Annotated in this window: 45 protein-coding genes; 24 read left to right on the top strand and 21 right to left on the bottom strand. The window is 67.8% G+C overall.

Annotated features, from left to right (window positions below; all coding sequences use genetic code 11):
* Positions 1-192: 192 nt before the first annotated feature.
* The 6 genes from AC07NC_RS13705 to AC07NC_RS13680 all read right to left on the bottom strand — a co-directional run bounded on the left by AC07NC_RS13705 (position 193) and on the right by AC07NC_RS13680 (position 4327).
* Positions 193-513 (bottom strand): HigA family addiction module antitoxin, encoded by a 321-nt coding sequence (locus AC07NC_RS13705; RefSeq protein WP_494569895.1) that lies wholly within the window; start codon positions 511-513, stop codon positions 193-195.
* A gap of 58 nt (positions 514-571) precedes the next feature.
* Positions 572-853, bottom strand: coding sequence for a type II toxin-antitoxin system RelE/ParE family toxin (locus tag AC07NC_RS13700; protein ID WP_494569894.1), 282 nt, complete (start codon positions 851-853; stop codon positions 572-574).
* 75 nt (positions 854-928) lie between these two features.
* Positions 929-2164, bottom strand: a complete 1236-nt coding sequence (locus AC07NC_RS13695; protein ID WP_494569893.1) for a tyrosine-type recombinase/integrase — start codon at positions 2162-2164, stop codon at positions 929-931.
* 169 nt (positions 2165-2333) lie between these two features.
* On the bottom strand, positions 2334-2894 hold the full coding sequence (locus AC07NC_RS13690) for an HNH endonuclease (RefSeq protein ID WP_008264308.1): 561 nt from the start codon (positions 2892-2894) through the stop codon (positions 2334-2336).
* A 129-nt stretch (positions 2895-3023) separates the two neighbouring features.
* Positions 3024-3674: a trimeric intracellular cation channel family protein gene (locus AC07NC_RS13685; RefSeq protein ID WP_008263402.1), complete on the bottom strand. Its 651-nt coding sequence runs from the start codon at positions 3672-3674 to the stop codon at positions 3024-3026.
* Complete coding sequence (locus tag AC07NC_RS13680) at positions 3671-4327, bottom strand: DNA-3-methyladenine glycosylase family protein (protein ID WP_494569892.1); 657 nt, start codon at positions 4325-4327, stop codon at positions 3671-3673. The genes AC07NC_RS13685 and AC07NC_RS13680 overlap by 4 nt, the downstream gene beginning before the upstream one ends.
* 108 nt (positions 4328-4435) lie before the next feature.
* Between AC07NC_RS13680 and AC07NC_RS13675 the strand changes: the two genes are divergently transcribed.
* From AC07NC_RS13675 to gluQRS, 3 genes are read left to right on the top strand one after another with little or no spacing between them, the layout of a single operon-like run.
* Positions 4436-4684 carry a type II toxin-antitoxin system ParD family antitoxin gene (locus AC07NC_RS13675; RefSeq protein ID WP_008263619.1) on the top strand — a complete coding sequence of 83 codons (249 nt, stop codon included), beginning with the start codon at positions 4436-4438 and terminating at the stop codon, positions 4682-4684.
* Positions 4681-4971, top strand: a complete 291-nt coding sequence (locus AC07NC_RS13670) for a type II toxin-antitoxin system RelE/ParE family toxin (RefSeq protein WP_494569891.1) — start codon at positions 4681-4683, stop codon at positions 4969-4971. The genes AC07NC_RS13675 and AC07NC_RS13670 overlap by 4 nt, the downstream gene beginning before the upstream one ends.
* A gap of 1 nt (position 4972) precedes the next feature.
* The gene (gene gluQRS, locus AC07NC_RS13665; RefSeq protein ID WP_494569890.1) at positions 4973-5833 is read left to right on the top strand and encodes a tRNA glutamyl-Q(34) synthetase GluQRS; all 861 of its coding nucleotides are present in this window, start codon (positions 4973-4975) and stop codon (positions 5831-5833) included.
* Here gluQRS and AC07NC_RS13660 read toward each other — a convergent pair.
* The 3 genes from AC07NC_RS13660 to AC07NC_RS13650 form a co-directional block, all read right to left on the bottom strand.
* A complete protein-coding gene (locus tag AC07NC_RS13660) occupies positions 5817-6656 on the bottom strand; it encodes a TIGR02186 family protein (protein WP_494569889.1) in 840 nt (279 codons plus the stop codon). The two genes, gluQRS and AC07NC_RS13660, sit on opposite strands and share 17 nt — an antisense overlap.
* Positions 6656-7579: a sulfite exporter TauE/SafE family protein gene (locus tag AC07NC_RS13655; RefSeq protein ID WP_008263337.1), complete on the bottom strand. Its 924-nt coding sequence runs from the start codon at positions 7577-7579 to the stop codon at positions 6656-6658. The genes AC07NC_RS13660 and AC07NC_RS13655 overlap by 1 nt, the downstream gene beginning before the upstream one ends.
* 107 nt (positions 7580-7686) lie before the next feature.
* Positions 7687-10617 carry an SEL1-like repeat protein gene (locus AC07NC_RS13650; RefSeq protein WP_494569888.1) on the bottom strand — a complete coding sequence of 977 codons (2931 nt, stop codon included), beginning with the start codon at positions 10615-10617 and terminating at the stop codon, positions 7687-7689.
* A 218-nt stretch (positions 10618-10835) separates the two neighbouring features.
* Between AC07NC_RS13650 and AC07NC_RS13645 the strand changes: the two genes are divergently transcribed.
* Together AC07NC_RS13645 and AC07NC_RS13640 are read left to right on the top strand one after the other, a co-directional pair.
* Entirely contained in the window at positions 10836-11054 is a 219-nt protein-coding gene (locus AC07NC_RS13645; RefSeq protein WP_035308724.1) for a hypothetical protein, read from the top strand.
* A gap of 55 nt (positions 11055-11109) precedes the next feature.
* Positions 11110-11610, top strand: coding sequence for a pyridoxamine 5'-phosphate oxidase family protein (locus tag AC07NC_RS13640; RefSeq protein ID WP_426025601.1), 501 nt, complete (start codon positions 11110-11112; stop codon positions 11608-11610).
* A 73-nt stretch (positions 11611-11683) separates the two neighbouring features.
* Here AC07NC_RS13640 and AC07NC_RS13635 read toward each other — a convergent pair whose 3' ends face one another.
* The 5 genes from AC07NC_RS13635 to AC07NC_RS13615 all read right to left on the bottom strand — a co-directional run bounded on the left by AC07NC_RS13635 (position 11684) and on the right by AC07NC_RS13615 (position 16413).
* Positions 11684-12514: an EF-hand domain-containing protein gene (locus AC07NC_RS13635; protein WP_494569887.1), complete on the bottom strand. Its 831-nt coding sequence runs from the start codon at positions 12512-12514 to the stop codon at positions 11684-11686.
* A gap of 92 nt (positions 12515-12606) precedes the next feature.
* Entirely contained in the window at positions 12607-13521 is a 915-nt protein-coding gene (gene argF, locus AC07NC_RS13630; protein WP_035308731.1) for an ornithine carbamoyltransferase, read from the bottom strand.
* A 146-nt stretch (positions 13522-13667) separates the two neighbouring features.
* Complete coding sequence (locus tag AC07NC_RS13625) at positions 13668-14885, bottom strand: aspartate aminotransferase family protein (protein ID WP_494569898.1); 1218 nt, start codon at positions 14883-14885, stop codon at positions 13668-13670.
* A gap of 68 nt (positions 14886-14953) precedes the next feature.
* Positions 14954-15475 carry a YcxB family protein gene (locus AC07NC_RS13620; RefSeq protein ID WP_494569886.1) on the bottom strand — a complete coding sequence of 174 codons (522 nt, stop codon included), beginning with the start codon at positions 15473-15475 and terminating at the stop codon, positions 14954-14956.
* Complete coding sequence (locus AC07NC_RS13615; protein ID WP_494569885.1) at positions 15472-16413, bottom strand: M28 family metallopeptidase; 942 nt, start codon at positions 16411-16413, stop codon at positions 15472-15474. The genes AC07NC_RS13620 and AC07NC_RS13615 overlap by 4 nt, the downstream gene beginning before the upstream one ends.
* Before the next feature lie 193 nt (positions 16414-16606).
* Here AC07NC_RS13615 and AC07NC_RS13610 point away from each other — a divergent pair, with 193 nt between their 5' ends.
* Positions 16607-17386, top strand: coding sequence for a tyrosine-protein phosphatase (locus AC07NC_RS13610; RefSeq protein ID WP_494569884.1), 780 nt, complete (start codon positions 16607-16609; stop codon positions 17384-17386).
* On the top strand, positions 17383-18729 hold the full coding sequence (locus AC07NC_RS13605; RefSeq protein WP_494569883.1) for an anthranilate synthase component I family protein: 1347 nt from the start codon (positions 17383-17385) through the stop codon (positions 18727-18729). The genes AC07NC_RS13610 and AC07NC_RS13605 overlap by 4 nt, the downstream gene beginning before the upstream one ends.
* Here AC07NC_RS13605 and AC07NC_RS13600 read toward each other — a convergent pair.
* The 3 genes from AC07NC_RS13600 to AC07NC_RS13590 are packed head-to-tail and all read right to left on the bottom strand — an operon-like array spanning position 18681 to position 20193.
* On the bottom strand, positions 18681-19241 hold the full coding sequence (locus AC07NC_RS13600; protein WP_494569882.1) for a TadE/TadG family type IV pilus assembly protein: 561 nt from the start codon (positions 19239-19241) through the stop codon (positions 18681-18683). The genes AC07NC_RS13605 and AC07NC_RS13600 overlap by 49 nt on opposite strands.
* The gene (locus tag AC07NC_RS13595) at positions 19241-19771 is read right to left on the bottom strand and encodes a TadE/TadG family type IV pilus assembly protein (protein WP_494569881.1); all 531 of its coding nucleotides are present in this window, start codon (positions 19769-19771) and stop codon (positions 19241-19243) included. Before AC07NC_RS13595 ends, AC07NC_RS13600 begins: the two co-directional genes overlap by 1 nt.
* Before the next feature lie 11 nt (positions 19772-19782).
* Positions 19783-20193 carry a pilus assembly protein N-terminal domain-containing protein gene (locus tag AC07NC_RS13590; RefSeq protein ID WP_494569880.1) on the bottom strand — a complete coding sequence of 137 codons (411 nt, stop codon included), beginning with the start codon at positions 20191-20193 and terminating at the stop codon, positions 19783-19785.
* 239 nt (positions 20194-20432) lie between these two features.
* Here AC07NC_RS13590 and AC07NC_RS13585 point away from each other — a divergent pair, with 239 nt between their 5' ends.
* The 9 genes from AC07NC_RS13585 to AC07NC_RS13545 all read left to right on the top strand — a co-directional run bounded on the left by AC07NC_RS13585 (position 20433) and on the right by AC07NC_RS13545 (position 29740).
* Positions 20433-20606: a Flp family type IVb pilin gene (locus AC07NC_RS13585; RefSeq protein WP_494569879.1), complete on the top strand. Its 174-nt coding sequence runs from the start codon at positions 20433-20435 to the stop codon at positions 20604-20606.
* 107 nt (positions 20607-20713) lie between these two features.
* Positions 20714-21235, top strand: coding sequence for an A24 family peptidase (locus AC07NC_RS13580; protein ID WP_494569878.1), 522 nt, complete (start codon positions 20714-20716; stop codon positions 21233-21235).
* 119 nt (positions 21236-21354) lie between these two features.
* Positions 21355-22272 (top strand): Flp pilus assembly protein CpaB, encoded by a 918-nt coding sequence (gene cpaB / locus AC07NC_RS13575; RefSeq protein ID WP_494569877.1) that lies wholly within the window; start codon positions 21355-21357, stop codon positions 22270-22272.
* Positions 22269-23873 (top strand): type II and III secretion system protein family protein, encoded by a 1605-nt coding sequence (locus tag AC07NC_RS13570; protein ID WP_494569876.1) that lies wholly within the window; start codon positions 22269-22271, stop codon positions 23871-23873. The genes cpaB and AC07NC_RS13570 overlap by 4 nt, the downstream gene beginning before the upstream one ends.
* Before the next feature lie 4 nt (positions 23874-23877).
* The gene (locus tag AC07NC_RS13565) at positions 23878-24564 is read left to right on the top strand and encodes a CpaD family pilus assembly protein (protein ID WP_035310207.1); all 687 of its coding nucleotides are present in this window, start codon (positions 23878-23880) and stop codon (positions 24562-24564) included.
* A 5-nt stretch (positions 24565-24569) separates the two neighbouring features.
* Complete coding sequence (locus AC07NC_RS13560; protein WP_494569875.1) at positions 24570-26114, top strand: CpaE/TadZ family protein; 1545 nt, start codon at positions 24570-24572, stop codon at positions 26112-26114.
* 3 nt (positions 26115-26117) lie between these two features.
* Entirely contained in the window at positions 26118-27764 is a 1647-nt protein-coding gene (locus tag AC07NC_RS13555) for a TadA family conjugal transfer-associated ATPase (RefSeq protein ID WP_494569874.1), read from the top strand.
* Positions 27765-27768: 4 nt separating this feature from the next.
* Complete coding sequence (locus AC07NC_RS13550) at positions 27769-28749, top strand: type II secretion system F family protein (protein WP_494569873.1); 981 nt, start codon at positions 27769-27771, stop codon at positions 28747-28749.
* Between the two features lie 10 nt (positions 28750-28759).
* Positions 28760-29740 (top strand): type II secretion system F family protein, encoded by a 981-nt coding sequence (locus AC07NC_RS13545; RefSeq protein ID WP_490334453.1) that lies wholly within the window; start codon positions 28760-28762, stop codon positions 29738-29740.
* A gap of 12 nt (positions 29741-29752) precedes the next feature.
* On the opposite strand, the gene AC07NC_RS13540 is transcribed toward AC07NC_RS13545, so the two are convergent.
* Together AC07NC_RS13540 and AC07NC_RS13535 are read right to left on the bottom strand one after the other, a co-directional pair.
* Complete coding sequence (locus AC07NC_RS13540; protein ID WP_008261741.1) at positions 29753-30184, bottom strand: SRPBCC domain-containing protein; 432 nt, start codon at positions 30182-30184, stop codon at positions 29753-29755.
* A gap of 41 nt (positions 30185-30225) precedes the next feature.
* Positions 30226-30576: a hypothetical protein gene (locus AC07NC_RS13535; protein WP_492026597.1), complete on the bottom strand. Its 351-nt coding sequence runs from the start codon at positions 30574-30576 to the stop codon at positions 30226-30228.
* A gap of 87 nt (positions 30577-30663) precedes the next feature.
* Between AC07NC_RS13535 and AC07NC_RS13530 the strand changes: the two genes are divergently transcribed.
* The 5 genes from AC07NC_RS13530 (at position 30664) to AC07NC_RS13510 (ending at position 35789) form a co-directional block, all read left to right on the top strand.
* Entirely contained in the window at positions 30664-31968 is a 1305-nt protein-coding gene (locus tag AC07NC_RS13530) for an amidohydrolase (protein WP_494569872.1), read from the top strand.
* A 109-nt stretch (positions 31969-32077) separates the two neighbouring features.
* Positions 32078-32587, top strand: a complete 510-nt coding sequence (locus AC07NC_RS13525; protein WP_494569871.1) for a hypothetical protein — start codon at positions 32078-32080, stop codon at positions 32585-32587.
* A 16-nt stretch (positions 32588-32603) separates the two neighbouring features.
* Complete coding sequence (locus AC07NC_RS13520; RefSeq protein WP_494569870.1) at positions 32604-33296, top strand: PspA/IM30 family protein; 693 nt, start codon at positions 32604-32606, stop codon at positions 33294-33296.
* 8 nt (positions 33297-33304) lie between these two features.
* Positions 33305-33940 carry a YqiJ family protein gene (locus AC07NC_RS13515; protein WP_494569869.1) on the top strand — a complete coding sequence of 212 codons (636 nt, stop codon included), beginning with the start codon at positions 33305-33307 and terminating at the stop codon, positions 33938-33940.
* A gap of 28 nt (positions 33941-33968) precedes the next feature.
* Positions 33969-35789, top strand: coding sequence for a flotillin family protein (locus tag AC07NC_RS13510; RefSeq protein WP_494569868.1), 1821 nt, complete (start codon positions 33969-33971; stop codon positions 35787-35789).
* Positions 35790-35863: 74 nt separating this feature from the next.
* On the opposite strand, the gene dapE is transcribed toward AC07NC_RS13510, so the two are convergent.
* Positions 35864-37066, bottom strand: a complete 1203-nt coding sequence (dapE, locus tag AC07NC_RS13505) for a succinyl-diaminopimelate desuccinylase (protein WP_494569867.1) — start codon at positions 37064-37066, stop codon at positions 35864-35866.
* A 42-nt stretch (positions 37067-37108) separates the two neighbouring features.
* Between dapE and AC07NC_RS13500 the strand changes: the two genes are divergently transcribed.
* Entirely contained in the window at positions 37109-37585 is a 477-nt protein-coding gene (locus tag AC07NC_RS13500) for a cupin domain-containing protein (protein WP_494569866.1), read from the top strand.
* The gene (locus tag AC07NC_RS13495; protein ID WP_494569865.1) at positions 37582-38847 is read left to right on the top strand and encodes an MFS transporter; all 1266 of its coding nucleotides are present in this window, start codon (positions 37582-37584) and stop codon (positions 38845-38847) included. Before AC07NC_RS13500 ends, AC07NC_RS13495 begins: the two co-directional genes overlap by 4 nt.
* 79 nt (positions 38848-38926) lie before the next feature.
* On the opposite strand, the gene AC07NC_RS13490 is transcribed toward AC07NC_RS13495, so the two are convergent.
* Complete coding sequence (locus tag AC07NC_RS13490; RefSeq protein ID WP_372704808.1) at positions 38927-39952, bottom strand: 2'-deoxycytidine 5'-triphosphate deaminase; 1026 nt, start codon at positions 39950-39952, stop codon at positions 38927-38929.
* Between the two features lie 81 nt (positions 39953-40033).
* On the opposite strand from AC07NC_RS13490, the gene apaG reads away from it, so the two are divergent.
* Positions 40034-40441 carry a Co2+/Mg2+ efflux facilitator ApaG/CorD gene (gene apaG, locus AC07NC_RS13485; RefSeq protein WP_008263607.1) on the top strand — a complete coding sequence of 136 codons (408 nt, stop codon included), beginning with the start codon at positions 40034-40036 and terminating at the stop codon, positions 40439-40441.
* The last annotated feature ends 129 nt before the right edge of the window (positions 40442-40570 follow it).

Here is a 40570-nt window from a genome sequence, read left to right as displayed (position 1 = left end):
TGACGTCCATCCCGAACCTCAAAAGGGGGTCCCTATTGCACGCCGATAGGGGGTCCCTTTTAGACGCCGATTGACAGGCAAAGAAAAACCCGCTATCCTATTGGAATAGCGGGCTAAATCTTGGGTGCGGGAGTAGGATTTGAACCTACGACCTTCAGGTTATGAGCCTGACACCTAAGAACGTTTGGATGATTAGCTCACCGCCCGCAAAGGCTCAATATCAGCCAGTGCCTCGCGATTGGCGATCGCATCCCGCGACAGATCATGCTGCGCCTGCAGGTTCATCCAGAACTCCGGTGAGGTCCCGAACACCTTCCCCAGCCGCAGCGCCGTGTCAGCCGTCACGGCTCGCTGCTCCCGAACAAGCTGTTCGATCCGGCTGCGATCCTTGAGCCCCATCGCGCGCGCCAGCCCACCGGCCGACAGCTTGAAGGCGGGCAGATAGTCTTCCCTGAGGATCTCGCCCGGATGGGCCAGGGGAGCGGCAAAGGTCGTGTAATCACGAACTGTCATGGCGATCTCCGGGCTCTCGCCCTGGGGTGACGAGAGGTCCATGACCTCCCGGCTAAACTCAGTGGTAATCCACGAACTCCACGTTCTCCGGACCGGATGCGCCCCAAAAGAAGCAAATCCGGAATTGGTCGTTAACGCTGATCGACCACTGCCCTTCACGATTGTCGGTCAGCTGGTGGAGCCGGTTTCCCGGCGGATCTCTGAGGTCGGTCACGTCTGTCGCCGCATCCAGCACCTGGAGCTTTCGCCGAGCGCGCCTCAAGAGGTCGGCCGGAATGCCTTTCGGGCTTGCCCCCAAAAACACCGCCTCGGTCTGGCGATCCTTGAACGACTGAATCATCCTCCACGTCCATTGGCGCTGGCGACCATGTAGCGCCAAACACTACGCATTGCAATGATTTTGTAGCGTTTGGCACTACACATGATCCACGCCCTCGGCGGGTCGTCGCAGAAGCGTCTCAGCGACATTCCGACTGATGCGGTCGGCGGCCGCGCGGATCGGGTCGTCGGCCAGGTGGGCGTATCGGCTGGTGGTCACGACATGGGCGTGCCCGAGCAGCTTGCCGATCAAGGGTAAACCCTCCCCGGACGCCAGACCCGCGCTCGCGAAGCTGTGGCGCAGGTCGTGGATGCGGACATCGTCGAGCCCCGCCTTTTTGCGGATACAGACCCAGGCCCAGTCCAGATTGGCGATCGGCTGATCCGGCCGACGACGGTCGGGAAACAGATAGATGCTCCCGTTAGGCTTGAGCGCCGCGACCAGTTCCAGGGCGGCAATCCCGAGCCGAATGATCTTGGGCCCGGTCTTCGAATCCCGAAGGCGGAGCAGGCCGCGCTCCAGATCCAGCTCCGACCATCTCAGACGCGCGATCTCGTTCTTGCGCGCACCGGTCAACGCCAGCAGCCGCAGGATCGCGATATGCCGAGGGTCGCCGCCGTCCTTTTCCAGCTCGGAGAGGACATCCCCCAAACGCCCGAGTTCCGCCGGCGACAGGAAGCGATCTCTCCGATTGTCTCGATAGCGTTTCACGCCTCGAACGGGGCTCTGCGTGATGAAGCCATACTCGACCGCGAAGTTGAAGATGCCGCCCAGCAGTCCGACCGTTCGCGCGGCGGCGCCCTTGCCGCCCCTCGTATGAGGCGTCGCGTCCTTGCGGATATTGCCGTTGCCCACGTCGATCATCAGCCGTTGGATATCGCTTCGAGCGACATCGGTGACCTTCATGTTCCCGATCCGGGGATTGATATGCCGCTTGATCCGTATGCGGTCGATGTGAAGCGTCGTCGCCTTCTTGGTCGCCGTACCCTCGACCATATAGAGCTCACACAGCTCACGGACCGTCATCTCCGCGCGCCGCTCGGCCTTCACGCCCTGCGGATCACCGCCCATGGCCGCCCGCGCAAGAGCCTTGCGCGCCTCCTCGCGCGCCTCCTCCGTCGTCAGAACGCCATGGGTCGCGAGCGTCAGCATGCGCTTTGCGCCGCCGATCGTGCGGTATCTCACGATGTAGGTTTTTCGGCCCTCCGGGGTGACCCGAACGCCGAACCCTTTCAACTCGATATCCCACGCAAAATACCGCTCTGAGCCCGCCACCAGGGCATCTACGGCCCGCTTGGTCAATTTCGTGGTCACCGTATGGTCACCAGACATTTCGCCTCCGTCCCGCCACAGCAGGGTTTGAACGCCCATTTTGGTCACCACATGGTCACCACTTGGGAGCAAATCGGAGGATAAAGCGGTCATCCCGGGCAATCGCCCTTTGCCCAGTTTACGCCATCAAAACAGGCACTTGGGCAATAACGGGAAACATCGGGAAACCCTAGGGTTCGAGCTCGATGTCCCAATAGAGATAGTCCAGCCAGCTCTGGTGCAGATAATGCGGCGGGAAACGCCGGCCCGCTTCCTGCAGCTGCCAGGCGTTCGGGCGATAGGGCTCGCGGCGGATCGGCATCATGGCCTGGCGCGGGGTGCGGCCGCCCTTGGTCAGGTTGCAAGGGCCGCAGGCGGCGACGATGTTCTCCCAGGTCGTGCGCCCGCCGTGCGAGCGCGGAATGACGTGGTCGAAGGTCAGCTCGGTCGATTCCCCGCAGTACTGACAGGCGAAGCCGTCGCGCAGGAAGACATTGAACCGGGTGAAGGCGGGGCTGCGATCCTGATCGACATAGTTCTTCAGCGCGATGACGCTGGGCAGTTGCATCTCCATCGACGGAGAGCGGACCACCTTGTCGTACAGCGACACCACGTCCACCCGGTCCTGATAGACCGCCTTGACCGCCTCTTCCCACGGCCAGAGCGACAGCGGGTAATAGGACAGCGGCCGGAAGTCCGCGTTCAGAACGAGGGCGGGAAAGCCCGACGGCGGTCGGTGGAGGACCTGCATCAGGCCCTCCCGGTCGGCGCGGGGGGTATGGAAGCTACAGGATTGAAGACGCGTCTCCTTCCCTAGTCCGAGGCGTTCAGCCTAGTCCCGATTCGAAGACGCCGCCATGACGAACAGGCGACGAACCGTTCAATTTCGCTCAGGGAAGCCCGGCAGGGTCCAGCCCCAGCGCAGCGCCCCCGCCCGCAGCATGAAACCGGCCACGGCGGCGACGATGGCGGCGGGCCAGATCGGCGCCTCGGGGATGCGCAGGACGATATAGAGGGTCGCCGCCAGTATGGCCGCCGTCACATTGATCTCGCGCCGCAGCAGGATCGACGGCTGCCCCGCCAGGGTGTCGCGCACCACCCCGCCGAAACAGGCGGTCAGGGTGCCCATGACGATGCAGATCAACGGGGGGGCGCCCGCCGCCTCCGCCTTGGCCGCCCCCATGACGCCATAGGCGCCCAGGCCGATGGCGTCGAGCCACAGCAGGGCCCGGAACCGCCAGTCGCGCTGTCCGATCAACCAGACGACCACCGCCGTCAGCAGGCAGACCGCCATATAGCGCCAGTCCTGAACCCAGAAGACCGGCAGGCCCAGCAGCAGGTCGCGCAACGTCCCCCCGCCGACGCCGGTTATGGCCGCGAAGAAGGCGAAGGTGACCACGTCATGCTTCTCGCGCGCGGCGGCCAGGGCGCCGGTGGCCGCGAACACGGCCACCCCGGCGAAATCGAGCGCCGCAAGCACCGTCTGCGGATTGCGCAGCGGCTCGGTCAGGGCGGGATCAATGGGGGTCACGCGCTCAGATCCTCCAGCACGATGTCGCCGCGCCGAACGCCGCCATACCACCCCCACAGCAGATGCGCCGCCACCCCGCGATGGGGCCGCCACAGTTCGGCGCGGGCATAGGCCTGTTTCTCGTTCGGGCGCAGTTCGGCCCGGTCGGCCCAGCGCATCGCCTCCTGCAGGGCCACGTCCCCGCCGGGAAAGACGTTCAACCGCCCCTCGCAGAACATCAGATAGGTCTCGGCCGTCCATTTGCCGACGCCCTTGATCGCGGTCAGGGCGGCGATCGCATCCTCGTCCGACAGGGTCTGCATATGGTCCAGATCGACGCGACCCTCGACCTGGGCCAGGGCGATCTCGCGACCGTATTTGGCCTTCTGTCCCGACAGGCCGAAGGCGCGCAGGGCGTCGATGTCGTGGGCCAACACCGCGTCGGGCGTCACCGCTCCGCCCAGCCCCTCGACCGTGCGCGCCCAGATGGAGGCGGCGGCGGCCACGGACACCTGCTGCTCCACGATCATGCGGAACAGGCCCTCGTAGCCGCCGGGCCGCAGCCGCCATTCGAAGGCCGGCGTCTGGGCGTGGGCGCGCGCCAGGGCGGGATCGGCGACGGCCAGGGCCTCGCGCGCGGCGGCGATGTCCTGGGATGTGGGCGTGACGGGCATGGCCCCTGTATGACGCGGGTTCGCCGCCTGGGGAATGCGGGCCTCGCGTAAAACGGCTGTCAAAGCGGCGCACCAATAACTATTATTCAACAAGCACGGAGAAGCCGCATGACCATGACCGTCGAACTGGGCGCCCTGGAGCAGGTGGTCGATCGCCTGGTCAAGGAAGGCCGCTACGGCTCCAAGAGCGAAGTGCTGCGTACCGGCGTGCGGCTGGTGCAGGAGCATGAAGCGCGTTTGGCGGCCTTGTTGGGGAAGCTCCAGGAAGGCATCGACGACGCTGACGCCGGGCGGGTTCACTCGATCGACGAGGTGCGGGCTCAAATGCGGGCGCGCTGGGCTGTTGACGGCGAATGAGACTGGTCATCACGCGCGCTGCGACCCGCGACCTCGCGGAGATCGAGGCCTTCATCGCCCGAGACAGCGCGAGCGCGGCCCGGCGGTTCGTGCTGAAGCTGCTCGACGCGTGCGAGGGCTTGGTTGATCAACCGCGCGCCTATGCGGAAGCCGGCGTGCAGAACCTTCGAAAACGCCCATTCGACGACTATCTGATCTTCTACCGCCTGTCCGAAACGGTGGAGATCGTGCGTATTCTCCACGCCGCGCGTGACGGGGTCCGGCTGCTGGATCCCGCGACGGACTGAGATGTTCGCCACCCGTTTCGCCCCCTCTCCCACCGGCCGCCTGCACAAGGGCCACGCCTTTTCGGCCCTGACCGCCTGGTCGGCGGCGAAGGCGGCGGGCGGGCGGTTTCTGCTGCGGATCGAGGACATCGACCCCACGCGCTGCCGACCGGAACATGAGGCCGCCATTCTGGAAGACCTAGCCTGGCTGGGGCTGGACTGGGAGACGCCGGTCCGACGCCAGTCGGATCATCTGTCCGACTATGCCGCGGCGATCGAGGCCCTGAAGGCGCGGGATCTGTTGTACCGGTGTTTCCGTACACGGAAAGAGATCCTGGATCGGATCGGCGATGCGCCGCATGGGGCGAGCGAAACGGTGCGGCCGGGGCCGCATCCGGCCGAGGAGGAGGCCCGTTTCCTGGCCCAGGGGCGGCCTTTCGCCTGGCGGCTGTCGCTGGACCGGGCGCGTGAAACCCTGGGCGAGGCGACGTGGACCGGGCTGGTCTTCATCGAGCAGGGGGCCGGCCCGGACGGAGAAACCGGCGTTGTGCCCGTTCGGCCCGAGACGGCCGGGGATGTGGTGCTGGCGCGCAAGGATGCGGGCGTCGCCTATCATCTGGCCGTGACCCACGACGACGCCCTGCAGGGGATCGACCATGTGATCCGGGGGCAGGACCTGTTCGAGGCCGCCCATGTGCAGCGCCTGATCCAGGCCCTGATGGGCTGGCCCGCCCCTGTCTATCGCCACCACCGCCTGCTGGCCGGGCCGGACGGACGCCGCTACGCCAAGCGGGACCAGTCGGCGACCCTGGCGGAACTGAGGGCGGGCGGCATGACGGCCCAGGCCCTGCGCGCTGAACTGGGCTTCAGTCCCGACGGCTGAAGATGCGCGAGGCGCCATAGCCGGTCAGGGCGGCCAGAACCACGCAGAGGACGCCGTACAGCCACGGCCGGCGATGGGCGAACTCGTAGATGTCGCGCTCGATGCCGACCTTTTCGACGGTCAGGGTCAGATTGGAGACCGACCGGGGCTCGCCGCCCTGGAACAGCCAGACCTCGGCATAGTATTTGCCGGTCGGGGCGACGGTCGGCAGCTTGACCTCGGCCCGGAACAGGCCGCGATCCACAAACTCCACCCCGTCCGGGTCGGTGTCATAGAGGGCCGCCGCCTCCTTCAGCCGGATCACGGCGCGGCGCCAGTCCAGATAATCGTCGCCCAGACGGCTGACGACCACGTCGCGCACCCCGTAGCGGGTCACGGTGCCGGCCTCCTCCGGCGCGTCGATACGCAGATGGTCCACCCCGACGCCCAGCCGACGCAGCTGGCCGAAGTCGGCGATGTCCGACAGGGGCCGGGTCGAGGCGGTCATGTAGAAGCCGGGCGCCCCTTCGAACAGGACCGGGCGGCTGTTCAGCCAGACCCCCATGTTGCGGGTCTTCTTGACCAGGCGGACCGGGGCGTCGGGGCCGCGCACCACCACGACCACATCGACCGGTTCGGGGGTCGGGTTGAACACCGCGCCATACAGGACGATGGAGGCGCCGGTGAAACCGGAATCGACGTGGACCTGGGCGTCGGTCAGGGCGGCGGCGACGCGCAGTTCGCCCGTCGTGGCCTCGGACCGGTCGGGGGCCGGCGCCGCGACGGCGGCCGCCTCGATGGGGGGCGCCTCGATGGCCGGAGGGGGTGGAGGAAGCGCCTGCATCAGTCAGACACCCCCGGCGCGAGCAGGAAGATGTCGCTGGGCCGCACGAACAGCTCCAGCCCCATCTGGATGCCGACCAGCAGCACGATCAGGCCCAGGGCCGCACGCAGTTCCTCGGCCCGGAACCGACCCGCGAACCGGGCGCCGATCTGGGCCCCGACCACCCCGCCCAGCAGCAGGATGGTGGACAGCAGGATGTCGACCGTCTGGTTGCGGCCGGCCTGGAGAATGGTGGTGATGGCCGTGGTGATGATGATCTGGAACAGGCTGGTGCCCACCACCGCCCCGGCTCGCATCCGCAGCACATAGAGCATGGCCGGCACCAGGATGAAGCCGCCGCCGACCCCCATGATGGCCGACAGGATCCCGGCGAAGACGCCCAGGCCGAACGGCGGCAGGGCGCTGATATAGAGGCCCGACTTGGGGAACTTCATCTTGAGCGGCAGACCATACAGCCACAGGGGACGGCGGCGGTCCTTGCGCGGCGGGGGCAGGCCGCGCCGCCGGCGCAGGATCTCGGTCAGGCTCTCGTGCAGCATCAGCAGGCCGATGGCGCCCAGGAAGACCAGATAGGACAGGGCCACCACCAGATCGGCCTGGCCCAGCAGGCGCAGATAGCGGAACAGCTCGACGCCCGCGATCGCCCCGGCGGCCCCACCCGCGGCCATAACGCCGCCCATCTTGAAATCCACCGCGCCCTGGCCCGCATAGCGGATCACGCCGGATGTGGAGGAGGCGACGACGTGGCTGGCCTGGCTGGCGACGGCCACGGTCGGCGGAATTCCCATGAAGACCAGGATCGGCGCCATCAGGAAGCCGCCGCCGATGCCGAACAGGCCCGAGACGAACCCGACCACCGCCCCCAGAATCACCAGGGTCGGCCAGTTCACCGAAACCTCGGCGATCGGCAGATAGATGTCCAAAGGACGCGCCTTCGGCTGGAGCGGAACGGGAGACGCCGAACGGCGACAGGGTGTTCTTTAGCGACGGCGACGGCGCGCCGCCACCCGTGCGCGAAAGGTTTGGCGGCCTAGCCTCGGCCCTGAGCCGGGCTTTGGACCTGCTGCTGCACAAATGCGTCGGCGGCGGTGCGGGCGGCGCGCTGGGCGGTGGCGGTGGCGGCGGGACGAAGTCGGGTGACGGCCGCCTGGGCCTCGCTGTCGCCGCCGCGCGCGGCGATCATGTACCATTTCAGGGCTTCGGTCGGGTTCTTCGCCACGCCCTCTGCGCCGGTCTCATAGATGCGGGCGACATTGTACTGGCTGTCGGTCAGGCCCCGCTCGGCCGCCCTGAGCAGCCAGATCAGACCCTCGGCCTGATTGGCCGCGCCGCCGTCGCCCTCGTACAACTGCATGCCGTACAGATGCATGCCGCCGGGATCCCCGGACTCGGCCGCACGGCGGCCCCACCGACGGCTCTCGGCCGGATTGGCGGACACGCCGTTTCCACCCATGAGATAGAGCTGACCCAGATAGGTCTGGGCCGGGCCGTACCCCAGGTCAGCGGCGCGCTTCAGTTCGTCCACGCCTTCCAGGTCGCCGCTCTCGATCCGGTTCACGGCCCGTTCGAACTCGGCCGCGCCGGCGTCGACCGTGGGTACGGCGTCCGTCGGGGTGATCGCCATGGCGATCGGGGTTTCGCTGGCGGCGGAGGCGGGCGTCCGGGTCGAACCCGGCAGCCCCGGCAGTTCGAGATCGGGCAGTCCCGACCCGTCGGCCAGGGTCAGAGACGCATAGGCCCCGCCGGTCAGGGCCACAGCCGTGACCGAGGCCAGGAAGGCCTTCTTGACCGTCGATCCGTCCTTGGCCGCCTGCTTGTCCAGCCGCTCCTGCAGCTTGGACTTGCCGCCGCGCTTGGGCATCAGGCCGAAGCCCTGGCGGGGCGCTTCCTCGGGCGCCGCCGGCGTCGTCATGGCCGCCCGGGCGGCGTCGATGGTGCTGCGGGTCGAGGCCGCGCGACCGGCGGCGGCGGCGGCGCCCATGCTGGCGCGCAGACGGCGGGGATCGACGAATTCGGTGTCGTCGGCGAAGTCGTCGTCGCCGTCCAGCAAGGCGTCGCTCCGGCCTTGAACGGGGCCTTGAACGGCGTCCTGATCCGGGGCCTGTCCGTTCGGACGCGGCTCCGACCGGGTCGAGAAACCGGATGCGGTGGCCTCCAGCGCGTCGTCGACATCGGCGCCGCCGAAACCGCCGAAGGGCTGGATTCGGGGTTCGCTTTCGACCAACGCCGCAGAAACCGGAGCCGGATCAGGCTCGGGCCGGAGCGGCTCCGACGCCAGTGCAGCGGGCGTCGACGCCGTCGGCATCGACGGGAAGGGCGTCGCCATGGCCGCGTCCGGCGACACGGGGTCGATCGACCAGTCATCCTCGACGTCGAAGGATTCTTCGGGGAAGACGGCCGCGCGCCAGTCCGGCTCGACCGGCGCAGAGACGGCGGCGACCGTTGCGCGCTCGGCGACGGCGCGGGGCGCGGGCGCGGGCGCAGGCTCGGCCTCGGGGATGTCCAGCTGCAGGTCGCGGGTCGCGGCCGGCTTGCGCGTATCCATGCTCTCGCGGGCCTCGGCCAGCAGGCGGGCGGTGCGCTCCTCGCTCATCCGCATCCGCTCGGCCAGTTCGCCCGAGGCGCGGTCGTAGCGCTGTTCGATCTTGTCCGAGCTTTCGGACAGGCGGCGGGCGATGTCGTCCAGCGCCTGCTGCGAGCGGCGTTCGGACTGGGCGATGCGGTCGCTCAGCTGATCCGAAATCCGGGTGATCTCGCCGCCCAGCTTCTCGAGCGCCAGGGCGTGACGGTCGTCGCTGGCGGTCAGGCGTTGATCGACGCGATCGACGTGGCGCGCGAACTCCTGGTCTATTCTGGCCGCGTGACGCGACAGATCGGCCTCGACCTTGCGGCCGACTAGGTCGGTGACGCTGCGGGTGACGGCCTCGGCGCGGCCGATGGCCTCGCGTTCGACCGTCTGGACCCGGGCGTTCAGGTTCTGGGCGATCTTCAGGACCTCGCGGCCCATGGCCTCCAGCCCCTGGGCGCCCTTGCGCTCGGAGGCGTTCAGCTGGTCGCCGACGCTGCGGACCGCCTGCTCGATCCGGTCGATGCGCGCGCCGGTCTCGGCGGCGTCGAGCCGCTGCATCATCTCGGCGCGGTTGAACTCGATCTGGCGCGACAGGGTCTCGGCCAGCTTCTCGAACCGGGCGGCGTCACGCGCCCCCTCGGGCTCGACCCGCCCCTCGGCCGCGCGCATGCGCTGGTCAAGCTCGGCGAAGGAGCGCTCGAGGGTCTTCAGCGCCTCGGTGGTGCGGCTCTGGGCCTGGTCCAGACGCGCGCCGACCTGGGCCAGCAGATCCGTGCCGACGCCGGGACCTGCGGCCTTCTCGACCGCCTCCATGCGCTGACGCAGTTCCGAGACGCCCGACCTCTGGCGTTCCTCGATGTCGTACAGGCGGCCGGCCAGGGCGCCCAGAGACTGCTCGACCTTGCCGAAGGTCTCCTGGGTCTGAGGGCCGGTGTCGCGTTCGAAGGCGCGCAGGCGACGATGGCCCTCGCGCAGTTCCTCGGCGATGTCGTCGATGCGGCGGGCCTGCCCCTTGGTCTGGGCGTCTTGGCCGTCCAGCCTGCGCACCAGGCCGGACACGGCCTGGTCCACGCCCTGGATGGCGACGGTCGAGCGCCGCTCGGCGGCCTCCAGCCGGGCGGCGATGGCGTCGATGGAGGCGCTGATCCGCTGCCAGCCTTCGTCGGAAGCGTCATAGGCGTCGTCGAGACGGCGGCTGCGACCGCGACGTTCGAACATCTCGGGGCCGGCGGAGCGACGCGGCAGGGTGGCGTAACCCTCGTCCTCGTCTTCCATGATCATGGAGTTCAGCCATTCGCCCAGGGTCATGCCCGAGCGGCGCGCAAGATCCTTGGCGACCTCGCGGGCCTTCGGATCAATACCCTTCACGCTCCAAGGCGCCGCTGCGCTCACTGATTCGGCTCCCGACCCATGGGATGGAGGCTATAACGCCAATATCGAGGGTGTAAACGTGTGGTTAACCGCAAGATGTTGCGCCGACTCGTCAGCCTGTGGACATCTCGTCGGGTGGGGAGGCTTTTGGGCGCGACGTGGTTAATGACCGATTAAGATTAAGGACCTGGTAACGGGTTCGGCTTGCGTCCGTGCTCCGGCTGCGCCAACTGCGGCCCATGAGCCTGACAACCACTCTGATCCTGCTGGGCGCGGCCCTGGCCGTCATGGTCTTCGCCGGCTGGCGCGGCGCGCGGCCGCCCGACCCGTTCAAGGGGCCGCGCATGGTCCCCTGGCGCTTCATCATGCTGGGCGCCGCGGCCCTGGCCATGCTGCTGCTGATCCACCTGGCCACCCTGTTCGGCGCAGAACGGCCGCCTTGGGTGCCCGGCGTTTAGGAACCCGAGCGAGGCCCGATGGTTGATCCTGCGAACCCCAGACAGGAGACGCATCATGGCCGACAAATTGACCCCCGCCGAGGCGGAAAAGGAATTCTGGAACAGCCTGAAGGAGTCCAACACCGGCATGCTGGGCCTGGACCAGGCCGGATACCACCATCAGCCGATGACCGGTTTCGGCGAGCCGGAGACCGGGACCATCTGGTTCTTCAGCCGCAATGACACCGACTTCGCCCGCGACGTGGCGGTCGGCGGTCAGCAGGGCATGTTCTGCTATCAGGCCAAGGACCAGAAGGTTCAGGCCTGTATCCACGGCGACCTGTCGATCGACCAGGACCGCGCCCGGATTGAAAAATACTGGAACCCCGTCGTCGCCGCCTGGTACCCGGACGGCAAGGACGACCCGCACCTGACCCTGATCCGCTTCAACGCCGAGGACGGCCGGGTCTGGGTTTCGGACAAGGGCGCGCTGGGGTTCGGCTATCAGGTGATGAAGGCCAATCTGACCAAGACCCAGCCGGACGTCGGCGGCGTTTCGGACGTGAACCTGCAATAGGCGGGCGCCCCGCCCGAGATCATCTCTGCCGTCAGACTGAATTTGCGCGCGTCGGAGGCTCCGGCGCGCGCATTTATGCGCGCGTTTCGGCGACAGCCTGTTGTCCGTCCCTCGACGGCGTCCAGCTGTTCAGCGCCTGTTGGAACAGCCGGGCGGCCAGGGCGTCGCTCATCGGGGCGGCGGCGATGCGGGCGGCCTCGGCCGCTCTCCGGCCTTCGATTTCGCGACTGAGGAAACGATCGGTTCCAGCGGGTCCGGAGGCGCGCTCGGCCCAGTCGGCCGCGGCCTGTTCCGGGGAGACCAGGGGTTCATCGTCTGCGGGGGGCGCCTGGACGGGGTCAGAGCGGAGGCTATCCATCAACTGTCGGATCTCGGCCTGGCGCTCGGGGGACAGGCTGGAGACCTGGGTCCGCTGAAGCGTGCGCATTCGGCCAGCGACAAAATCGTCGATGGACAGCGGCTGATCGCGATCCGAACCCAACCGGGCCATGACGACGCGGTCGCTCATATGGCCGGCGTCATAGGCCGCAGCGCGGCGAAGGTCCGCCGCAGCCTCGCGTTCCGACCTCGACACCAGACCGTCGCTGTCCGTGTCGGTCTGGGCGAACCAGTCGGCAAGATATTCCTGATCGGAAATGGATTCCGACCCGGACTGGGCCTGGATCAGGGCGTTCAGGGTGTCGGCGCCGAATGTATCGGCAGGGGTCATCTCGGCGCGGGTGACGCGACCGTCCGCATCGGCGTCGAAGGTTGCGAAAGCCTTTGAAACCTTGGTGTTTCCAGCGTCTACAGCGCTGATTTCGTCGAGGGTCAGGGCGTCGTCGCCGTCGGTGTTCAGACGGTCGAACAGCTTCTGATAGAGCTGTTGCGTGAGGGTGGAACCCGCAGCGGATATGGTGGTCATGGCCTCAGCCTCCCCAGGGCGCGACAAGCGTGACCTTAAGGAAGCAAGAGCCAGACCGCGCGACGCGCGGCCTGGCGATCGTCAGAGCGGCGTCAGCCCGCGAAACACCAGGCCAGGACCGCCTTCTGGGCGTGGATGCGGTTTTCGGCCTCGTCCCAGACCAGGGAGCGGGGGCCGTCGATGACGGCGTCTGTGACTTCCTCGCCCCGGTGGGCCGGCAGGCAGTGCAGGAAGACCGCATCCGGATCGGCCAGGGCCATCAGGGCCTCATCGACGGTGTAATCCTCAAACGCGGCCAGACGCGCCTCATAGTCCTGGTCGCCCATCGACACCCAAGTGTCGGTGACGACGACGTCGGCGCCCTTGACCGCCTCGCGCGGGTCGCTGGTCAGGGTGACGGCGCCGCCGCCCTTGGCCAGGTCGCGCAGGTCGGGATGATACGCCGCCGGGCAGGCGACGTTCAGGTGGAAGCCGAACCTGGGCGCCGCGTGCATGAAGCTGTGGCAGACGTTGTTGCCGTCGCCGATCCAGGCGATGGTCTTGCCCGAAACCGGGCCGGAGTGTTCCTCGATCGTCTGCAGGTCGGCCAGGATCTGGCACGGATGCGACCGGTCGGTCAGGCCGTTGATCACCGGCACGGTCGAGACGCGGGCGAAGCGTTCGACGTCCTCGTGGCTGTTGGCGCGGATCATTACGGCGTCGACCATGCGCGACAGGACACGGGCCGTGTCCTCGACCGGCTCGCCCCGGCCCAACTGCATATCGGAAGCCGTGGCGATGATGGCGGCGCCGCCCAGCTGGCGGATGGCGGCGTCGAAGCTGAACCGGGTGCGGGTCGAGTTCTTCTCGAAGATCATGGCCAGGACGCGATCCTTGCCCGGCGCATCGGCGTCGGGACGGCCCTGGGGCCAGCCCTTGCGGGCGGCCTTTCGGGCGTGGGCGTCGTCGAGAATGGACCGCAGATCGGCGGCGTCCAGCTGGTGGATGTCGAGGAAGTGCCGGACCATTGCCTAACTCCGCTCATCCCCGCGAAGGCGGGGACCTGATGCTTTGGGCGACGGGCGCCCGATGTCTGTCACGTCCGCCGGTCCCGGGCCTTTTCGCGTGAAAGGCCTGGGTCCCCCGCTTTCGCGGGGATGAGCGGTTTTGAGGATCAGGCCGCCCACTTCTCGCGGGCGACCTCGCAAGCGGCTTCGAACCGGACGATCAGTTCGCGAGCCTCGTCCAGCGTCAGGTTCAGCGGCGGCAGCAGGCGCACGCAGTTGTCGCCGCCGCCGGCGATCAGCAGCTGTTGCGTATCGCGCGCCAGGGCCATGAACTCGCGATTGTTCGGAACCAGCTTGACCCCGATCAGCAGCCCCTTGCCGCGCACGTCGACGATGACGTCCGGGAAGCGGGACTGAAGCCCCGCCAGCTGCTGCTTCAGATAGCCGGCGATCTCGTTGACGTTGGCCAGGGTCTCTGGCGTGTTGATCAAGGACAGCGCCTTCAGACCCACGGCCATGGCCAGGGGATTGCCGCCGAAGGTCGAGCCATGGACGCCGACCGTCATGCCCGAGGCCGCGCGGGCCGTGGCCAGGCAGGCGCCGATCGGGAAGCCGCCGCCCAGGGCCTTGGCCACCGCCATGATGTCGGGCGACATGCCGGCCCATTCGTGGGCCCACAGCTTGCCGGTCCGGCCCATGCCGCACTGGACCTCGTCGAAGATGATCAGGACGCCGTGTTCGTCGCACAGCTCGCGCAGGCCGCGCAGGCACTGTTCCGGCATGGCGCGGCAGCCGCCCTCGCCCTGGACCGGCTCGACGATGATGGCGGCGGTCGTGGGGTTGGCGATGGCGGCCTTGATGGCGTCGTGGTCGCCCCACTTCAGCTGGTGGAAGCCCTGCATCGCCGGGCCGAAACCCTCGGTATAGCTGGGGTTGGCGGCGGCGTTGATCGCGCCATAGGTCCGGCCGTGGAAGGAGCCGTCGAAGCCGTAGATGTCGATCCGCTCGGGCGCGCCATTGGCCGAATGATATTTCCGCGCCGTCTTCAGCGCGCACTCGACGGCTTCCGTGCCCGAGTTGGTGAAGAAGACCACGTCGGCGAAGCTCGACTCGCACAGGGCGTCGGCCAGGGCTTCCTGGCCCGGAATGCGGAAGATGTTGGAGACGTGCCACAGCTTCTCAGCCTGATCCTTGACCGCCTGGACCAGTTCGGGGTGGGCGTGGCCCAGGCCGTTGGTCGAGATGCCGGCGACGCAGTCCAGATACTCGGTCCCGTCGGTCGACCACAGGCGAGCGCCTCGGCCGCGTTCCACTTCCAGCGGCGCGCGATTGTAGACACCCATCAGATGGTTCGTGGACACGGGACTAAGACCTCCAAAAGCGATACGGCCCCGACGCGAGGCGCGACGGAGCCGGTTTCATAGGGACAGGCGTTGTCGGACGGGCGACGGTGTTAGTCAACACCGGCGCCGAGGACTCCCCGCGCGCGAACATCGGCGACGAGCGCGCGAAGGGCCTGTTTCTGTTCGTCCGTCAGCAGGCGGGTCGGCAGGACGGGGTTGTAGGCCGGCGTCACAAGGAACAGGAAACGATCTTTCTCTTCCTGAAAAGCCTTCACCGCTCGCCAATCGACACGGTTGCACTGCAGCCCGTTGTCGAACTCGAGCCCTCGTTCATCGATCAGCCAGCGCCACGGCAAGTTGCCCGCAGGCGATTGTCGCATCTCCCGCGCGACAACACGCCGGACGACGGAACCACCGATCAAGCTCAACAGCCAACTGCCGATAAGAAAGACACTAAACAGGCCGTGCGCTTGCGTGTTGTCCGACACAGCCAGCGCCACCACACCAAAGAGAACAAAGCCGATGAGAAAGGCGTGGGTGGGCAAGAGGCAGACCCAATGGATCAAGCCCCATCCCCGACGTATTGACCTGAACTCCCGTGCGGTCGGTTGGACGGCCTCGATCTCGATCATTGGGGCGCCGTTCGGTCCAGCCGCAGGGTCAGATCGGTGATGAACCGACCGAAACGGGCGACGTCCTCGCCGTTCAGATACGACAGCTTGTCCTCGGGCGAATGGATGCGCTGGAAGACCGGCGGGACGAAGCCCTCCTTCAGGCCGTTGTCCTCGCCGCCGTTGAAGGCCAGCCACATCTGGTGCGCGCCGACGGCGTCCTGGGTTCCCAGCGAGACCACCGGCACGCCCGCCGCCGAGAAAACGCGGTCGTCGCTGGGCGGATAGACCGGGAAGGCGACGCAGTTGGCCCCCTGCTCCGCACACTGGCTGCGCAGGGCCGTCAGGACGAAGCCCGACTGGGCGCCGTTGTTCTCGCCATACATGACGGTGCGGCCATAGGCGGCGACGTCGGCGTTGATCACGGCGTGGATGCGGCTCTTGTCATGGGCGTCCAGCCAGACCTTGGCGCCGATCAGGCCCAGCTCTTCCTGGTCGGTCAGGACGAAGATCAGACGATGGCTGGTGGGCTGGCCTTTCAAGGCCTTCATCGCCTCGATCATGGCCACGACCGAGCCGGCATTGTCGACGATGCCTTGCGACATCGACCCGTCGCGCAGCTTCACAGCGTCATAATGGGCGGTCAGGACGATGTCTCTGGGGCCGTCGCCCAGGGTGACGACCACGTTCGACCCGGCCATGGCGCCGGTGCGCGAGTTGCCGCCCTCGAAGGTCTGAACAGCAGGGTCCAAGCCGTAAACTCGAAGCAGGCGCACAAGAGCGTCGCGGCGTTCCTCGTTGGTCTTTCCCGCAAAGACGGAGGCGGCGCCTCGGATCAGTTGCCCCTCGCTGGGGCCGGGGATGACGACAACGGGAAGAGCGCGTTGGGCGCCGTCCTGCGCCACAACCGGCGCGGCAGTGAGAAGCGCCGCAGCGGCGACGAGCGAACGGAACAGCATGGCGGACCTCTCAGGGGAGCGATCCCCCAGAGTTAGCCGCTGATCGAGCGGGGCGCCAGCGACGCCTGCGCCGCCAGACCGGCCCCTCGGCGACGACAGCGGATCGATGATCGGCGCCTGCCCTGTGACGGACCCGCACCGTCACCGCCATGATCTGGATGCGCTGAACGTCGATTCGTCCTAGGAAACGGGCATGAGCGACCGTCTCCACGCCTTCGAGGCCATCGACAACTTCCGGGACTATGGCGACTACGCCACGGCGGCTGGCCGACGCGTGCGCGCCGGCCGTCTGCTGCGTTCGGGCCATCACGCCCGCGCCAGCGACGCGGATCTGGAGCGGCTGAAGGGGTTCGACCTGGGGGCGGTGATCGATCTGCGACGGCCGGGCGAGCGGCGGGACCAGCCGTCGCGGCGGCCCGACGGCTTCGACGCCCTGGTGATCGAGGGCGGGATCGATGACGGGGCCGACGCGCCGCACATCGCCTTCCTGAAGACCGAGGACCTGACGCCCGCCTCCGGCCGCCGCTTCATGGAGCGGACCTATCGGTCCCTGCCCTTCGACGCCTCGCACATCGACGTCTTCAGCCGATACTTCCATAGCCTGGGCGACCAGGACCGGCCGGTCCTGATCCATTGCGCGGCGGGCAAGGACCGGACGGGGTTTCTGGCCGCCCTGACCCATCATCTGCTGGGCGTGCATCGCGACGACATGGTCGAGGACTATCTGCTGACCAACACCGCCGTCGATCTGGTCGGCCGCGCCCCGTCCATCGCGCGGCAACTGCACAAGATGACCGGCCGCGTCGCCTCCGATGACGCCGTCGTGGCCTTCCTGGGGGTCGAGCCCGCCTATCTGGAGGCCGCCTTCGCCGAGGTCGAGGCGCGGCACGGATCGCTGGACGCCTATCTGGCCCAGGCCCTGGGCGTCGACGCCGCCCTGCGGGCGCGGATCGAGGCGCGGCTGTCGGCGTGAGCGATAGCCTGACCCATGTCGTCGTCCGGGATCATCCGTGGACGGATCCTCTGGATGTGGCGGCCGGGATCGGCGGGGCCGACGGCGGCCTGGCCCTGCTGTCCGACGGCGGGCCGGGTGGACGCTGGTCCCATGTGGCGACGGCGCCGGACCTTATTCACGTGGGCGCGGTCGAGGCCGATCTGTTCCAGCCTCTGCGCGATCCGGCCTGGGGCGCGGGGACGGTGGGGCTGGCCGCCTATGACGCCGGGGCGCGGGCGGCGACGGGCGACCGGCCTCAGGTCTGGCCCGACCTGATCCTGGCCCGCTACCCGGCGATGCTCAGCTTCGACCATCTTCAGCGCCGGGTTTGCGCCATCGGCCGGGGGGCGACGGCGTCACAAGCCGAGGCCGCCGCCGTCCGCGCCGCCGGGTGGCTGGCGGCGGCGATCACGCCAGAAACCCCCGCCGCCCCGGCCGAAGCCTTCGTGGCCGAGGCGGATGACCAGGCCTATCGCGACGCCGTCGCCGCAGTCGTGGCCCGCATCGCCGCCGGCGAGCTGTTCCAGGCCAATATCGCCCGCGCCTGGGGCGGCGAACTCAAGCCCCAGGCCGATCCGTTCGACGTCTTCCTGCGGCTGCAACAGGGGCGGGCCTCGCCCTATGGCGCCTTCTGGCGGATCGGCGACCGGGCCCTGGTGTCCAACTCGCCCGAACTGTTCCTGGCCTTCGACGGCGAAAGCCGGCGCATCGAGGCGCGGCCGATCAAGGGCACCCGCGCCCGGTCGGCCGACCCTGTCGAGGACGCGGCCCTCGCCGCCGAGCTTCAGGCCAGCGCCAAGGATCGGGCCGAGAACCTGATGATCGTCGACCTGATGCGCAATGACCTGGCCCGCGCCTCGCGCGTCGGTTCGGTGGCGGTCGAGCGGCTGTTCGCGATCGAGAGCCATCCGACCGTCCATCATCTGGTCTCGACCGTGGTCGGCCGGGCCGAGCCGGGGGTGACGCCGGCCGATCTGCTGGCGGCGACCTTCCCGCCCGGTTCTATCACCGGCGCGCCCAAGCATCAGGCCATGAAGGTGATCGCCGACCTGGAGCCCCCGCGCGGCGCCTGGTGCGGGTCCCTGTTCATTCTGGAAGAGGACGGGGGCCTGACCGCCTCGGTCCTGATCCGCACGGCCGCCTTCGAACGCCGGGGCGGGCGCTGGAGCTTCCGCACCCTTGCGGGGGCGGGGATCGTGGCCGACAGCGACCCGCAGGCGGAACTGGCCGAAACCGAGGTGAAGATTTCAGCGCTGAAGCGCGCCCTGGTCGGTCAGCAATCCGAACAGGTGATGACGGTCGCCTCGCGCGGGTTCAGATAGGCTCGACGGGTGAACTCCGCCGCCGGCAGGAACTGCTGGAAGGGCGAAGAATATTTGTAATAGGCCTCGGCGACGATGATCGAGTCCCCGTTGGCCGGGAACATGTCGGCCGGAATACCGGCGTCGGCGATGACCAGAGGCTTGTTCATCTTCGTGCCGGCGCCGCCGTCGAGAGTCCAGCTTCGGCTCCAGTTCAACGTATATTTGTTGGCGGAAACACGGGTCACGCTGCTGACGCGCTGTTCCATGGAGGTTGAGGCGAACGGCGCCATGATCGCCGGCCCGACCTCGAAGATGCTGTTTATGTCAGCCTTGGTGATGGTTCGCGACTGGGAGACCAGGTCCGCCACGGCCGAGGCGGCGTGGCTGGTGCGCTTCAGGGCCATATAGCCTTGGCACAGGTCCACCATGCCGGCGTAGAACAGGAGCATGACGGGTGCGATCAGGGCGAACTCCACCGCCGATACGCCGCTTTCATCGCCGGCCAAGCGCCGGATCAAGGATCGGGACATCAGAAGGGCTCGTTGCGGAAGGCCGTGGTCGAGGAGATCATGATCTGTCCGGGTCCCGCGCTGCTGACCGCCTGGGTCAGGGCTGGAACGATCATGGGCTGCTTGTACCAGAGCCGAACGATGATCAGGTCCTGGCCGACCCCGCCCTTGAAGTCCATCTGGGACAGGTCCAGCACGCCGTCTTTGTCCTTGGGCGGATCGATGTCGTCGGAAAAGCTGGTGACGACGCGCACGTCGATCGTCGCCCGATCCGCGCAGTCGCTCTTGAATACGCTCATCTGATCGCAAACGGCCTGTTTGAAGGCGGCCTTGTCGAATTTCTTCGTCTGGGCCTCGCCCGTCCGCACCAGGCGGCTGGCTTCCAGCACGGCGTTTTCCGCCACCGCGTCGATCATGAAGACCAGGCCCAGCTGGAAGATCGAGAACAGGAGCAGAAAGAAGGGCGTGGCCACCAGGGCGAACTCGACCGCCGCCGCGCCTTCGCGCGACCTGCGGGCCGGGCCCGCCTTTAAACAACGAAGATGAGGCATGGCCACGAAGGTCAGGGCGTGGCGCCGGCCGTCGAGGCGTTGGCGCGGACGCTGGGGGCGCAGGAGGTGCTGCAGGCCATTTCCGTCGCCCGACCGCCGCGCCAGACGCGAACCGAACCGGTCGAGCCGCCCGTGACGACGATCTCGCGCTGGAACAGGGTGCGGCCCACGCCGTCCACCGCCACCACTTCGGTGACGCCATACCCCTTGCCGACGATGAACAGGGTGTTGGCGTCGACCACGGTGACGTCGGCGATCTGCGGATTGCCGACGATGACGGACGAGGCCGCGCCGTTGAGCTGGACGCGGGCCGAGCGATCGATCTCGACATTAAGGGCGCCGCTCTGGGCCTGGGCCGGAGCGGCGGCGAGCGGCGCGGCCATCAGGGCGGCGGCCAATACGGCGATGGAAAGGCGGGACATCGGCGGCTCTGAACAACAACGCGCATGAACGCGGACACGCGCATGATGTCCCACGGAGTCTCAACAAAGGCTGAAGCGGTTCAAACCGAATTTTCTTTGGTAAATCCGAGGGTAACCAAAACTCGTGACTCAGCCTTAACGAGCGTCAGGCATCTTCATCCTGCGTTTGGGGGTCAAGCGGGCTACCGGCTCCCCCCGCCAAGTTGCTCGCTAGACATTTTATCAAAAGGGAACACTCCATGACCAAGTTCATCTCGCGTTTCGCCAAAGACGAATCGGGCGCCACCGCCATCGAATACGGCCTGATCGCCGCCCTGATCGCCGTCGTGATCATCACCGTGCTCGGCACCATCGGCACCAACCTGAACACCAAGCTTGAAGCCGTCGCCACCGGCCTGGAAACCAAGAAGTAAGACGCCCAACGTCTTGAAAACCGGAAGGGCCGGAGCGCAAGCTCCGGCCCTTTTTCTTTGTCCGACGGCAACGCGGCCTTAACAGGCGACGTGCCACAGATTCCCGCATGGACCTTCTGAGCCTTCTCTGCCTCGCCGTCTTTCCGATCCTGATGATCGCGACCGGCCTGCACGATCTGACGACGATGCGGATTCCGAACTGGATCTCCCTGGTCCTGCTGGCGACCTTCTTTCCGGCGGCCCTGCTGATCGGTCTGTCGCCGGTCGAGGTCGCGATCCATGTCGGCGTCGGCTTCGCCGCCCTGATCGTGGGCATGATTATGTTCGCCCTGCGCTGGATCGGCGGCGGCGACGCGAAGGCCCTGGCGGCCGCCTGTCTGTGGATGGGCCTTACGGGTCTCGCCCCCCTGTTGCTATGGACCGCGATCGTGGGCGGCGGTTTCTGTCTGCTGCTGCTGCTCGTCCGCCAATATTATCCGATGGTCGCGCCTGCCGCGTTCCGCACCGGGTGGCTCGCCCGGCTGATGGAGCCGAAGGGCGACATTCCCTATGGCGTCGCCATCGCCATCGGCGCCCTGATCGCCTTTCCCGAGGGGGATCTGGTGATTCGCTTTCTGACGGCGCGATAGAAGCGCCGGCGCGCGGCCTCGTCGGCGCTTAGGAAGCATTAACCCGCCGGCCTCATGATCGTTAACGGTAGGGCGTCGAGGATCGACTCCGGGTCGTCACGCCTGCCGGAGACCTCTGGATGAAGCCCGCCCGCATCGCCGTCATCTGTATCGCCGCCGTGTCGGCCCTGGGCCTGGCGCTGGTTGTCCGCGCCATGGGGAACGGCGAACCCGCCGCCCCCGCCGCCGCCGCGCCCGTCGAGACCCGGCCGATGGCCAAGATCCTGGTCGCGGCCAAGAATCTTGAGCCGGGCAAACGCCTGGCCGAGGCGGACCTGGCCTGGAAGGACTGGCCGGTCGACGAGGTCAATCCCGCCTTCATCACCGACGGCTCCACGCCCATTCCCGCCAAGCCCGCCCCCGAAGGCGCCGGCGACAAGGCCGGCGCCGCCGTCGAGCGCGTGGCCGAGGCCGCCGGCCAGATGGCCGGTCCCGGCGCCAAGTCCGACTATATCGGCTCGGTGGTGCGCGAACCCATCCTGGCCGGCGAGCCCATCGTCGGCCGCAAGATCGTGCGCGCCGGCGACAGCGGCTATCTGGCCGCCTATCTGGAGCCCGGCATGCGGGCCATGGCCATCGCCGTGACGGTGGAATCCGCCGCCGGCGGCTTCATCCTGCCCGGCGACCGGGTCGATGTGGTCCTGACGGTGCAGAACGAAGGCGGAAGCTCGGCCGTCGAGGGCGGCGGCGCAACGGCCAAATATTCCTCAGCCACCGTGATGCAGAACGTCAAGGTTCTGGCCATCGACCAGTCCACGCGGGCCGGCGACGACGCCCAGGCCGTGGTCGGCGCGACCGCCACCCTGGAGGTCCGCCCCCAGGACGCCGTGCTCCTGGCCCAGGCCAAGTCCGAGGGCGAACTGTCGCTGTCGCTGCGCTCCTATGCGGACACGGCCGGGCCCTCGGGCGCGACCCGTGCGCCCCGGGCCGTCGCCAGCGCGTCCCGCAGCGTCCGCGTCTATCGCGGCGGCGAACCGGAAGTGGTGACCACCCCATGAGGAAGACGCCCGTGCGCAAGACCGTCGCCCTGGCCTGCGTCCTGCTGGCCGGCCTGGGGGCCGCCCCGGTCGCCGGCCTGGCCCAGACGCGCGCCGCCGTGTCCATGGGCGCCGCGCCGCAACTGATCAATCTGCCGCGCGGGACGTCCTTCGCGGTCGATCTGCCGGCCGACGCCCGCGACGTGATCGTCGCCAATCCGCAGGTGGCCGAGGCCATGCTGCATTCGCCGCGCCGCATCACCGTGATCGGGATTGCGCCCGGCGAGACCGACGCCGTCTTTCTGGACGCCGCCGGCCGCACCATCCTGAGCCTGCGGGTGCGGGTCGATGCGGGAACCAGCGCGCTGCAGGACACGCTCAGCCGGCTGGTTCCGGGCAGCCAGATCCGCGCCGAGGCGGTCAACGACAGCGTGATCCTGAGCGGGGTCGCCGATTCTCCGGCCCAGGCCGTCCAGGCCGCTCAGGTGGCCCGCGCCTTCGTGTCCGCGCCGGAAAAGGTGCTGAACATGATCAGCGTCGCCGGATCCGATCAGGTGACCCTGAAGGTCCGGGTGGTCGAGGTCCAGCGCAGCAGCCTGAAGCAACTGGGATTCAACGCCGACATCCTGAAGGGATCCGGCATCCATTCCTACGGCTTCACCCGGCCCAACACCTATGGCGTCAACGGCGCGGCGACCGGCGGCAACTCGCTTTGCTATAATCAGAACGGCGGTCGAACGACGAACGTCTCGAATTCAAATTCGACGTCGAGCAACGTCAACAACTCCAACAGCACTGTCGATGTGGTCCAGACCCATAACGGCGATGATCTGAATTTTGATCGCCGCACCACGACCAACAGTTCAGGCAGTTCGCTGTCGAACGTGATCTCCGAGGTCGCCTCCACGGCCTTCCGGACGATGACGGGCACCAACGCGACGGGGTGCCTGGAAGCCTTCGAACGCGTGGGTCTGGCCCGCACCCTGGCCGAGCCGAACCTGACCTCGGTCAACGGCGAATCCGCCAACTTCCTGGCGGGCGGCGAGTTTCCGCTGCCGACCGGTCGTGACAAGGACGGCAATATCACCGTCACCTACAAGCCCTACGGCGTGGGTCTGGCCTTCCGCCCGATCGTGTTGTCGGGAGGACGGATCTCGTTGCAGGTGAAGGTCGAGGTGTCGGAACTGACCGACCAGGGCGGCTTCACCATCGGCGCCGGCACCCCCTCGTCCATCACCCTGCCGGGCCTGACGGTTCGCCGCAGCGAGAATACGGTCGAACTGCCTTCGGGCGGCTCGATGATGATCGCCGGCCTGCTTCAGGAAAGCACGCGCCAGACGGTGGATTCCCTGCCTGGGGTCACCAATCTGCCGGTGCTCGGCTCGCTGTTCCGGTCGCGGGACTTCCTCAACGGCGAGACCGAGCTGGTCGTGATCGTCGAACCCTATATCGTCAGCCCGACCTCGCCCGACCGCATGCAGACGCCGGCCGATGGGCTGCGCATCGCCAGCGACTCGCAGACCATCCTGTTCGGGCAACTGAACCAGGTTTACGGATCGCCCGCCCCCTCCGCCCCGTCCGGCCCCGTGTGGCAGGGCGCGGCCGGCTATGTGATCGAGTGAGCTCATGATCCGGACCCGCAAGCCGCTTCTCGCCCTGACCCTTTCGACCGCCGTGGTCGGCCTGACCGGATGTGTCGGCGGTCCCGCCAGCCTGGGCGGGCCGGCCCCGCTGACGCCGACGTCGCGCTATTCGCTTCAGGTCGAGGCCGGCCTGGACCGCATCGCCCTGGCTGTGCACGACGACGGGCTGTCGGCCAATCAGAACGCCGCCCTGCGCGACCTGGCCCAGCGGTTCGCCGCTTCCGGCGCGGGAACCGTGGTGATCGAGGCGCCGGCCGGCGGGGATCCCGTTTCCGCCCAGGCCGCCCACGAAGCCAGAACCGCCCTTGAGCGGATCGGTCTGCCTTCGGAGCGTCTTCGTCTCGTCAGCTATGTCGGGCCGGATCCGCGCGCCCCGGTGCTCGTCGGTTTTGAAACGGTCCAGGCGGCCGTGCCGCGCTGCGGCGCGGCCTGGGGCAATCTCAGCCGGACGGGCGACAACATGTCCGGGTCGAACTTCGGCTGCGCCGTCACCGCCAACCTGGCCGCCCAGATCGCCGATCCCCGCGACATCGTGGCGCCCCGGCCCATGACGCCCGCCGATGCGGCCCGACGCTCGGTGGTGTTCGACAAGTATCGCGCCGGCCAGCCTACGGCCGCGCCCCAAGAAACCCTGGTGGAAGGCGCACGCGTCTCCACGGCCGTGGACTGAGGCTCATGAGCACCGCCACGCCACGCCCCCTCTCGAGCTTCGACGACGGCTTTGACGTCGATATGGACTTCTCGGAGCCGACCGCCTTCCCGGCCGAGCCGGAGCGGTCGCCGCTGCAGTTCACCGCCCCGGCGCCCATCCAGCCGTCCGTCCAGCCTGCCGCCCCGGGGTTCAATCCCGTAGGCGAGATGGTCGCCCAGGCGCAATCCACCCTGGCGCCGGCCCTCGCGCCCGCAGCGCCGGAAGCGGCCGCCACGCCGTCCGGCGTCGCCCCGGCCGGAATGGCCGGCGGTCTCGCGGCCGTCGGATCCATCGGCGAAGTGTCGGTGCCGCGGATCGCCATCCATGTCTTCGCCGAACGCCAGGACACCCTGGCGGCGGCCGAGCGCGCCGCCCAGGACCGACGCCTGTCGCGCGCCACCACCCAGATCCGCATCGGCGGGATCATGGCCGCCGTCGAGACCTATCAGCACGAACCGACCCCGCCGCTGATCATCGTCGAATGCCTGAAGGATCCCCAGACCCTGTTGTGGGAGGTGGATCAGCTGGCCGAGGTCTGCGACGCCGGCACCAAGGTCGTCGTCGTGGGGCCGACCAACGACATCCTGCTGTTCCGCGAACTGATGCGTCGCGGGGTCAGCGAATATCTGGTGGGCCCGCTCCAGCCGCTGCAACTGATCGCGGCCATCGGCGGCCTGTTCAACGATCCGGCGCAACCGTTTGTCGGCCGGTCCATCGCCTTTGTCGGCGCGCGGGGCGGGGCCGGAGCCTCGGCCGTGGCGCACAACACCGCCTATGCGATCTCGGAGCGGATCGGCGCCAATACGGTCATCGTCGACTATGACCTGCCGTTCGGCACCGCCGGCCTGGATTTCAACCAGGATCCGCTGAGCGGCGTCGCCGACGCCCTGGGCCAGCCCGACCGACTGGACTCGACCCTGCTGGACCGGATGATGGTCCGCTGCACCGACAAGCTCAGCCTGTTCGCGGCGCCCGCCACCCTGGACACCGACTGGGACATCTCGACCGAGGCCTTCGAGGAGGTGACGACGCGCATCCGCTCGACCGCGCCCTTCGTGGTCCTGGACCTGCCGCACCTTTGGTCGCCGTGGATGCGCCGCACCCTGATCAGCGCCGACGAGGTGGTGATCGTGGCGACGCCGGACCTGGCGGCCCTGCGCAACGCCAAGAACATGATGGACCTGATCCGTTCGGGCCGCCCGAACGACGCCCCGCCGCGCCTGGTGCTGAATCAGGTCGGGGTGCCCGGTCGTCCCGAGATCCCGGCCAAGGATTTCGGCGCCGCCCTGGGCGTTCATCCCAGCCTGATCATCCCCTTCGACGCCAAGACCTTCGGCGCCGCCGCCAACAACGGCCAGATGATCCTGGACGCCGGCGCCAAGACCAAGGCGGCCGAGGCCTTCCAGACCCTGGCCCAGATCGTGTCGCGTCGGGAAATCCCCGTCATCGCCGGACCCAAGGCCAAGCCCGGAAAGGCGGCTTCGACCGAGTCGAAATCCCTGTTCGCCTCCATGTTCAAGAAGCGCTGACGGGTGTTCGGCAAGCGCACAGGTCAGCCCGGCGTCGTTCCGGCTCCGATGCGTCCCGCCCCTGCGGGCGTCGCCGGCGCCGCGCCCGAGTTCGCCCCGCGACAGCCCGCGCCGGGCGTCCAGACCGAGGCCTTCGCCTTCGGCGGCGCGGCCGACCTCGAGCCCGCTGTCGAGGCCTTCGCCCCGGCCGCTTCGGGGCAGGCCCAGGCCCAGCCGGCCGCCAAGGCTGACCGCCTTGACGCCCTCGCGTCCCGCCCGACCCCCGAGGCCGCGGCCCCCGCCGCGCCGGGCGGCAAGCCCGCGCCCGGTCCCAAGGCCACGGCCGGGTTCGAACAACTGAAGAAGGCCCAGGCGGTCGCCGAGATCGTCCGGGAACAGAGCGACTATTATCACGCCACGAAGACCACCATCTTCAATGCGTTGATGAACACCATCGACCTGGCCCAGCTGGCCCAGTTGGACACCAAGGCGGCGTCGGAAGAGATCCGCGACATCGTCGCCGAACTGGTGGCGATCAAGAACGTCTCCATGTCGGTCGCCGAGCAGGAGCATCTGGTCCAGGACATCGTCAACGACGTCCTGGGCTACGGCCCGCTGGAGCCGCTGCTGGCCCGCGACGACATCGCCGACATCATGGTCAACGGCGCCGGCCGGGTCTTCATCGAGGTCGGGGGCAAGGTCCAGCTGACCAATGTCCGCTTCCGCGACAACGCCCAGCTGATGAACATCTGCCAGCGGATCGTGTCCCAGGTCGGCCGCCGCGTGGACGAGTCGAGCCCGATCTGCGACGCCCGCTTGCCGGACGGTTCGCGCGTCAACGTCATCGCCCCGCCCCTGGCGCTGGACGGGCCGACGCTGACGATCCGGAAGTTCAAGAAGGACAAGCTGACGATGAAGAATCTGGTGGAGTACGCCTCCATCAGTCCCGAGGGCGCACGCGTCCTGGGCGTCATCGGCGCCTCGCGATGCAATCTGGTCATTTCGGGCGGCACGGGCTCGGGCAAGACGACCCTGCTGAACACCCTGACGGCCTTCATCGACCCCACCGAACGGGTCATCACCTGCGAGGACGCAGCCGAACTGCAGCTGCAGCAGCCGCATGTGGTGCGTCTGGAGACGCGCCCGCCGAACCTCGAAGGCCAGGGCATGATCACCATGCGCGACCTGGTGAAGAACTGCCTGCGGATGCGTCCCGAACGGATCATCGTCGGCGAGGTGCGCGGACCCGAGGCCTTCGACCTGCTCCAGGCCATGAACACCGGCCACGACGGCTCCATGGGCACGCTGCACGCCAACTCCCCGCGCGAGGCCATCAGCCGGATGGAATCGATGATCACCATGGGCGGCTACGGCCTGCCGTCCAGGACCATCCGCGAGATGATCGTCGGCTCGGTCGACGTCATCATCCAGGCGGCCCGTCTGCGCGACGGCTCGCGCCGCATCACCCACATCACCGAGGTCGTCGGCCTGGAAGGCGATGTGATCGTCACCCAGGACCTGTTCGTCTACGACATCACCGGCGAGGACGAGAACGGCAAGATCATCGGCCGTCACCGGTCGACCGGCATCGCCCGTCCCCGCTTCTGGGACCGCGCCCGCTATTACGGCCTGGAGCGCGAACTGGCGGACGCCCTGGACGCGGCGGAGTAGGGACATGTTGCCGATCCTCGCCGCCGTTCTGGCCTTCATCACCATCGGCGGCCTGGGCTGGGTCTTCGTCGGCGGCGACGATTCGTCCGGTCAGGCGGTCAAACGGGCGCAGAACCTGGGCGAGGGAAAGCGCAACGCCGCCACGGCGCGCAAGGCTGCGGCCGCCGCCAATACGCCCGAGGCGCGCCGCAAGCAGATCATGGTGCAGCTCCAGGAAGCCGAGCGCCGCGAGCGCAAGGCGCGCGCCAATATGGCGGCCAAGCTGAAACAGGCCGGGCTGACGATCAGCGTCCGCACCTTCTACATCGTCAGCGGCGGAGTGGGCCTGATCGCCGCCGTCGCCGCCCTGGCCTTCGGCCTGCATATCCTGATCGTTCTCGGCCTCGTGATCGTCGTCGGCCTGGGTCTGCCGCGCTGGATCGTCGGCTTCCTGGCCAAGGCGCGGATGAAGAAATTCTCGCTGGAGTTTCCCAATGCGGTGGACGTCATCGTTCGCGGCATCAAGTCGGGCCTGCCGGTCCACGAGTGTTTCAAGATCATCGCCCGCGAAAGCCCCGCCCCCCTCGGCCCGGCGTTCAAGAAGCTCGTAGAGGCCCTGGGCGTCGGCATGACCCTGGAACAGGCGCTGGACAAGATGTTCGAACAGATGCCGACCCCGGAACTGAGGTTCTTCACCATCGTCATCGCCATCCAGCAGAAGACGGGCGGCAATCTGGCCGAGGCGCTCAGCAATCTGTCGACCGTGTTGCGCGCGCGCCGGATGATGCGCGAGAAGGTCAAGGCCCTGTCTTCGGAAGCCCTGGCGTCCGCAGGCATCATCGCCTCCCTGCCGCCGGCCGTCATGACGATGGTGATGTTCACCAGCCCCGGCTACATGATGGCCCTGTTCACCGACATCCGCGGCAACGCGCTGCTGCTCCTGGCGGGCGCACTGATGGGGACAGGGATCTTCGTCATGAAGCGCATGATCTCGTTCAAGATCTGAGGTCGGGACCGTGGACGCCTTCATTCGCTTCATCACCGACCCGCAGAACCTGCTCAGCCTCGGCGTGGGCGTGCTCGTCTTCGCCACCGTCCTGACCCTGCTGTCGTCGATGACGGGCGGGGTGAAGCTGGACCAGCGGATGAAGGCGGTGTCGGAACGCCGCGACGAACTCAAGCGCCGCTCCCGGGCCGCCATCCACACGGGGCCGGGCGGATTGCGCCACACGGACGATGAGGGGTTCAAGAAGCGGGTCGTGGACCGGCTGAACCTGACCAAGCTGCTGGAGGATCCCAAGGTCGCCGACCAGATGGCCCAGGCCGGCTATCGCGGCCCGCGCCCCTTGACCACCTTCTACTTCTTCCGCTTCGCCTCGCCCTTCATCTTCCTGATGGTGGTCGCCTTCTACATGTTCGTGATCAAGGTCGTGGACTGGCCCACGATGCAGAAGATCACCGCCTGCATGGCCGCCGCCGTCGCGGGCTTCTATGCGCCCAACCTGTTTCTGACCAATCGGATCACCAAGCGCCGCACCTCGATCATGCAGGCCTTCCCCGACGCCCTCGACCTGTTGCTGATCTGCGTCGAGGCGGGGATGTCGATCGAGGCGGCGATCGCCAAGGTCAGCCAGGAGATCGGCACATCGTCCATCGAACTGGCCGAGGAGCTGTCCCTGCTGTCCGCCGAACTCAGCTATCTGCCCGACCGGCGCATGGCCTACGAGAACCTGGGCAAGCGAACCAACCATCCCGGGGTCAAATCCGTCGCCGTCGCCATGACCCAGGCCGAGACCTACGGCACGCCCCTGTCCTCGGCTCTGCGGGTGATGGCCAAGGAAAACCGCGACCTGCGGCTGTCGGCGGCGGAGAAGAAGGCCGCCGCCCTGCCGGCTCAGCTGACCGTGCCGATGATCCTGTTCTTCCTGCCGGTCCTGTTCATCGTCATCCTGGGCCCGGCGATCCTGAACATCATGGACACGATGGCCAAGGGCTGATCCGGCGGCGCTTCAGGCCTCGGCTGCGGCCTTGAGATTGTCGACGATGGCCTGATGCGCGTCGCGCAGGGCGATCCGGTGCTTGTCGTGGAACAGCTCGCCCCTCAGCCCCGCGAACTTGTGCGCCGACGAGACGATGCAGCTGCCCTTTTCCAGCTCCTCGATGTCGATGTAGCGCAGGGTGCGGAACAGGAAACCCCGGTTCTCGGTCCAGACCAGCCGCACATAGGGCCGCCAGTCGGCGATGCGGGCCACGACCGCGCGCTCCGGCTGACCGGGAAAGGCCTCGGTCAGGGTCAACTGGCCGCCGAAGGCGATGGCGCCCGAGACCTCGGTCTCGTGCGGATTCCATTCGTTCCAGCGCGACAGGTCGGAGACCAGCTCCCAGATCCGGTCGGAGGTCGCCCGCACGCCGGCGCGTTTCTCGATCTTGGTGTCGTCCATCCGGCCGATCTGGCACGACTGGGCCTCGGAGGAAAGACGTCTCAGTCGGGGACGACCACCTTCAGCCGCCGTCCGTCGTCCAGCCCCAGCCGCGTCTTGACCTCGAACAGGTCGGCGCCGGCCGGGATGATCAGCAGTTTCTTGGGATGGGCGGCGTTGACCGCCACCACCCCGCCCTTGGGGCAGATGTCGAAACAGTCGGTCCCCGCCACCGTCAGCTCCCCCTTGCGCCCCTTCTTGCCCTTCTTCAGGTGCAGATATTTGCGCAGGGCCTTCTTCAGCGTCAGATCGCCGTCCGGCCCGAAGCCGCCGTCCAGCTTCTTGGAGCATTTGCGGCACACCAGCACGACGTCGCGCCACTCGGTCGTCGTGCTCTTGATCGGCTTGGCCATGATTCGAGTTTCGCCGAGCGATGGTCGTTGCACAAGCGGCCCCGGCGCCCTCATCCTGCGGCTTCTCCGATTTCACGGGATATCCACATGCGTCGCCTGTTCGCCGTCTCCACCCTGGCGCTGCTGCTCGCGGCCGGTTCCGCCAAGGCCCAGGCCGTCGATGCGGCCAGCGTGGACGCCGCCGTCCAGCGCGTGACGCCCCGGGTGGTCGACTGGCGCCGCGACTTCCACCAGCATCCCGAACTGGGCTTCGCCGAGACCCGCTCGGCCGCCGTCATCGCCGACCATCTGCGGTCCCTGGGGCTGGAGGTCCGCACCGGGGTCGGCAAGACCGGCGTCATAGGCGTCCTGCGCGGCGCCCGTCCCGGCCGGGTCGTGGCCCTGCGCGCCGACATGGACGCCCTGCCGGTGCAGGAGGCGACGGGCCTGGCCTTCGCCTCCACCGCCACCGGCACATACATGGGCAATACGGTTCCCGTGGCCCACGCCTGCGGCCACGACATGCACATGGCGATGTTGATGGGGGCGGCGGAAGTCCTGGCCGGAATGAAGGACCAGATCCCCGGCACGGTGGTCTTCGTCTTCCAGCCGGCGGAAGAGGGCGCCCCTCCCGGCGAGCCCAAGGGCGGCGCCGCCCTGATGATCGCCGAGGGCGCGCTGAACGATCCCAAGCCCGAGGCCATCTTCGGCCTGCACGTCGTGCCCGGCCGTCCGGGCAGCGTCTTCTACCGCCCCGAAGGCTTCATGGCCGCCTCGGACCGGGTCGATATCGTGCTGAGGGGCAAACAGACCCACGGCGCCTGGCCCTGGCGCGGCGTGGACGTGATCGCGGTGGCGGGCCAGGTGATCGAGACGGTCAACACCCTGACCGCCCGCACGGTCGATCCGACCACCACCCCGACGGTCTTCACCATCGCCACACTGAACGCCGGCGTCCGCTACAACATCATCCCCGACAGCGCGACCCTGTCGGGCACGCTCCGCACTTTCGACGTCGCCCAGCGCGACGCCCTGGTCGCCCGCGCCGAGACCGCCATCGACCACGTCGCCGCCGCCTATGGCGCCACCGCCGAGTTCGGCGTCCGCCAGAACGCCGCCCTGGTCTTCAACGACCCCGGCCTGTCCGCCTGGCTGGCCCCGGTCCTGACCGAGGCGGCCGGCCCCGGCAACGTCAACCCCGCCACACCCCCGACCACGGTGGCCGAGGACTTCAGCTATTTCCAGCAGGCGATCCCCGGCGTCTTCTACCACCTGGGCGCCAGTCCCGACGGCGTTGACCCGTCCCAGTCCGCGCCCAACCACTCGCCGGAGTTCTCACCGAACGAGACCGTCTTGCCGTTGGGGGTGAAGACGCACGTCCTGACCGTGCTGCGGTTTTTGGAGCGCAGGTAAAGAATGGGTGCTGCCCGAGATGCCCTTGCAGAGACCAAATCTGGCGGCCCAAGCGTGACTGCTGAGTGAGAATGTTTACAAACGAAATACGATGTAATACAAACTTCGCATGGCTTCCCTGACCACCCCTCTCAGCGTCCGGCTTTCTGAGGACGACACCAGCTTCCTTTCGAAGCTGGAGATCGACGGCGCGGTGACGGCCAGCGATAAGATTCGCGGTCTTATCAGGCAGGCGCGGCAAAGGGCCGAACCGCTCGATTCCTTTCCCGCAGCCCTGGCGGTCAGTCACGATCACATGGCCGCGACGGTCCGTGCGGTCCGCATCATCGAGCAGGATCTGGACCGTCACTCAGACGTCGCAGTGGGGTTGATGAACATCGCCGAGGAATTCCTGGCCCTGGCCCTGACCGCCCCGCGTCCAGGCTCGAAGAGCGTTTCCGACGAGCTTGTCCGGCACGAGGCGCGACTGGTGGATTGCGCGACCCGGATGACCGATCAGCTGTTGCGCTGGGCCCTGACGCCCACTGCTCCGGCCTATGACCCCGCCGTCATCTCTCGCCGACTCGCCGAGTCGGCCGAACTGATGCGGCTTGTTTCTGCGGCCCTGGCCGCGCGCTAACGGAAGGATCAAGAGCATGGCGGATACACTTAGCGCTCGCGTCGGCCGCATCGTCTCGGGCAGTGCGCACGCGCTGATCGATACGATCGAAGGCGCCATGCCGGACGCCATCGTCCAGCAGACCCTGCGTGAAATCGACAAGGCGGTGGACGATGTTCGCGCCGAACTGGGCCGCACCATCGCCGGCAAGCATCTGGCCAACAAACGGCTGACTGAACAGAGCAGCCGTCACGAGGAGTTGGCGGGCCAGATCGAACTGGCGCTGCGTGAAAGCCGCGAGGACCTGGCCCGCGCGGCGGTCGAGCATCAACTCGACGTCGAAGCCCAGGTCCCCGTCCTGGAGGCCACGGTGGCCGACGCCGGCAAGCGCGAGATCGAGTTGGAAGGCTATGTCGCCGCCCTGCTCGCCAAGCGCCGGGAGATGGAGGACGCCTTCCAGTCCATGCTTCTGGCCCGGGCGCGCGGCGCCGAGGACGCAGGTGCGGCCACGGGCGGGGTGGGCTCCGACGGCAAGCCCAGCGTGACCCGCCGCGTCGAGAACGCGACCGGCGCCTTCGACCGGCTGATGGCTCGTGAAGGGGCGCCGCCCCTGGGGGGCGTTGACCGCGAGCAGGGCGCCAAGCTGGCGGAACTGGACGGTCTGGCGCGCCGGAACCGCGTCGAGGAACGTCTCGCCGCCATCAAGGCGCGCACCGGCGACAAGGGCTGACGCCGCCGATGTGGGGGTTTCTTTTTTCGCCGGACAACGTGCCCTTTGTCGCGGCCCTCGTTCTGATGATGCTGATCGGCGTGGTCGAGGCCCTCGGTCTCGGCGGCGGCCTGGCGGCCGGCGATGGGCTCGACGGGGTGGACGCGGACGTCAATGTCGAGACCCCCTCGCTTCTGTCCTGGCTGAACGTCGGGCGGCTGCCGCTGCTGATGTTGATCGTCGTCTTCCTGTTCGCCTTTGGCATGACGGGGCTGATCGGCCAGAGGATCGTCGCCGCAATCTTCGGCCAACCCGCCCCTTGGTTTCTGGCGGCGCCGCTGGCCTTCGCAGTCGGCCTGCCGGTGACGCGAGTCTTCGGTCGCGGCGTCGCCAAAATCATGCCGCGTGACGAGACCACGGCGGTTTCGCGCGACAGTCTTGTCGGGCGGGTGGCGGTCATTGTCACAGGGGAGGCGCGCCACGCCAGCGCGGCCCAGGCCCGCGTGCGCGACGAGCACGGCCAGGTCCACTACGTCATGGTCGAGCCGGACAACGCTACAGACGTCTTCGCCCAGGGCGGCAGCGTGCTGTTGGTCCGGCATGCGGGGGCCAAATACTTCGCCATTCACAACACCAGCGCGTCGCTGCTCGACGCGTCTGTCTGACGACTTTTCAAGTTTAGGGGCCCTTCAAATGAACTCGCTCATAGAGATCGCCATTCTGTCCGGTGCAGGGCTTGTCGCCCTGTTGATCCTGGGCCTGATCTTCGCTCGCCTGTACAAGCGAGCGTCCAAGGAGACTGCCTTCGTTCGCACCGGCTTCGGCGGCGAGAAGGTCGTCATGAACGGCGGCGCCCTGGTTCTGCCGGTCCTGCACGAGACGATCCAGGTCAATATGAACACCCTGCGTCTGGCGGTTCAGCGCAGCAATGAACAGGCGCTGATCACCAAGGACCGCATGCGTGTTGACGTGCTGGCTGAGTTCTATGTCCGGGTTCAACCCAGCGCCGACGCCATCGCCTCGGCCGCCCAGACCCTAGGCCTGCGGACGATGCACCCCGAACAATTGAAGGACCTGGTCGAGGGCAAGTTCGTCGACGCCCTGCGCTCGGTCGCGGCCGAGCTGACGATGACGGAGCTGCACGAGCAGCGCACCCACTTCGTCCAGAAGGTGCAGCAGGTCTCGTCCGAGGACCTGCTGAAGAACGGCCTCGAGCTTGAGACTGTCTCGCTGACCGGCCTCGACCAGACCGCGATGGAGCATTTCAATCCGTCCAACGCCTTCGACGCCGAGGGCCTGACGCGGCTGACCGAGGAGATCGAACTGCGCAAGAAGCTGCGCAACGATATTGAACAGGACACCCAGGTTCAGATCCGCACCAAGAACCTTGAGGCCCAGCGCCGTACGCTGGAGATCCAGCGCGACGAAGAATACGCTCAGCTGGAACAGGAGCGCGAGCTCGCCAACCGTCGGGCCGAACAGGGTGCGGACGTGGCCCGCCAGGAGGCCGAGAAGGCGCGCGAGGCCGAGGCCGCCAAGATCACTTCCCAGCAGCAGATCGAGCAGGCGAGGATCGAGGCCGAGCGTCTCGTCGCCCAGCAGCGCATCGCCATGGAACAGGAAGTCGCCGAGCGCGAAATCTCCAAGGCCCGCGCCGTCGAGACCCAGGACATCGAGAAGGCCAAGGCGATCGAACTGTCCGAGCAGGATCGCGACATCGCCGTCGCCGAGAAGTCCCGCGCGCAGTCCGAAGCCAAGGCCGAGGCCGACAAGGCGCTGGCGCTCGCTGTCCAGGCCGAGGAGCAGGTCAAGACGATGCGAGACCGTGAGGCCGCCGATCGTCAGAAGATCATCGAGCTGATCGAGGCGACCAAGGAGGCCGAGCGCGAGGCCATCACCGTCCGCGTCGCCGCCGAGGCCGAGAAGATCGCCGCCGCCGACCAGGCCGAAGCCCTACGGGAACAGGCGCGCGGTCAGGCCGACAAGACCACGATCGAGGCCGAGGCCCAGGCCAAGGCCGTGCGCGCGGCCGCCGAGGCGGCGCGGGTCCACTACGAGGTCGAGGCCGCCGGCCGGCAAGCTTTGAACACTGCGGCGAATCTGTTGTCTGCCGAACAGGTCGCCATGCAGATACGCATCAAGCTGATCGAGAACCTGGACCGTATCATCGCCGAGTCCGTCAAGCCGATGGAGAGCATCGACTCCATCAAGATCGTCCAGGTCGAAGGCCTGAACGGCGGCGGCGCTTCGGCCGGCGCGGGCGCCGGCGGCTCGCACGACGGCAACCTGTCGGAACAGGTCGTCAGCAGCGCCCTGCGCTATCGCGCCCAGGCCCCACTGGTCGATCAACTGATGGCCGAGGTGGGCCTGTCTGGAGCTGATCTGAAGGGATTGACCGGCGCACTACGGACGCCGGAGCCCGCGCCGAGCCTGCAAAGCGCGCCCTCGGCTGACGAAGCCGCCGCCCCCGGGCCGGCGAAGAAGAAGCGACCGGACGCCGCCCAGGCGGACTAGGTCTCGGTGGGACGAGCAGGCTTGGCCTGTTCGTCCCTTGGCTGTCGCAGGGGATTGAGTCTATTTCCCCAGCCTCACAGCCGTTCGAACACCGTCTCGATCACCCGCCGATAGACCGCCGTCAGGGTCTCCAGCTCCGCCGTCGGCACCCGTTCGTCGATCTGGTGCATGGTCTGGCCGACCAGGCCCAGTTCCAGCACCGGGCACAGGGCGCGGATGAAGCGGGCGTCGGAGGTGCCGCCGGTGGTCGAGGCCTCGGGCCGGCGGCCGGCGACGGCCTCGACCGCGTCCTGCACCGCCGCGACGAAGACGCCGGGTTCGGTCAGGAAGGCCTCGCCCGAACACAGGTGGTCCAGGGTGATCTGCAGCCCGGTCTCGGCCTGCATGGCCCCGGCCTCGCGGTTCAGCCAGTCGATCAAGGCATCGCCCGTATGGCTGGGGTTGAAGCGGATGTTCAGCCGCGCCTTGGCCTCGGCCGGGATGATGTTGGTCGCCGGATTGCCGATGTCGATGCTGGTGATCTCCAGGTTCGACGGGGGGAAGCCCTCATAACCGTCGTCCAGCACATGGTCGTTCAGCCGGCTCATCAGCTTGGCGATGACCGGCGCCGGATTGGCCGCCCGTTCCGGATAGGCGACGTGGCCCTGTTTGCCCGTGACGGTGATCCAGGTGTTCAGCGAGCCGCGCCGCCCGACCTTGATCATGTCGCCCAGATGCTGCGACGACGAGGGTTCGCCCACGATACAGGCGTCGATCACCTCGCCCTCGGCCGCCAGGGTCTCGACCACCCGTTTGGTGCCGTGCAGCGCCGGGCCTTCCTCGTCCCCGGTGATCAGGAAGGAGAGGGAGCCTTCGACCTCTCCCCCATTCTCGGCATGGTGCGCGATGACCTGGGACACGGCGGCGACCCAGGCGGCGATCCCGCCCTTCATGTCCACCGCGCCCCGGCCGTACAGGACGCCGTCCCTGACCTCGGCGGTGAAGGGTTGCGACGACCACTGCTCGGACGGGCCGGTCGGCACCACGTCCGTATGGCCGGCGAAACACAGGTTGGGCGAGGCGGTCCCGCGCCGCGCGTACAGGTTCTCGATTCGCGCATGGACCCCTTCGCCCCCCGGCCCCTCGAACGCCAGCCGGCGGCAGTGGAAGCCGAGGGCCGTCAGATGCCGTTCCAGCACGTCCATCGCCCCCTCGTCGGCGGGGGTGACGGACGGAATACGGATCAGGTCGCGGGTCAGTTCGACAGGATCGATCACAGGAGTTGATGCGCGGCTCATGCGCCTATGCTTTACGGACATCGCGTCACGGCGAGAAGGCCCATGCCCAAGATCGACATCGACAGCGCGCCGAGAGGCGACGGCACGACCTATCCGGATGAGTTTGCAGGCCCCTGTCTGTCGCGTCGCCGCTGGAAGCTGGGCGATGCGGCGGGCCTGAGCCAGTTCGGCGTCAACCTGCTGCGCCTGCCCGCCGGCGCCTGGTCCAGCCAGCGGCACTGGCACGAAGCCGAGGACGAGTTCGTCATGGTGGTCGAGGGCGAGGTCGTGCTGATCGAGGACGACGGCGAGACGGTGCTTCGCGCCGGCGACTGCGCCGGGTTCAAGGCCGGCGTCCCCAACGGCCACAGGATCGAGAACCGATCCGGCCGCGAGGCGGTTCTGCTGGAGGTCGGCACGCGCAGCCCGACCGTGACGGCCTGCGACTACCCCGACATCGACATGGTCCTGCCCGCAGGCGCGGACCGCTACTTCCACCGCGACGGTTCGCCCTATCCGAAACAGCCCAGACGCACGTGACCTCAGACTCTACCGACACCGCCCCTGCCGAAGGCCCCGACAGTCCGTGGGGCATCCGCGATTTCCGCCTGTTGTGGTTCGGCCGCGTGGTCGCCGTGCTGGCGATCCAGATCCAGTCCTCGGCCCTGTTGTGGCAGGTCTATGAGATCGCCCGCCGCGACCATCCGATCGAGCAGGCCAGTCTGTATCTGGGCCTGGTCGGCCTGTGTCAGTTCCTGCCGCTGCTGGCCTTCACCCTGCCGGCGGGAGCCATGGCCGATCGCCGCGACAGGAAGCGGACGGTGTGGATCTCCATCCTGGTCGAGGCGGCCTGCGCCGGGTCGTTCCTGGCCATGGCGCTTCACGGAAACCCGCCCCTGTGGGGTCTGCTGGCGGTGGCGGCCCTGTTCGGCGCGGCGCGGGCCTTCCTGGCGCCGGCCAGCCAGGCCTTCCTGCCCATGGTGGTGGGGCGCAAGGCCCTGCCGCCCGCCATCGCCGCCCAGTCCATCGCCTTCCAGACCGGGGCCATCGCCGGCCCGGCCCTGGGCGGGGTGATCGTGGGGGTCAATGTGCCCCTGGCCTATGCCGTGTCGCTGGGCATGTTCCTGCTGGCGGTGGCGGCCTTCATCCTGATCCGCACCAGCGGCAAGCCCGCGCCCCAGGCCAATCCCCTGTCGCCGATCGACTCGGTCAAGGAAGGCCTGGCCTATGTCTGGAAGACCAAGATCGTCCTGGGCGCCATCTCCCTGGACCTGGTCGTGGTCCTGCTGGCGGGCGTCGCGCTTCTGACGCCCATCTTCGCCCGCGACATCCTTCATGTCGGACCCCAGGGCTTCGGCCTGCTGCGCGCGGCCTTCGGCGTCGGCGCCATGGGCATGGCCATCTATCTGAGCCGCTTCCCGATCCGGCGGAACGGCGGGCGCTGGATGTTCTCGGCCGTGGCGGTGTTCGGCATCTGCACCCTGACCTTCGGCCTGTCCAGGATCGTCTGGCTGTCCGGCCTGGCCCTGCTGATCGGCGGGGCGGCGGACATGATCAGCGTCAACGTCCGCCAGACCCTGATCCAGCTGGCCACGCCCGATCATATGCGCGGCCGGGTCTCGTCCGTGTCGATGCTGTTCATCGGCGCCTCGAACGAACTGGGCGAGGCCTATTCCGGCGTCATGGTCCGCATCCTGGGCGCGGTCGGGGCGGCGGTGTTCGGCGGCGTCGGGGCCTTGGCCGCGACCGGCGCCTGGTCGGCCATGTTCCCGGGGCTGCGCAAGGCGAACAGGCTGACGTGAAGTCGGTGAATGGTGATTGGTGAATCGTGAGGCGCAGACGCACCAATCACCATTCACGCCTCACCCGTCACGCTCCCCGTCACCACGCCCTGAAATGCTTCGACAGCTTCAGGCCCTGGTTCTGATAGTGGCTGCCGCTTTCGCCATACAGGCGGCTGGGGCGTTCGGTCAGGGGTTCATAGACCAGGCGGGCGACGATCTGGCCGTGTTCCAGCAGGAAGGGGGTGTCGTGGGTACGGACTTCCAGCACGCCTTTCGACCCCGCACCATGCGCCTCGTCCGTGCCGAAGCCGGGGTCGAAGAAGCCGGCGTAGTGGACGCGGAACTCGCCCACCGACGGGTCGATGGGGGTCATTTCGGCGGCCTGATCGACCGGGATCTCGACATCGTCGGACGAGGCCAGGATATAGAACTCGCCCGGATCCAGCAGCAGTTCGCCGCGCCGCAGGGTCAGCGGCTCCCAGAAGTCGCGCGGGTCGTGGCCGTCGATATGATCCAGATCGACCACCCCGGCGTGGCGTCGCCCCCGGAAGCCGACGATGTCGCCGCCCTGCAGATCGACGCCGACCGAGCGGGTCTCCAGCTTGGGCGGATCGCCGGCCTTGAGACGCAGCTGGTTCAGCCGGGTGCCCGGCCGCACCAGGATGGAGAAGGTCTGGGGCGCGACCTCCATATAGAGGGGGCCGTCATAGCCCTCGGCCACATCGTCGAAACTGGCGCCCTGATCGGTCAGCAGGCGCACGAAGACATCGACGCGGCCGGTCGAGCTTTTGGGATTGGCCCGCGCGATCAGGCCCTGGGGCAGGTTCAGCCGCTCTTGCAGGCGCACGATATAGACGCAGCCCTTTTCCAGAACGACGCCCGCGTCGGTGATCTCGATGGCGTGCATGGCCACGTCGGCGATCCGTTCCTCGACCTTGCGACGGCCGGGCAGGAAGGAGGCGCGGACGCGCCAGGCCTGGTCCGACAGGCGCAGGTCCAGGCTGGCCGGCTGGACCTGGTCGTGATCGAACGGGGTGTCGGAGGTGATGGCGCCCGCAGCGATCAGCGTCTCGATGGACTGGGCGGGCAGGATGCCGGGACGGGGCGCTTGGAAGGAGCTCATGGCGTCTGTCTCACACGGTTTTCGCGGCTTGTCTCCAAGTCGCGCTTGCAGCCCGCGCGCGGCGGGGCGAGCATATAGCCCATGCACGATGGTCCTGCCTATACCGCCGAAACCAACGGCATCCTGATCCGGGTCCGGCCCAGCTATCTGGCGGGCCAGTCGGACCCCGACGAGGGCCGCTGGGTCTGGGCCTATCAGATCGAGATCGTGAACCTGACGGGATCGACGGTGCAGCTGATGGCGCGCCGCTGGACCATCACCGACGGTCACGGCCATGTCGAAGAGGTGCGCGGCCCCGGCGTGGTCGGCGAACAGCCGGTGATCGAGCCGGGCGCCAGCTACGCCTACGCCTCGGGCTGCCCGCTGCCGACCGACAGCGGGTCGATGGTCGGCGCCTATTATATGACGGACGCGGACGGCCGCAGTTTCGAGGCGGAGATTCCGGCGTTCTCGCTGGATACGCCGGATGCGCGGCGGGTGTTGAACTGAGATCTATGAAGTTTACGATTCAGCGGGATATTTCCGCCGCAGCAGGCGCACTCTCGCTCTGCGAACGGGCGGCGTCAGGGAGATGACGACGCCGACGAGACTGGCGGCCAGCCCGACAAATCCTGAGAC

The sequence above is a fragment of the Brevundimonas sp. GW821-FHT10A07 genome (assembly GCF_059415785.1).
Note: the sequence above shows the minus strand (reverse complement) of the source record. Positions and strands in the feature narration are given on the sequence as shown.

Bases quoted from the DNA above. Each gene is read 5' to 3' on its own strand.
- AC07NC_RS13705 (WP_494569895.1), bottom strand. From the start codon at position 513: ATGACAGTTCGTGATTACACGACCTTTGCCGCTCCCCTGGCCCATCCG.
- AC07NC_RS13700 (WP_494569894.1), bottom strand. From the start codon at position 853: ATGATTCAGTCGTTCAAGGATCGCCAGACCGAGGCGGTGTTTTTGGGG.
- AC07NC_RS13695 (WP_494569893.1), bottom strand. From the start codon at position 2,164: ATGTCTGGTGACCATACGGTGACCACGAAATTGACCAAGCGGGCCGTA.
- AC07NC_RS13690 (WP_008264308.1), bottom strand. From the start codon at position 2,894: ATGCAGGTCCTCCACCGACCGCCGTCGGGCTTTCCCGCCCTCGTTCTG.
- AC07NC_RS13680 (WP_494569892.1), bottom strand. From the start codon at position 4,327: ATGCCCGTCACGCCCACATCCCAGGACATCGCCGCCGCGCGCGAGGCC.
- AC07NC_RS13675 (WP_008263619.1), top strand. From the start codon at position 4,436: ATGACCATGACCGTCGAACTGGGCGCCCTGGAGCAGGTGGTCGATCGC.
- AC07NC_RS13670 (WP_494569891.1), top strand. From the start codon at position 4,681: ATGAGACTGGTCATCACGCGCGCTGCGACCCGCGACCTCGCGGAGATC.
- gluQRS (WP_494569890.1), top strand. From the start codon at position 4,973: ATGTTCGCCACCCGTTTCGCCCCCTCTCCCACCGGCCGCCTGCACAAG.
- AC07NC_RS13660 (WP_494569889.1), bottom strand. From the start codon at position 6,656: ATGCAGGCGCTTCCTCCACCCCCTCCGGCCATCGAGGCGCCCCCCATC.
- AC07NC_RS13645 (WP_035308724.1), top strand. From the start codon at position 10,836: ATGAGCCTGACAACCACTCTGATCCTGCTGGGCGCGGCCCTGGCCGTC.
- AC07NC_RS13640 (WP_426025601.1), top strand. From the start codon at position 11,110: ATGGCCGACAAATTGACCCCCGCCGAGGCGGAAAAGGAATTCTGGAAC.
- AC07NC_RS13635 (WP_494569887.1), bottom strand. From the start codon at position 12,514: ATGACCACCATATCCGCTGCGGGTTCCACCCTCACGCAACAGCTCTAT.
- argF (WP_035308731.1), bottom strand. From the start codon at position 13,521: ATGGTCCGGCACTTCCTCGACATCCACCAGCTGGACGCCGCCGATCTG.
- AC07NC_RS13620 (WP_494569886.1), bottom strand. From the start codon at position 15,475: ATGATCGAGATCGAGGCCGTCCAACCGACCGCACGGGAGTTCAGGTCA.
- AC07NC_RS13615 (WP_494569885.1), bottom strand. From the start codon at position 16,413: ATGCTGTTCCGTTCGCTCGTCGCCGCTGCGGCGCTTCTCACTGCCGCG.
- AC07NC_RS13610 (WP_494569884.1), top strand. From the start codon at position 16,607: ATGAGCGACCGTCTCCACGCCTTCGAGGCCATCGACAACTTCCGGGAC.
- AC07NC_RS13600 (WP_494569882.1), bottom strand. From the start codon at position 19,241: ATGTCCCGATCCTTGATCCGGCGCTTGGCCGGCGATGAAAGCGGCGTA.
- AC07NC_RS13595 (WP_494569881.1), bottom strand. From the start codon at position 19,771: ATGCCTCATCTTCGTTGTTTAAAGGCGGGCCCGGCCCGCAGGTCGCGC.
- AC07NC_RS13590 (WP_494569880.1), bottom strand. From the start codon at position 20,193: ATGTCCCGCCTTTCCATCGCCGTATTGGCCGCCGCCCTGATGGCCGCG.
- AC07NC_RS13585 (WP_494569879.1), top strand. From the start codon at position 20,433: ATGACCAAGTTCATCTCGCGTTTCGCCAAAGACGAATCGGGCGCCACC.
- AC07NC_RS13580 (WP_494569878.1), top strand. From the start codon at position 20,714: ATGGACCTTCTGAGCCTTCTCTGCCTCGCCGTCTTTCCGATCCTGATG.
- cpaB (WP_494569877.1), top strand. From the start codon at position 21,355: ATGAAGCCCGCCCGCATCGCCGTCATCTGTATCGCCGCCGTGTCGGCC.
- AC07NC_RS13570 (WP_494569876.1), top strand. From the start codon at position 22,269: ATGAGGAAGACGCCCGTGCGCAAGACCGTCGCCCTGGCCTGCGTCCTG.
- AC07NC_RS13565 (WP_035310207.1), top strand. From the start codon at position 23,878: ATGATCCGGACCCGCAAGCCGCTTCTCGCCCTGACCCTTTCGACCGCC.
- AC07NC_RS13560 (WP_494569875.1), top strand. From the start codon at position 24,570: ATGAGCACCGCCACGCCACGCCCCCTCTCGAGCTTCGACGACGGCTTT.
- AC07NC_RS13550 (WP_494569873.1), top strand. From the start codon at position 27,769: ATGTTGCCGATCCTCGCCGCCGTTCTGGCCTTCATCACCATCGGCGGC.
- AC07NC_RS13540 (WP_008261741.1), bottom strand. From the start codon at position 30,184: ATGGACGACACCAAGATCGAGAAACGCGCCGGCGTGCGGGCGACCTCC.
- AC07NC_RS13535 (WP_492026597.1), bottom strand. From the start codon at position 30,576: ATGGCCAAGCCGATCAAGAGCACGACGACCGAGTGGCGCGACGTCGTG.
- AC07NC_RS13530 (WP_494569872.1), top strand. From the start codon at position 30,664: ATGCGTCGCCTGTTCGCCGTCTCCACCCTGGCGCTGCTGCTCGCGGCC.
- AC07NC_RS13525 (WP_494569871.1), top strand. From the start codon at position 32,078: ATGGCTTCCCTGACCACCCCTCTCAGCGTCCGGCTTTCTGAGGACGAC.
- AC07NC_RS13520 (WP_494569870.1), top strand. From the start codon at position 32,604: ATGGCGGATACACTTAGCGCTCGCGTCGGCCGCATCGTCTCGGGCAGT.
- AC07NC_RS13515 (WP_494569869.1), top strand. From the start codon at position 33,305: ATGTGGGGGTTTCTTTTTTCGCCGGACAACGTGCCCTTTGTCGCGGCC.
- AC07NC_RS13510 (WP_494569868.1), top strand. From the start codon at position 33,969: ATGAACTCGCTCATAGAGATCGCCATTCTGTCCGGTGCAGGGCTTGTC.
- dapE (WP_494569867.1), bottom strand. From the start codon at position 37,066: ATGAGCCGCGCATCAACTCCTGTGATCGATCCTGTCGAACTGACCCGC.
- AC07NC_RS13500 (WP_494569866.1), top strand. From the start codon at position 37,109: ATGCCCAAGATCGACATCGACAGCGCGCCGAGAGGCGACGGCACGACC.
- AC07NC_RS13490 (WP_372704808.1), bottom strand. From the start codon at position 39,952: ATGAGCTCCTTCCAAGCGCCCCGTCCCGGCATCCTGCCCGCCCAGTCC.
- apaG (WP_008263607.1), top strand. From the start codon at position 40,034: ATGCACGATGGTCCTGCCTATACCGCCGAAACCAACGGCATCCTGATC.